Here is a 57,101-nt window from a genome sequence, read left to right on the forward strand (position 1 = left end):
TTCAGCGATAAATTGCCAGTTCAGCACGCTCGCGAAACTGGCCCACGCCAAATAAGGCAGAAGCATAAGCGCCGCGATCCGGCGAACCCGCCAAAACAAGAGAATGACAATCAACAAAGTGACCACGGTATAGATGAGTACGCCCAGCCCTGCGTGCATGTTTTGAAGCCCGAAGAAAACATAGGTCCAAGCGAGATTTCCAACGAAGTGAATGGCAAAAGCAACGATCGCAATTCCGCGCCCATGAGCGCCCCAGGCGCTCCCGACAAGAGCAACAGAAAAGCCAATCATGACGTATAAAATCGTCCAAACGATCCCAAAAGCGGCCGGCGGAGGGAAGATCGCAGGCTTTGTAAGGCCTTGGAACCAAGGCGTCTCGGGCCCGCCGAGCTGTCCCCCAAGAAACCCAAGCAAAACAATCAATGGCACCATGAATAAAGACCACCGTGCAAAGCTCGCTCTCAGCTGCGCTTTGGATGCAAGGAAATTCACGCTCGTCTCCCGGTAAGGCGCTGGTCTAATGCGATTCGAAGGCCATATATGCCTGGGACGCGATACACACGCAGACATGAACGAGCCAGTTTTTCGTGCAGTTCGGCCCGTTTCCCCGGGCTTTGAGAGGTATCATCACACCCAATCCACAATAAGCACTCGCGATTTTGCCACATTGTGTTAGCGTCGCCACATTCCTGCCGTGATTCGGGGCGCTGCGGTATGGAATTGTCCTCGCGCTCCAGGTACCAACTGGGATGGGTATCCTAACACCCGTACCATTTGAGGGGAATTTTGATGAAAAAGACCAACTTTGCTTCACTTCTCGCCGTTTCTGGCGGTCTGGCACTCACAACTGCTGCTTGTTCAGCTCCTGCCGAAGAAGCTGACACAGCAGCAGATGAGACATCAATCAGCGCTTGTGAAGCTGCTGAAGAAGTCGCTTGTGCGGCTTGTGAAGCTGCTGAAGAAGTTGCTTGTGGTGCTTGCGGCGCATGTGGCGCTTGCGGCGCATGTGGTGCTTGCGGCGCGTGTGGTGCTTGCGGCGCATGTGGCGCTTGCGGCGCATGTGGTGCTTGCGGTGCATGTGGTGCCTGCGGCGCTGCGTAACAGCCAGAAAAGCCAAATCCATTTTGGCCAAATCCAATTCGACCGGCGTTCCACTGTGTGGGCCGCCGGTCGTTTTGCTTCTGGTCCGATTAAAAATTGCGCCAGCCTCTCGATTTTTCGATCACGCTGATGCACAAATCCTTCTGTCACTTTGAAGATTGATCTGTAGAACCTGCTCGCATGAAACCTGTAGAAGCTGCTCACACCGTAATCGAAACCATCACCCAAATGGCGGGAGAGGGAAAACCTCTCATGCTGCGCGTCGTGCCTGAAGAAGGCGCGAAGTTCTGGCAGCATTATCCCAAAGGGGATGCGCGCGATAAGAAGTGCAAAAGCCGCTGGTATTACCACGTCCACGCTCCTGGCACGCGCGAGAGCGATGAACACGGGCATTTCCACCTCTTCTTACACCGCAGTCAGTTACCCGATGGACTTACGCCCAAACGAATGCCGCCCGCTGGAGAAGATGCCAAGGCGCACGTTACCCACGTGGTGACGCTGTCAATCGACACCAATGGCATTCCCAAAAGCTGGTTCACGGTAAACCAGTTCGTGACGGTCGAATTTCTCTTTCCTGCTGACGTGATGATTGAGCATTTGCCCGATTTTAACGTCGATCACACACAGGAAGATGATCTGGTCAACCGCTTTGTAACAGCGATGGTTGCGCTTTACCGTGAAGAGATCGCAGAACTTTTGCGCGAACGTGATGAGCGTCAGGCCGAACTTTTCGCTGAGATGGGCGAGGATGCCTACACCAAGAAAAGCGGCGTTGAAGTTCTAAGCGAAATCCCGATTGATCTGGACGCCAAATTAAGCTCGCTTGATTTGGAATAGGACTTAGCTGCGAGTGGCTGAAATCAGAAACTCCACATTGCCCTGCGGGCCTGTAATCGGGCTTTCGACAACGCCTTCAATGCACCAGCCAAGGCCTTCTAACCATTCGCGAACTTCGCCGCACACACGTTCATGCAAAGCGGTGTCGCGCACCACACCGCCCTTGCCAACTTCGTGTTTTTCGACCTCAAATTGAGGCTTTATGAGAGCGACCAAACGGCATTCGTAAGCCGCCAATTCGAGCGGGCGCTCAAGCACTTTCGCAAGCCCGATAAAGCTCGCATCACACACTACGAGATTGCATTCCTTCGTGATGTGATCGCGGGTGAGAATGCGCGCGCTGGTTTGTTCCAGCACGCTGACCCGCTCGTCCTGCCGTAGCTTCCACGCAAGCTGATTGGTTCCAGAATCCACCGCAAACACATGGGCAGCCCCGCCCTGCACAAGCACATCGGTAAAGCCGCCAGTGGAACTGCCAATGTCCATCGCCACTGCGCCGCGCACATCAATATCGAAGTGTCCAATTGCATGCGCCAGCTTGATCCCGCCCCGGCTAACCCAAGGATGATCACGGCCGCGCACCTCGAGAGCGACATCGGAGGCGATCTGTTGCCCCGGCTTTGCGATTTTTGTCTCTCCAGCAAAAACCACCCCTGCCATCACCAATGCCTGTGCGCGGGTTCGGCTTTCGGCGAGACCGCGCTCGACAAGCAGGTGATCTACGCGAGATTTGGGTGATTTTGTGGCTTTAGTCATAGACGTTGGTGCCGTTAGCGCGCATTGAAGCGCTATGAAAGCGACTTACCTACACGCCGCGGGAGCTCTTGCTCTCACATTTGTCATTGCTGCTTGCGTTGCCGGTCCCGATTTGCCGCCGCCAGTGATCGCCTCAACGAATACTGTGCCGGTTCAGACCGCGCCGGAGCCTGCACCCGCCCCGGCTGAGGCGCCAACTCCGGTTCCAGCTCCAGCCCCGCAGCCGGTTCAAGAACCGCGCTTTTCCAATTACCTCGATGCGCCGCAAACACCGGGCACCTGGGCATATGCGGATGATCCGGGCGAGACCTTTGCCTATTACGGGATTGGCGAAGACTTCCGTTTTCTCATCCGCTGCGACAAAAGCACTCGCCTCCTAGGCTTGGCGCGCCGCATCGAGAACGCTCCGATCAGCCCGCGCTCATTGGAAATCGCGACCGAGACGACCCGAAGGACAATGACGCTGGAGCCGCTGGCGGCATCGCCGACAATGGCCGTGGCAGAACTTAATCCGCGCGATCCTATTTTTGACGCCATGGCGATCACCAAAGGCCGCATCGCAGTCGCAGTGGAGGGCGAGCGCACACTTTATCTGCCCGCATGGGTGGAGATCAGCCGAGTGATTGAAGACTGTCGCTGACCACTTTTCCCGATTCTATACATTAATATCCACAGGCTTGTGCATATCGCGTCCACAGGCGCGCTTTGCTTCCCGCTTGAATCAAAAAGCGCCCTCGGCACCCCTTGGACGCGCATCGCCTGCCGCTATCGGCAAGGGCGTCGAGTATGACGTGGGAAAAATGAAAATCAAGACTTGCGAAGAGGCCTCCGACGATTCACATATAGTCGCGAGGCCAGCGGCACACGCGGCTCTCGGCTCCCCCGGTGAACGGCTGGAGTCTTGGCTTAATAGCGCGAAAGGAGGTGATCCGATGTCTCATGGTTCAGTTAAGGGGTCGGCAAGTTTCCGCACGGAGCATACTGGGTAATCTTATTGCCTCGTAAGGCTACGTGAGCGGGGCTTACCGCCGCTGACCATGAAAGGGCCAATCCGACCCACGCGTATCTGGCGTGCGAGGATTGGCCCTTTTCATTTGGAGTTTTTGTTTTGCGAAGACGCATCCGCGTCTTCGTCCTCGCTAGACGTCCTCCGCTCCGCTGCGGACCCGCGTAGTTTATCCTGAGCGGCTGGCTTGCCAGCCAGCCGAAGGGGGCGCCCGGTCGGGCTTGCGAGCCTCCGGCTCGTTTTACAGTCCTTCCCGAACCGGGGAGGGGACCGAGCCGCGAAAGCGGCGCGGTGGAGGGGCAGAACGCTTGCTCTTAAGCGCGCCCGGGATTATCGGCCTTCCCCATGGAATTCACGTCACTCCCCCACCCCTCGCCCACCCCCGATGCAGAGCGCACGGCGCGCATCGCTGACCCCGGCTTTGGCAAGGTCCATACCGATCACATGGTGGTGATCGACTATGACGCGGCAAAAGGCGGTTGGCACAAGGCCAGCATTGGCCCGCGCGAACCCATTGCGCTCGATCCGGCAGCGTCCGTTCTCCACTACGCCCAGGAAATCTTCGAAGGCATGAAGGCTTTCACCCACGCTGATGGCGGACTTGCCATGTTCCGACCCGAGCAAAACGCGCGCCGCTTCAACGCAAGCGCGCGCCGCATGGCGATGCCGGAAATCCCCGAGGAGCTGTTCCTCGAAGCGGTCAAACTGCTGGTCCAAAAAGACGCCGCTTGGATGCCTCAGGTCGAAGGCGGCTCGCTCTATATCCGGCCCTTTATGTTCGCATCCGAAGCATTCCTAGGCGTGCGTCCGGCCACCCAGTACAAGTTCGTCGTGATCCTTGTGTCATCGGGCAACTACTTCAAAGGCGGCGTGAACCCTGTGAAAATCTGGGTAAGCCAAGACTACACCAGAGCAGCCCCCGGCGGCACAGGCGCGGCCAAAACGGGCGGCAATTATGCAGCTTCGCTCGTCCCCCAAGCCGAGGCGATTGAGCAGGGCTGCGATCAAGTCGTCTTCCTCGATGCAGAGGAGAAGAAATGGGTCGAAGAGCTTGGCGGCATGAACCTGTTCTTCATCCGCCGCGATGGCAGCGTCATCACCCCGCCGCTTACCGGCACAATCCTCCCCGGCATCACTCGCGACAGCCTGATCGCAATGCTGCGCGAAGAGGGCCTTGAGGTGCGCGAAGAGCCCTATTCGATCCAGCAATGGCGCAAGGAAGCGCAAAGCGGCGAGCTGTTGGAGACGCTCGCATGCGGGACAGCCGCGATTGTGACGCCGGTAGGCACCGTCGCCTCCCATGAAGGCGAGTTCACCATCGGCACCGGCGGCATCGGCCAAATGGCGATGAAAATGCGCGAGAAGCTGATCGGTGTGCAAGTGGGCCGTATGGCTGACCAGCACGGCTGGGTGGCGCGGGTTTAAACTTGGCGAGTTCGGAAACGGACCTCCGGCGGGAAAGATAGAACTGCGTAATGGGACCTACAGAGAAGCACCTTCCGGCGTCCCTCTTGGAGCGGGCAACGCTAAGAGGAAACGAATATGCTTGGCAAATAGATGACATCCCGACCGTGATCGAAGCTGCGCGAGCAGCAAATCTTGTGAACCTCGGCGGCCAACTTCAATTTCGCATCGCCGGTGGTGGGACGTGCGAATGCTATTGGGTCGATGTGGATACCTATCGGGACGTTTCCAAAGATTTGCCGTGGCACGAACGGGTGTCGCTCACGGCAACATCGGCCGGGCGTCAGTTCAGTCTTTTGGTCGATAACTGCGACTTCATCGCTGAAGGCCGTCAAGCGTTTGACCAACATTTTCTAGCGTTTGAAGCACAAGGTGGCGACCTTAACAAGACAATATACTTCGTCTGGTACGTCGAAAGTGAGGAGGCAGACAGCTCTTCTTAGGACGATTTCCGCTATTACCGCCAAGTCGAAGAGACGTCTTTTGAAGTTCATTCAGACAACCAGACTCCTCGAGCACACTTGTCCAGACACAGGCATCCAAGCTATGCGCTCGGCTTATGCACCCGGATCAAGTCACTTTCCAAGTCGCAGCGCTCTACTGCTTCACGCCGTTTGAAGACCCGGCGGCAATACGCGAGCCCCTTTTGGCGATTTGCGAGGAAGCGGGGACCAAGGGCACGCTTTTGCTCGCGCATGAGGGCATCAACGGCACTATCGCTGGCAGCGACAATGCGATTGGCGCGGTGCTTGATCATATCCGCTCGCTCCCCGGTTGCGAGCGGCTAGAGGTCAAATATTCGACCGCTTCGGAAGCGCCTTTTGCCCGCATGAAGGTCCGCCTCAAGCGCGAGATCGTCACTATGGGTGAGCCGAGCGTTGACCCGCGCGAGAGCGTAGGCCGTTATGTCGCGCCGGAGGATTGGAACGCGCTGATCTCTGATCCTGACACCATCGTGATCGACACGCGCAATGACTATGAGGTTGCGGTGGGGACGTTTGAGGGCGCGGTGGACCCGGAGACCACATCGTTCCGCGAGTTCCCCAAATGGTTCCGCGACAACCGCGAGGAACTGCTTGAGGGTAAGAAGAAGGTCGCCATGTTCTGCACCGGCGGCATCCGCTGCGAGAAATCGACCAGTTTCCTTCGCGGCGAAGGCGTCGAGGATGTCTACCACCTCAAAGGCGGCATTCTGAAGTATCTCGAAACCGTGCCCGAGGCGGAAAGCAAGTGGCACGGCGACTGCTTCGTTTTCGATGAGCGGGTGACGGTCAAACACGGTCTTGAGGAAGGTGACTATCACCTGTGCCGCGCCTGCCGCCGCCCCATCACCGATGGGGATATGGCGCATGATCATTATGCAGAAGGGATCTCGTGCCCCTATTGCTATGACGAGAAAAGCGAAACACAGCGCGCCCGCTATGCGATGCGCCAACGCCAGCGCGACCTTGCAAAAGAACGCGGAGACACACCCTGAGCGCCGCTCCCATCCTCTACTCCTTTCGCCGCTGTCCCTATGCGATGCGGGGACGCATGGCGCTTTGGATCGCTGGGATCACGGTGGAGCTGCGCGAGGTCAAACTCGCCAACAAGCCGCCGGAGTTGGCCGAAGCTTCGCCCAAGGCAACCGTCCCGGTTCTCGTCCTGAACGATGGGAAAGTGGTTGATGAAAGCATTGCGGCTGCGCGCTGGGCGCTTTCCCAAAACGACCCCGAGAACTGGCTTTCCGGCGATGATGCGGAGCTGATCGCGCAGGCCGATGGTCCGTTTAAACATCACCTCGACCGATACAAATATCCCAATCGCTATGAAGGCGAGCCGGGTTTTGGAGAAGTCGACCATCAAGCAGAGGGCCTTGCTATCCTCAAAGAATGGGACAAGCGCCTAGCCGGGCACGGCCAAATGTGCGGCGCCAAGCGAACCCTCGCCGACATCGCGCTCTTCCCCTTCATCCGCCAGTTTGCCAACCACAATCGCGCCTGGTTCGATGCACAAGACTTGCCCCACCTGCACCCATGGCTCGAGGCACACCTCGCCTCTGACCTGTTCGCCAACATCATGCCAAAGTTCACACCATGGAAAGCGGGCGATGCGCCTATAGCGTTTGGGCCTAACGTCGAAGGCTAAACTTCTTAACGAGAATTTCGTTTTGTTTGGGTAAGTCGGGCCGCATGTCACAACTTAATCCTGACCATTCAATCTCGCTCAAAGAAGCACAAGCCGAATTGCACTTCACAATCGGCGGTTTCTGGACCTGCGAAGATATGAGGGCGTTTCTGTTTGATCTGGGTGAAGCTGCCAAACCTTTGATGCGCAAAAACGCCCCGTTCGCCGTGATCGGTGATTTGCGCGGATTTGTTGCGCAGGACCGGGCAACAGCCGAGGCCATTCGCCAGAGTTTGCTGCTGGCGCAAACCAATGGCATGAGGCGCTTTGCAGTCATCGCTGACTCATCGCTTGTGAAGTTGCAATACCGCCGGATCACCGACGGGATAGAGGCCAGCTTTTTCGACAGCCGCACAGCTGCCCAGGAATGGCTTCGCAGCCAAGACAAATAGCCCGCGGGCGATCCCCGACGCTTTTAACGCGCAGCATTAAGGCCCCCGCAAATAGCCTATTTCCCATGCAGTCGCTGCCCCCCAACACACGATATTATCAAACCCGGCCCGAGCCGAGGTGACCTTTGCGATCACCGGTTTCTATGACTTTAACGCAGTTCAAGAGCTGCATGACGAGCTCGGCAGCCACGCCTATCCTTTGTTCAAAGCGGGTAAGAAAATTCACGTGCTAGCGGACATGGATGGTTTCGTGATTCAGTCGCGGTAAACGGGCGGCGCGGTCCGTGAGCACATCGCAAGGTCTGCGAATTTCAATCTGTCACGGACCGCTATCCACAACGCCTCCACCTTGGTTAAGCTCCAATATCAAAGGATCAGCACGCGAATTGAGGTCAGGTTTTTCGACACTCGCGCCGACGCCACTGAGTGGTTGAGACGCCCTTACGCTGATGCATCTTGAGCGCCCAAAGCATCCCTGAAAGCGTCGATCAACCAACTTGTCGCAGGACCCAGCACAATGCCGCGCCGCCAAAGCGCATAGAGGGTGTAGCGATCGCCGGGCTTCTCCGGCAGGTCGAGTTCCACAAGACGGCGCAGGGCAAGGTCCTCCGCCACCATGTCACGCGGCATATTGCCCCATCCCAGCCCCTCCTTGAGCAGCGAATGTTTGGCCGACAAATCGCCAAGCCGCCATGTCAGCGGACTCACCACAGAAAACTCGCGGCCCTTTGTTCGTGTGGAGCGGTCGGATAGCACCAATTGCAGATTCTTGCGGCTTTCTCCAGGCACGACATTCTTCTTCGTCAAAGGATGGCCTGGAGCGGCCACTGGGATAAGCTCGACTTTGCCCAGAGCCTGCCGTTCGAGCGATGGGTCCTCGCTCACGATCGGCCCGCCAATCGCGGCTTGCGCATCCTCGTCGATAAGGCACTGCGCCACCGCGCCAAGCCCCTCGACCCGCAAACGTATGGCGACCGTCGGATACCGCTCTCGGAACGCGGAAAGCACACGCGCGGTAACATCGCCCGGCACCATGACGTCAACGACCAGCGCCAGATGGCTCTCAAGACCCGCATGAAACGACCGTGTTTTTGCAAGCAGTTTATCCACTCCGTCGGCCACATGGCGCGCTTCGCCGAGCAATCCTTCTCCCGCTTTGGTCAGCACAGGTTTGCGTGACCCTGACCGCTCGAACAGCGAGACGGCAAGCTGGGCCTCCAATTGTGCGATGCCGTAGCTGACAGCGGACACCGCCCGGTTCATGCGGCGTGCGGCCGCGCCAAAGCTGCCTTCCTCGACGACGGCGAGGAAAATGCGCAAATGGTCGAGACTGGGATCGCCTAGCTTCATGGATCGAATGTTCAGATAATTTGAACATTTATGCAAGTTTTATCGCAGTCCCTTGTTTGGTTGCGCGTGGCTATTTCCTTTCTCAACGAAGCAATGGACACCGCTCAGACGGGAGGCTCCGGAGCGAAGACAGGAGTAAAGACCATGACCAACACAGCAATCATCGAACTGCGCCCTTTTGAAAGCCTTGGCAGTGCAGACCATGGCTGGCTCAATGCGCATCACCACTTTGCGTTCGGTGGCTACCACGACCCAGCCCGCGTGAATTGGGGAGCCTTGCGGGTCTGGAACGATGACACCATTGCGCCGGGCACCGGTTTTCCCACTCACCCGCACTCGGACATGGAAATCATCACCTATGTGCGCAAAGGCGCGGTCACGCACCGCGACAATCAGGGCAATGAAGGCCGCACCGAGGCCGGCGATGTTCAGGTGATGAGCGCTGGCAATGGCATTCAGCATTCTGAATACAACCGTGAGCAAGAAGACACGCAAATCTTCCAGATCTGGATTATTCCCGACGAGCGTGGCGGCTTACCTCGCTGGGGCGCGAGAAGCTTCCCCAAGGAGGAACGTGCCGGGGCGTTTGTGACCCTTGCCAGCGGCTCCGCCAACGACAATGCCGAAAATGGCGGTGAGGCCCTGCCCATCCGCAGCGATGCAAAAGTTTCGGGCGCCACAATCAAAGCCGGGACGAGTGTTGATTATGACATCGCAGACGCCTCGCGGCACCTCTATCTCGTTCCTGCCCAAGGAAAGGTGAAAGTTGAGAACGTCGAAGCTAAAGCGCGTGACGGCATAGCGATCACCGGCACTAGGACCGTAACTGTCACAGCCCTCGAAGACAGCGAAGTCGTCCTCGTCGACACTGCCTAACAACTCCCCTCGGGGCTGGTCTTACCAATTTCCTAAAACCGGCCCCGCCCCCTTTCTCGTAATCATTTCAGGAGCATTTCTCATGTCCAACATTCTTCATATCACCTCCAGCATCCGCGGCGATGAAAGCATCTCTAACCAGCTTGGCAATGCGCTGGTCGAAGGCCTCGCTGCAAAGTCAGGCGCCGGCGTGACCAAGCGCGACCTTAGCAAGAACGACATTCCGTTTGTAAGCGCTGAGCGTTTTGCCGCGAACCTTACGCCTGCTGACGAGCGAACCGAGGAGCAATCGGAATTGGCCGCGATTGCCGATACACTGATCGCAGAATTGCAGGCAGCAGACACGATCATCATCAGCTCCCCGATTTATAATTTCGGGGTGCCCGCCAGCCTGAAAGCTTGGGCCGACCTTGTCGCCCGGGCTGGCACAACCTTTCAATACACAGCTAACGGACCGCAAGGCCTTTTGGAGGGCAAGAAGGCCTATATCACCGCCGCATCAGGGGGTACGCCGGTGGGTTCTGAGATCGACTTTATGAGCAGCTGGCTCACATTTTTCCTTGGTTTTCTTGGTATTCACGATGTCAAGGTCATCGCCGCCGATGGCACTATGGCAGGCGATGGCGAGGCAAAAATTGCCGCGGCGCATGCCGAGATTGCGCAGATGATTGCCTGAACAATCCGTCAATCGGTCAATTTAGGAAAGAGCTGAAGCGGCGGTGATCGTCCTTCGGCTTTTTTCGTCTCAATCAGAGGTGGACCGCGCTTTGGAAAGAGTGCTGAAACGGCGGCGAAGCGAGGTCACTTCAAAGTTTATCTTGCGGGCAAGCGCGTCCAGTTCTTCCGAACTGGTGCTCAGCTGCTCAATGGTCGGAGCCGATGCGGCGAAATTCTCTGACACTCTTGCGACCGCCTCGCCGCTGCTTAAGACGCCGGCCTTGGCCTCTGAAATCATCCCGCGAAGTTCTTTCCCGGTCGCGCGCTGATCCACAACAGCCTGCGCAGCGTCACCGGCCATATCGCGAACCGTCTCAATCGAGGCATCAATGGCCCGAAATTGAGTGACCGAGCTTGCGATCAGTTCGGAAACCAGTTCCACGATCCGGGCAATATCTTTGGTGGCGTGCTCCGTTTGAACGGCCAGATCGCCCACCTCGCTCGAAACTACGGCAAAACCGCGTCCTGCCTCACCTGCTCTGGCGGCTTCAATTTGCGCATTGAGCGCCAGAACACGGGTGGTGTCAGAGATATCTTCGATGAGAGCCACGAGCTTTCCGATTTCTCGGGTTGACGCCTCGAGCGTGCTTGCAATCTCGCTGCCTCTTTCGCTGGCCCTATCTGCATCTGCTACCGCTACGTGCGCTCGCTCGACTTTCTCACCAACAAGCGCCAGCGTGTGCGCGATGTTCTCAGTGCCTAGAGAAACATACTCAGCAATCTGCGCTGCGCGTGCGGCTTGTTGGCTTGCTTCATCGACCAGCTCACCTGACTGAACTGTCCGGTTGGAGAGCACGTGCGAACCATCAGACAGATCGCGCGCTTTTCCTTTGAGCTGCTCGACCAGAACCGCAAATTCGATCTGGAAATCGCGCAGCATGGCCTCGCTTTTATCGGCGCGTTGACGCTCGCGGTCAGCCATCAGGCTTGTTTCTCGCTGTTTGGCTCGCAGGCGATCAGAAGCGACTTTCTCTGAGGCTTCTACCTTGCCAAGAAACGTGTTCAGCGACAACGCAACTTCGCCCGCTTCATCGAATGGATCCATCTCAATTCGGGTCGAGAGATCGGATGTCCCTGCGTTGATTTCTTCTAATGTTTCGAGCAGCTTCGTATTGCCGAGCATCGCATTGTGTTCAGTGATGTTGAGCCCGCGGTGCTCATCATTGCTCGACACCCGGAGTTTGCCGCGATCTTGCAATAATTTCGCCGTGTAACGCATTGTTACAAAAGCAAACCCGCCGATTGCGGTCACGCCCAATAGCTGCACACCAAACTGAAGAATAACCCCGTTGGAAAGCTGCTCGGACCGCACAATGAAGGGCACGGCCAGCGTCCCCAGAACGCCGCCAAAACCGTGCACGCTCACCGCGTAAACAGCGTCATCCAGCTTGGCCTTTTCATCCATCCAGTCCGCCACAGCTACCGACAAACCGCCAGCCAGCGCGCCCATCGCAATCGCTCCGATTGAATATGCGTAAGGGGCAGATGCGGTGATTGCGACAAGGCCAACCAAAAGGCCATTGATAGCGCGGTCCGCCCGGTAATAGCTGTCTTTGCGCAGGCCTGTGAAAACTGCCGTCAATGCGCCTGCGCATCCTGCATAGAGCGTGTTTGAAAGCGCGCGCGCGAAGCTGTCGCTTCCTGGCTCAAGGCTGCCTGAGTTAAAGCCAAGCCATCCAACCAGCAGAAGCAATGCACCGGCCCCTGCGAGGATGGGAGAGTGCCCATGAATGACCTTGGTGTTTTCTGCGAGCGAGCCAAATCGACCTTTGCGCGGCCCGACCACTGTAAGGATCGCCAGTGCTGCCGCGCCTCCGGTGACGTGCACAACGGATGACCCTGCAAAATCGAAAAACCCCATAGCCTCAAGCCAGCCTTGCCCCTCTGCGCCGGGAAGCGATCCCGCCCATGCCCAGTGCCCGATGATAGGGTATATGATCAAAGTGAGCGGTATGGTGAGAATGAGGTAGGCTGAGAACCGCAGTCTTTCTGCAATCGCGCCTGAGACAATTGTGGCGGCGGTTCCGCAAAAAAGCGCCTGGAAGAGCAAGAACAGGACAAGCTCGCCCGAACCAGAATAGGCCATGAGGCCGAAATCAAACCCAAACGCACCAAATCCGCCGCCAAACATGATGGCCGCGCCCAAAATGTGGAAACCCAGAACGGCGATAACGAAGTCCGCCAAGTTCTTCATCGCGACATTGATGCTGTTTTTGGAACGTACAAAACCGGCCTCCAAAAAGAGGAAACCAATTTGCATCCCTGCGACAAGCACGCAGGCTATTCCTAACCAGATTTCGGTAGCCAATTGCGATCCCCGCTAACCCTTTGCGAGTCGAGAGCTAAGGGACATGGCCTAAGAAATGGTTAAAGGCGTGTTTACTAAGAATACCGCATGATTACTGGGCGTTGCCGCGCAGTTCATTCCGGCGGGAGGCTCGTCCGCAAGTCTTCCAGCCACACCTCAGCGACAGCATCGCTGGGTGCGCGCCAGTCGCCTCGTGGGCTGAGTGCACCAGCTGATGAAACCTTGGGCCCATTGGGCATGGCGCTGCGCTTAAACTGCGAGAGGCCGAAGAAGCGTTTGAGGAATGTTTCAAGCCATTTCGCAATTTCGCCCAAATCATATTCGTGCTTGCGGTGTTCTGGAAAACCGGCAGGCCAATCCCCCGCAGATGCATCACGCCAAGAATGCCAGGCTAGGAAAGCGATCTTGCCCGGACGCTGGCCGTAGCGGATACAGTGATGAAGAAAGAAATCATGGAGCTCGTAAGGGCCGATATGCGCCTCCGTGTCCTGAATCGCTCCGTCTGTTCCTGCGGGGACCAATTCAGGTGAGATCACCGTATCGTACACAGCCATCAGCACCTCGCCGCATTCGGGCAAGAACTGCTGCGTTTCGACCGTCCAGCGAATAAGAAACCGGATCAAGGTTTTGGGAATACCTGAATTGACGGCGTAATGGCTCATATGGTCGCCAACGCCGTAAGTACACCAGCCAAGCGCAACCTCGCTAAGGTCGCCGGTGCCCACCACAAAACCCGAATGCTGGCCTGCCAAACGGAAGAGGTAGTCGGTCCGAAGACCTGCCTGGACGTTCTCAAAGGTCACATCGTACTGCGGCTCCCCGCTCGCAAAGGGATGGCCCATATCTCCGAGCATCTTGGTCGCGGCAGGTTTAATGTCAATCTCTTCAGCTGTGATGCCAAAGGCTTCCATCAATTTCCACGCGTTCGATTTGGTCACATCGGACGTTCCGAAACCGGGCATGGTGTATCCGCGAACCGTGCTGCGCGGGAGACCAAGCCGGTCGCACGCTTTGCACGCCACGATCAGAGCATGGGTGCTGTCCAACCCGCCAGAAACACCAATCACGAGGCTCTTTGCCTGGGACGCCTCAATCCGGCGCATAAGCGCATCGACTTGAATGTTGAATGCTTCGTAGCAGTCTTCATCCAACGTCTTGGGATCATTGGGCACAAACGGGAACCGGCGCGAGGGGCGCGCTAAGCCAATGTCGCCTTCGGCATAGGTGTGCTCGAACACCACGCGGCGAAAGCTGTCTTCTGGGCGGCCGTGAGCCTCGGCTGAATCAGCAAACGTCTGATTGCGCATGCGTTCACTGGCGATCCGGTCTGTGTCGATATCGACCACGCAAAGCTCCGGATCGAGGTCGAAGCGCACGCTTTCTGAAAGCAGGCTGCCAAGCTCGTAGATCACGCCCTGCCCGTCCCAGGCAAGGTCTGTCGTGCTCTCGCCATGCCCGCTCGCCGAATAGACATAGGTGCAAATCGAGCGCGACGAACTGGCGCGGCAGTGGAGGTGGCGATCAGCCGCCCGGCCAATCGTAATCGGCGATGCAGACAAATTGCAGAGAATCAAAGCGCCCGCGAGCGCTGCCAGAGTGCCCGGCGGATTGGGTGCCCAAAAGTCTTCGCAAATCTCGACGCCAAAGGTAAAACCTGGAAGGTTCGAAGCGGAGAAAACGAGGTCAGTGCCGAAGGGCACTTCTTCCCCGTTAACCCCGATCCAAAGGTCCTGACAATTGCGGCCATGAGTGAAATGGCGTTTTTCATAGAATTCGCGGTAATTGGGAAGGTAAGACTTGGGGACCACTCCCAATACCTCCCCGCCCGCAATCACCACGGCGCAATTGTAAAGCTTGTTGTTGCGCCTGAGGGGCGCGCCCACGACCAATACCGGCGACGACTCGGCGCTCGCCTCTGCGAGGGTGGCAATCGCCGCTTCGCTTGCATCAAGAATGGCATTCTGAAGCAGCAAATCGTCAATTGCGTAGGACGATATGCAAAGCTCAGGATAGACCACAAGGTCGACATTCTCCTCCGCCGCCTTCCTTGCTTCGGACAAAATCCCTTTTACGTTATACGCCACATCGCCTGTGCGATGGCACGGAGTTGCAGTCGCCACGCGGACCATGCCGTGCGTGTGCATATCGAAGAAGGGGTGTGTTTTTTCAGCCATATACGCTCTCTAACGGCTAACCGCCCAAGCTCCAAGCGCCGTGTTCGCACTTGCACAAGATCGGCTTTAGACCCTGACAGCGAAAGATTGCGTAAGGCTGCTTGCATCATGCCTGCGAAAGGGCCACCTTTTCCTCACCACAATTGATTAGAAGAACGCCTCTCTTCTCATAACGGATGGAACACACAAAAACTATGGCTGACCCAACATACACACCGCCCGCTGTCTGGACCCATGATGCTGAAAATGGTGGCCGCTTTGCTGGCATTAACCGCCCAACCGCAGGCGCGCGCGAAGAAAAACCGCTGCCGCGCGGTGACAACCCGTTCCAGCTCTATTCGCTTGCCACACCCAATGGTGTGAAAGTTACGATCATGCTCGAGGAACTGATTGAAAAGGGTCACGCGGGCGCAGAATATGACGCCTATACGGTCAACATCGGGGACGGGGTCCAATTCACCAGCGGCTTTGTCGATGTGAATCCGAACTCGAAAATTCCAGCCCTCGTCGATGCCAGCGGCGATGCTGACATCCGCGTCTTTGAAAGCGGCGCAATTCTGGTGCACCTCGCTGAAAAGTTCGGCGAGTTCCTCCCCAAAGACCCAGCCGCTCGGGCTGAGACGCTTTCATGGCTGTTTTGGCAAGTGGGCACGGGCCCATTCATCGGCGGCGGCTTTGGCCACTTCTATGCCTATGCGCCGGAAAAATACGAATACCCCATCAACCGCTATGCGATGGAAACGAAGCGTATTTTTGACGTTGCGAACCAGCAGCTTGCCAAGACTCAGTTTCTTGCAGGGGATGAGTACACGATTGCCGATATGGCGAACTTCCCATGGCTCGCGCCGTTTTTCGCCGGTACGATCTACAACGATGCGAAGACCTTCTTGTCGATTGACGAATATGAACATGTAGGCCGCTGGGTACGCGAGATTGCCAAGCGTCCCGGTGTTCAGCGTGGCCGCCTTGTGAACAAGGTCTGGGGCGATGAGGACCAGCAACTTATGGAGCGCCACTCACCAGCTGACTTTGAAGGCAAGAACCTCGACTTCACGTTTTAGGCACTTCTAGCGGACGAACGTCCGTTTCTAACAGACGAATGGGCTGGAAGTTCGACCGCTTCCGGCCCATTGTTGTTTGAGCAAATGAGGACTGACGATTTGGCCGAAGAGGCGCAAGCAAACGAACACCGGATCGGATTGGGCGAAAAGCTTGGCTACGGCGTTGGAGATTTGGCCTCTGGGCTAATGCTCAATTTCTTTGGCTTTTATCTCCTCTATTTCTTTGTCGATTTGGGAGGTCTAGCGCCTGCCGCCATTGGCCTCATGTTCCTTATAACCAAGCTGGTTGATGCCTTCACCGATCCGATAATGGGGCTCGTAGCGGACAGGACCCGCACCCGCTGGGGCCGGTATCGGCCTTACATTTTGTTCGCTGCGATCCCGCTGGGGCTCAGCATGATCCTTGTCTTTAGCGCGCCTGAAGACTTGGGCGGAACCGCGCTGCTGATCTGGGCCTATGCCACTTACACGCTGTGCATGCTCGCCTTTACCGCCGCCAATGTGCCTTATGGCGGGTTGCTCGGCGTGATCTCGCCGTCTTCTGAGGAGCGTTCGCGTGTGACCGCCTTCCGCATGTTCTTCTCCGCATTAGGAGGCATTTTGGTCGGCGTGCTTGGCACAACTTTGGTGCGCGAACTTGGCGGCGGGGATGAAAGGCTCGGGCTGCTGCTCACCATATCGTGCATCGCGGCTGTATCGGTCGCCTGCCTGCTCACCACGTTTGCCACCACGAAAGAACGCATTCCGCCTGCCGTGCAAAACGGTTCTGTCACAGGAGACCTTTGGGTTCTTCTTCGCACGGGCTCTTGGATAGCGGTCGCCATCGCAGCGATCCTTGGCGTGACCTCCATCGCTGCGCGCGCGGCGACTGCACCGTTCTTTTTCAAATATGTGGCGGGTGATGATGGAAGCCCCGTTTTCCTCTTCTTCGACCGCCCTGCCTTGTTTCTAACGGGCCTCGCACTTGGTCAGGTGTCCGGCGTAATCCTTGGCAGCGTGATCGTGCGCTGGTTTGAAAAATCGCACCTTTTGATCGCCGCTGGTATCGGCATGGCGGCTTTGATTATCGGTTTTTATGCCCTGCCCCTTGATGCAGTCTGGCCGCAAACCGCGCTCCAATACGCTATCGGCATCGGCTTTGGGCTTTTGATGGTGCTGTCCTATTCCATGTTCACCGACATTGCGGAATTCATCGATTGGAAGACCAATCGGCAGATGACAGCATTGGTCATCGCTGCGTCGGTTTTCGGAGTGAAGGCGGGTGTGGGCGTTGGTTCTTTCATTCCGGGCGCAGCGCTCGAGCTGACCGGCTTTGTCGCAGAGGGTGAGCAGACCAAAGAAGCTTTGATGGGGATCCAATACGCCTTTGCTTTTATTCCAGCCGCATTGCTCATCCCCGCGGCACTCTCACTGCTGTTTTACGGGATAAACCGAAGGGTTCTGGAAAACGCTGAAAGCGAACTGGCGCAGCGCCGCGACGTGCCAACGCAATTTTCCTGAAATCGGCTCTTCCAATCTCAAAAAGACCCGCTATATCGCGCCTTCGTGCTGGGGCGTCGCCAAGTGGTAAGGCACCGCTTTTTGGTAGCGGCATTCGCAGGTTCGATCCCTGCCGCCCCAGCCACGAAATATTCCCGGACGGTTGTTTCTCCCGCAGGTTTGCCCTGCATCCGTAGGGTGTGATCGGCAGCGACGCATTCGAACCAAGCGGCAGGTTTAGAGCTTCGTTGGCTTTGCCAAATAATGCTCGATCAATGCGATAAGCTCAACGGGATCAATCGGTTTTGCTATAGCGTGATCGGCTCCCACAGTCGTCGCCGATGTCTCTGCGTAGGTATTGCCTTTCGTAAACGATCCCGAAATCGCGATCACAGGCGCCGGATGCTGCATAATCTGCTTGATCTTAGCGATCAGTGTGAGCCCCCCTTGCCCGCTATAACGCCCATCTGCCTCTTTGATGAACAGATCGGCAATGACCAGATCAATTGGGTTATTGTCGATAAATGCCAAGGCGCTGATTGCATTGGTATGCAGCGAGACAAAATACCCCTCTTCTTCGAGGATATCCTTGAGCATGGGGCCAAAATCAGGATCATCTTCAAGAACGGCGATATTCGTGACGCGGTCGGAATTATCCGGACGCGAAGAACAATCATTTTCCATCGGATTATTCATCACCCTAAAAATACCACAGTGGTAACGTAACGCTCAAACAACAAAGCACAACCAACTATTAGGTGATATGACTTAAGGTGGTGGGGATTTGTCAAGAACTTCACGTATTTTTGCTGAAGTCATGGCCGGAGACGAAGGTTTAGGCAAAAGCGGTGCCTTAACCGAGCCCATCTCTTCATCGGTAAAGCCGGTATAGCCTGACATATAAATGATCCGAACATCCGGGATTATCTCCCTCGTGAGCCGGGCAAGTTCGAACCCGCCCAGACCGCCAGGCATCACAACATCAGTCAGAAGAAGGTCAAACTCCAAGCCATCTTGGATCAAGGCCAGCGCCTCACGGCCAGAGGACGATTTTATCGGCTTGTAATTCAGCGCCTCGAGCAGTTCTGCAAGCTGGCTAAGCAAATAGGGCTCATCCTCCACCAGCAAGATCGTCTCGCCCTTCCCTTCAACCATCGGGGCTAGAGCCACAGGGTCTTGGCGGCCGGTAATCTTGTCTCCAAATGGCAAGAAGAGCTTAATCGTGGTGCCTTGGCCCTCCTCGGTGTAAATCCGAATTTCGCCGTCAGATTGCTGGACAAAGCCATAGACCATGGAAAGGCCAAGCCCTGTGCCCGAATTCGTGCCTTTGGTGGTGAAGAACGGGTCAACAGCCCGCGATACGACTGCCCGAGACATACCGGGCCCATTGTCAGACACCGAGATTTCGACATAGCGCTGTGAGCGGCCCGATGATTTTGCATCGTCGTCATATTCTTGACCCACACGCCCTTCGGTTGAGAACACCGCTTCCTCGCGGCTAACACCCTCCGGATCGTAAGGGAGCATATCAACCGCGCGCGCTGACACGCGGATGTGGTGCCCTTTGGCGGCAGTCAAAATGGCATCTCGGCTGTTGAGAATGAGGTTTAGCGCAGCGTTTTGTAGTTGCCCTTGATCGCAAAAGACAATGAGGTCATCCGCAATCTCTTCGAACTCGACGGTGATCGAGGCCTCAATAGCAGGGTTCACAAGCCCCCTAAGCTCCGCAAATACGTCCGACACAGGCAATGCAATGGAACGGGCAGGCTGTTTCTTCGCAAACGCAAGAAGCCTGCTGGTCAAATCGGAACCGCGGCCAATGGATTTTTGCGCCGCCGTCATGGAACGCTGCCCCCGTTCGCTCAATTCTTCGCGGCCGATCAACGCGAGCGCATATTGCATCGTGTTGAGCAAATTATTGATATCATGAGCAATGCCCCCGGTCAGTTGTCCCAGCGCATCAAGCCGTGATTGTCGTTCAATCTGCTGCCTGTTCTTCTCAGCCTCTGAGACATCGTCCATCACGATCACAGTGTGCAGCGGCGAGTTCTCGTTCCGGACAAGGGCCGATGTCACGCGGACATAGCGCGTCTGCTCCGATCCCACCGAAGTCATCAAATGCACCTCGCCCCCGATCTTCTGCCCGATCAATGCGCGCGCAATGGGATCATTTGACGATTCCAAAGGCTGCATATCAGCAGGGTCGAGGAAAATAATCTTATCGGGCCACGTAAAAGGCAGAGAATGCGCTTCACCGGCTAGCATGTGACGACCGGCCTGATTGATCATCAAGACCTGTTTGTTCACATCAAGCCCAATGAGCGCGCCCGAAATCGTCTCGAATATGTTTTCAAGTAAGTTGGAGACATCCTCACGAGCCTGGCGCGCCTCAACCAGTTCGGTAATGTCACGCCCGATTCCCAGCACAAATTTCTGTCCGCGCTGATCTTCGAAGCGCACCTTTTTTGTCAGTAAAGTGCGCCGGGTTCCATCAGGAAACTCGATATTTTCTTCGATCTCGGCCTTCCCCTTTTCGAAGGCCAAACGGTCTTGAGCGAGGAATTCTTCCCGTTCGTTCTCATCATAGTGTTCAAGCGTAGTTGTACCAACCACCGAATCTCGCACATCGTCTGGATACAAACGCAGGAAGTTCTGGTTGGCCTGAACGATCCTGAAACCTTCGTCTTTGACGAACAGGTAGTCGGGGATCTGCTCAAACATAAGCGACTGAAATTTTTGGACTTCAGCGATTTCTCGTTCAGCAAGGACTCGGTCTGTGATGTCGATTGCAACACACAGGATATACGGCTCGCCCGACGGACCTTCGAAGCGGTTTTTATAGCTCTGCACCGTAAGCAGGCTGCCATCGAGAAATGACAGTTCATCGACCGCCTCAGCCGACCCCTCTTCGAACGCGAGAGCATCGGTTGCGTGAAGCTTTTCCAGTTCAGATAGCGGGAGGTGCTTGCCGCCTTCGCTGCCAATAATGTCGGGTCCGCCGATGAGTTTTGAAAACGCCGGATTTGCTTGGACCACCTCGAAATTCTTATTCTTCACAAAGGTTGGATAGGGCATGCTGTCAAAGATCAGATTTTGGAATTGATGCATCGAGGCAAGCTGTTGTTCGGCCTCATATTCCTTGGTGGTATCGCGCGCCATTGACAAAATGAACGGCTCACCGTCGCGGTTTTCAAACCGGTATTTCCTGAAATGGAACTTACGCTGCGATCCATCATCATAGCGATGTGTGGCTGTTGCCTCGGCAAAGCCAGTTTCGAGCGCCTCTTTGTAAAGCGCGCGCTTGCCCTCAACCAGTTCGTCATCTTCTAAGAGCGACCAAGCATCAGAACCAACGACCTTGTCCCGCAGGCGTGCCGGGAACATGTCCAAGAAGGCTGTATTGCACCTTAAAACCACGCCGTTGGCGTCTTTAACGTACACAGGCGCTGGCAAATTCTCGAGGATGAGGTCCTGAAAGGATTTGGCCTCTTCCAGCTGTTTTTCAGCCTTGAGATTGTCGGTTATATTGTGCGCGATCCCAAGGATAAAGCGGACACCGTCCTGGTCTTCGAACCGGATCTTCTTGGTGTAGAAAGTCTGCGTCTCGCCTCCGCGAACGGTGATATTCTCAGTTGCCGTTGAAGAGCCGGTTGCAAGCGCCTCTTTGTCCTTTGCCTGATAGGCTTCGACTTCTTCGGGCTCAAACTCCTCTGTGCCCGTCATGCCGATTAGCGTGTCGTGCATCTCTTTTGGAAAGAGATCGAAAAATGCAGGATTGCCGCGAATATGGCGAAACTTGGTGTCCTTGACGAAGACCACATCGGGGATGTTATCAAGGATTAGCTCAAGGAATGCGCGCGCCACCTCGCTGTCTTTGCGCGCCTGTTCGGCCACTTCCAGAGCCTTATCGCGGCCTTCTGTGGGCGGCGATTGATCAAGATGGTTCGAAACGTCCTTCTGCAGGTACGACGAAAGGAAATCGGCAGCCATTTCAGCAAGCGAAGCCAGTTTTTCCAGTTCCGCACCGCTCAGTTCTCGAGGCCTGTCATCCAGAACGCACAGAGTGCCCACGGCCGCACCAGCGACAACAATCGGGGCTCCTGCATAGAAACGGATGAACGGTTCTTTCGTGACAAGCGCATTTTCCGAAAACCGGCCGTCTAAATGCGTATCAGGAACGAGGGCCGGTCCGCCTTGTTGGATCACTATGTCGCAAAAGGAGTTCTGCCTTTCCGCTCCATCTGATGCGATCCCCTGCTTTGATTTGAACCACAAACGCTGTTCATCCACCAAAGACACCAGCGCGATTGGCACGTCAAAAAGCGCTTTTGCGACCTTTGTTAAGGAATCCAGTCGAGCATCGCATCGAGCGTCCAACACATTCAGATTACGAAGCGCCTCGAGGCGCTCAAACTCATCCAATTCGCTCAAAACGACCACCCCTTTGTTTGGCTGATATCCATAGAAGGATCAGCACTTACGCGGAGCAACTAAGCTCCGGCCCCGTAAAAAAGCTCAGCCAATATACTTTTCGTAAGCCTATTTCTCACTTTTCTGCAGAATTAATATGGACCTTCGCGGTTTTTATTTTCTCTTTCAATGCCCTTCATAAATCGACGCCTCAAATTACTCTGATTTGTCAATCTCACCATGATACAAATGACTGAAAATCGGGTGTTTATTTATAATACGCTCTTTCGTTTCTCAATGTATTCAAATCTTCAAAACGAAAGCTTCAACGCGCACCGGGCTGCGCGCCCCAATATCGTGCTATGCATTTTCCATTGTCTTAAGAATCTGACCGGCTACCGCACGACCTGAAAGGAATGCCCCCTCAACGCGTGGGCTGTGGAGATAGTCGCCTGCAATCCCGAGATTGAGGGCCAGGTCAAAATGAGCGCCTTCTCCTTTCACGCAGGCAGGCATTGCATACAGCCAGCGATGCGCGGCCAAGTGAACCGGCGTTGAGGGAGCAATCCGGGTCTGCGTAAAAAAGTCTGCCAGCAAGAGAGCGGCCGCCTCGTCCTTATCGTGGTCAATGATTTCACGGCTGCGGTCGGGACTGGCGTGGATCACCCAGCATTCTCGCCCCGGCCTACCCGGCTTCGCCGAGTTGCGCGCGGCCCACGAAACCGGGCCCTCAGAGATTCGATAGGTATCGCGCCCGGTCTCAAGCGGTGTTTCGAACGCGGCCATAACGGCCCAGCACGGTTCAGAAGACACAGATCCAGCGATCGCAGCATATTGCGGCGCTGGCGATCCCAACAATTGCGCCGCTTGCTCAGCCGGCACCGCAACGATGACCATTTTCGCCTCAAAATGCTCTTCGCCTGCGTCAATGTGCCAATCATTGCTTCCGCGCGATAACGACAGCGCGCGGGTCGCCCAGCGAACATCGAGCGCGGAGGCCATTGCTTTGATCGGGCCGTTCATGCGTGGAACCCCCACCCAGGCATCCTCGCCCGCAGCAGGCCAAGGCGCGGCTGCGCCGATTTCGTGCCAGCTTTCCACCGCTTTGCGAAACGCCGGATCTCTAGCAGTGAAATATTGCGCGCCGTGATCAAACGCGACGGTCTCACCGGCGACCTCGGCGCGGCGCGCTGCCATGCGTCCGCCCGGGCCGCGGCCTTTGTCTAAGACCAGCACCCTTAGCCCTGCGCGCCCCAAAATGCCTGCGCATGTCAGTCCGGCCATACCGGCACCGATCACCGCAACATCTGTGTTTTGAATTTCCATGGGGGCTCTAACGCCCGGAAGCTTAATGGTATCCCGGCTGGCCGATTAAGGCGCGCTTCGGTTTGGCTTGGCCTCGGCAAGGATAAGGGAGAAACGCCCTTTACTATCAAGCCAGCGCTGCGAGGGTTCCCAGCCACCAGCGAGCAGCATCATACTCGATGTGCGCCGATTGAATTTGTGACTGTTTTCAGTGTGAATGCTCTCGCCCCGGCTCAAGGCGAATGTCTGACCCGCGACCGAGAAAGCGCAATCTTTGGCCGCGACCAGATGCATTTCGACGCGGGCGTAATCATCGTTCCAGCGCGCCTCGTGGGTCATGGCGTCAAGGTCAATATCACCGTCCAGTTCCCGGTTGATCCGGCGTATCAGGTTGTAATTGAACTGCGCCGTAACCCCTGCTGCGTCGTCATACGCCGCCTCAAGCACGTCGGCGTCCTTAATAAGGTCCATCCCGATCAAGAGCTGCGCGCCAACTCCAAGGGTCTCGCGCATATTTCGGAGAAGATCCACCGCCGTGCGCGGCACCATATTACCGATGGTTGAGCCGGGGAAGAAACCCAGTTTGGGCAGATCCGCAATCGCTGCGGGCAATTCCACTTGCTGCATAAAATCGGCCTCAACCGGATAAACGGGAATTTGCGGAAATTTGGCCGCAAGCTCTGCCGCAGACGCCCGCAAGAACTCGCCCGAGATATCAAGCGGTACATAGGCTGCAGGATCAATCGCAGAAAGCAGGAGCGGCGTTTTGACAGAGGATCCGGACCCAAATTCAACAACCGCGCAGCCCGGCGAAATCATCTTTGCAAAACTTGCCGATTCCTCTTTGAGAATTTCGGTTTCTGCGCGGGTGGGATAGTATTCGGGAAGCTGGGTTATATCCTCGAACAATTGTGATCCGGCGTCATCATAAAGCCAGCGTGCAGGTACGGCCTTTTGCTCTTGTGAAAGCCCCAGAAGGACACCCTTACGAAAGGCAGTGTCAACGCCGGTTTCATCGCGTGTCACAAGCTCTAGGCCTTTGCGTGTACTCATAGTGTTAAAGATCCTTTGCGAGCCTGAGACCGGTGAATTGCCAGCGTTGGTGGGGGTAGAAAAAGTTGCGATAAGAGGCGCGCGAATGGCCCCGAACGGTTGCACAGCTTGCGCCTTTAAGCACGAATTGACCGCTCATGAATTTGCCATTGTATTCGCCCACCGCGCCTTTGGCAGGAGCAAAACGGGGATAGGGCAAATAGGCTGACCGGGTGTACTGCCAGCAATCTCCGTACAGTTTTGTGCCGCCTAGTGGGAGCGGAGCTGCGGCTTTATCGAGCTGGCCGCCTTGCGCTGCGTCGTGGGCCTGCACGTTGTTCTCACCGCCTTGTCCCCGCGCGGCCGCCTCCCACTCAAACTCGGTTGGAAGCCGCGCGCCTGCCCAAGTCGCAAAAGCATCAGCCTCATAATAGGATATGTGGGTAACGGGTGCATGACGGCCGCGCATTTGCCAGCCGCTATGAGTGAAATGTTCGCGGCCGCGCCAATACAACGGCGCATCAATAGCATTCTCGCGCACCCACGAAAGACCGTCAGAAAGCCAAAGCGAAGGCGTTTCATAGCCCTTGTCGTCTATGAATTCTTGCCATTCGCCATTGGTGATGAGCCTGTTTGCGAGCACGAAAGGTTCGAGCAGAACCCGGTGACGGGGCCCTTCGTTATCAAAAGCAAACTCTCCAGTCTGATCAGCGCCGACAAGGGCGACCCCGCCGGGGTGTTTATGCCAGCCAAGCGCACCAGCAACAGGTCCAGCACCCTCTCTTTGCGCCCACATCGCCGGACCTAAAGGGTTTTGAAACAAAGCGTGTTTGATATCCGTCAAAAACAGTTCGATATGCTGCTGCTCGTGTGCGATGCCGAGCGCGATGAGATCAGACAGGGAGGGATCCGCGATCAGCGGCTCCATCGCAGACGTGACGGACGCGCGCCATTCCAGCACTTCGTCCAATGCAGGACGAGACAACATTCCGCGCGAAAACCGCGAGATACGCGCGCCTTCTGCCTCATAGTATGAGTTAAAAAGAAACGGCCAGTTTTCTTCATAGAGACGGTATTGGCTCGCATGTTCGCGCAGCAGAAAGGTCTCCCAGAACCAATTCGTATGGGCCAAATGCCATTTGGCAGGGCTCGCATCTTCCATGGATTGAATTGTCGCATCTGCATCTGAAAGTGGCAGCGCAAGGCTTTCCATAAGCGCGCGCGTGGCGGCAAATTGCTCTACCAATGATGGGACGGAGCAAGCGGCTTGCGTCACGGACGCGGTATTAGGCAATTCAACTTCCCTCAAATCAGCATCTTTGGCGCTTGCAGTATGGCCGAAACCAGCATCAATGTCACAGCTCTAATACGCGCCAAATTGCCGCATTTCCATGACAAGTGCTCATTCAGAGGCGAACCTTTGAGCCTCGCTCACCATTGCCACCAAGCGCTGCACCTCGCCGTCAGCGTTGCGCATATTGCACGCCCGCAGCACCATCGGGCGGGGTGGGCCCGCTTCCAGTTTCACCGCAAACTCCACCTGATAAGGTTCAACGTCCTCAAAATTTTCGCGAGCAATCGCGATAAGATCAAGGCCAGCCCTTTTAAACGTAGCCTCGATCGCGGCGTCATTCAAAACGCCTCGATCACCAGCGGCGAGCAAAGCCTGAAACCCGTCCGAATATTGCTGGGTCCCGGTTGTGAAATCGTAATGCCAAATACCGCGGGATGTGTTTTTATCCTCCGCTCTCAAGATGTTGAGAAAATCGCGCAACGCATCTGCCTGCGCGCGCGCCCGGCGGGAGGTCTTGCCTGCCCTGCGGCGTCTTGATGCCACTTTGCCAACCGTCACTAATGCGATGAGAGCCATGGCAACGCAGCCCCAAAGGAGCGCGTCATTGGAGAGAAATGCGCTGAGCATTTCGCCTCCCGTTTCGGTACCCGTTTGGGCGCCGGTAGGCAAAGCGGTGTCCTCAAAATTCGGCAATAGCGCAGACATAACCCTGCCAAGATAACGGCAACAGATGCCCTATCCCAGCAAGCTCACCTCCATAACGGAGCCGACTTTAATGTTACGCCGCGTCGGCTGCGCGTTGATCGTTGACTTCTGCGTTGAGCATTTCGGCCAAAGCAAAGGCAAGCTCAAGCGATTGCTCGGCATTGAGGCGCGGGTCGCAATGCGTGTGATACCGGTCGCCGAGGCGCTCATCCGTAATCGCGACAGCGCCGCCAACGCATTCGGTCACATCTTGTCCAGTCATTTCAACATGGATGCCGCCCGGATGCGTTCCCTCCGCGCGGTGAACATCGAAGAAGCCCTTCACCTCGGTCAGGATGCGGTCAAACGGCCGCGTCTTATAACCGCTGTCGGATTTGATCACATTGCCGTGCATCGGGTCGCAAGACCAAACAACCGGATGCCCCTCGGCCTTGACCGCACGAACGAGTTTGGGAAGCCCCTCGAGCACTTTGTCATGGCCATAGCGCGCAATCAGGGTGATCCGCCCAGCCTCGCGCGCCGGGTTCAGCTGATCGAGCAATTGCAGCAAAACATCCGGCTCAAGGCTCGGCCCGCACTTCATGCCCAGCGGATTGCCGATCCCGCGCGCAAATTCCACGTGGGCGCTCCCCGGAAAACGCGTGCGGTCGCCAATCCATAGCATATGCGCCGATGTGGCGTACCATTCGCCTGTAAGCGAATCTTGCCGGGTAAGCGCCTGCTCGTAAGGGAGCAAAAGCCCTTCATGGCTGGTGTAAAAGTCCGTGCCTTGCAATTGCGGCACCGTATTCGGGTCCACTCCGCAAGCTTCCATAAAGTCGAGCGCCTCGCCAATACGATCGGCGGTTTGCGCAAACTTTTCTGTCCACGGCGTGCGGCCCATAAACTCGAGCGTCCACTGGTGAACCTGGCGAAGGTTGGCATAGCCACCGCCGGCAAATGCACGCAGCAAATTCAGTGTTGAGGCGGCCTGCGAATAGGCGCGTACCATGCGGCCAGGATCATTGCGCCGCTGTTCGGGATCAAACTCGATCCCGTTGATGTTGTCGCCAAGATAGCTTGGCAGGGTCACATCACGCCCCGAGGCATCTTTCTGCGTTTCGGTTGGTGAAGAACGAGGCTTTGCAAACTGCCCGGCCATACGCCCCACTTTGATCACGGGGCGTTTGCTGCCGAATGTCATCACAACCGCCATCTGCAACAGCACACGGAACGTGTCGCGAATGTTGTTGGGGTGAAATTCGGCAAAGCTTTCTGCACAATCGCCGCCCTGAAGCAGAAAGGCGCTGCCATTGGCGACATCAGCCAGATCAGCCTTCAGCGCGCGCGCTTCGCCAGCAAAAACGAGCGGCGGGTAAGCGGCAAGAGTTGCCTCTGCATCTGCCAGTTCGCTGGCATCTTCGTAATGCGGCAAATGCTTTGCTTCGAACTCTTTCCAGCTCTCTGGGTGCCAATTGTGGGCCACGATAAAACTCGTTTCTTTTGAGACTATTTGATATGCGTTCAACACAGTGCGGGCGCGCGCCTAATAGCGCGCAACACTTATGTAAAGCGATTGGCGCGCGCGCGACACCTTTATTTCAAGAGGTGCCTTTCGAGGATATACCCTTTCTGGCTCAACGCCCCGCCGGTTGGGCCGCTGCTGGAGGCACCGCTGCGACAGTTGCTGCGGTGCCGGTAGTGCCAGCAATTTCAGGCAGATCAGCAAGCTCCTGCCCTTCAGGGATCACTGCCAGCATAAGGGGCATAGTGTTTGCGAAATATCGGCCCGCAAAGTACTGCATCGCGCTTGGAGACGTTTGCGAATAATCGACAAACAGGCTTTTCAAAAGCTCGACGCGCCGAGGATCGCTGCTCGCGCCTTCCAAGTTGTAGAGCCAGAATTGATTTCCGGTCGAGGCACGCTTCACGCGTTCGCCCAGGGGTCCCGTCGCCCGGCTGATTTCATCGAGACTGGCGGGATTGGCTACCAGATCCTGCGCGATTTTCTCCGCCTCTGCGAAGAACACCGGCACGAATTCCGGCTTAAGCTGCGCAAGAGCTACAAACTTCCCGCCCCCATCAATATCTTCTGGCCAATCGGAAAAGGCCTGAGGTGCATAGGTCGCACCAGCTGCCTCGCGGATTTGATCCAGGAGGCGATTTTGGAAGATTGCAGCAAGGATCGTGAGCTGGCGCGATTCGCGAATACCGGCAACGCCTGCACCGCTAGGCCAAGCAACGACGGCGGCCGCCTGATCAGCATCGCCTCTGTGGGTCAAGACCTTGGGCTTACCAGTTGTCGCCGGAAAACCGGGAACGCGCCCTGCAACCTCGGGAGAAATAGGCGTGCGCTCTGGCAGGGCGCCAAAAGTTAAACGCAGTTTTTCAACGATCTCTTGCTGATCAAACTCGCCAAAAATCAGAACTTCGACTGGGCCTTGAGCAAGCAGAGGTTCCCAAACTTTCCTGAACTGTTCAGGTGTCGCCTGATCAAGCATTTCGGGATTGGGCGTGATAAAACGCGGATCATTGTTCGTGAGGATATACTCCATATCACGCGCCAGAACCGCATCGGGGCTAGTCGAAAACGAGCTATAGCCCAGCTGCGCAAGCCGTTTGACACGTTCAACCGGTTGGGGGTCCCATCCCGGCATGCCAAGCTTAGCTGCGAAGAGATAAAGCTGATCGGCCACATCTTCTGAGCGTGACTGCGCTGTGAAGGTGAAGACCGCATCATCAATGTCGAAGTTAAGACCAAGCTTGCGCCCGCTGGTCAAGCGTTCCAGCTCGGTCAAGCCAAGCTCACCGATGCCAGATCGCATCAGGGCTGCTTTGCCTAGATCCGCGTAAAGCGCGCTTTCTTTGTCAAAGGCGCGGTATCCAGCGCCGAAACGCACTTTGACCGTCACACGGCCCGGCTCTGCATCGTTTGCCCAAAGGATAGCCTTGGCTCCATTGGCAAATTCGACCTTTTGAACGTCGAGAATGCCAAGCGGCCCTTGCTCAGTGATCGTGCCGGGTGCGCCCACTGGCGGCAGATCATCAAAGGATATCTGTGCTGCGGCCACCCTTGCTGTCGCGTCTTGTGTCGCGGTTGTGGCAAGAGCGAGCTTGAGCGCGTCTTCATCCGCCTCACCAATAGACGGAGTAATGTAGACAGAACGCGCCACTTCGCCGCGGAACAGGGCGCGCGTGCGCTCATGCACCTCGGATGGGACCATGCGGGGCTTCGCACTGTTGAAGACGTCCAGAAAGACCTGCGGGCTGGCCACGGTCTCGCGGATATCGACAGCGTTGATCAGGTTGTCTGTGAGCGCGCGTCCTGATTGAACCCGCTCTTGCTCAAGAAAATTGATGTAGCCCACTTCGATTTCAGCCGCCTCGCGGTCGATCTCTTCTTGGGTGGGAGGATTGGCAATCCCGTCAGCGATAATGCCGCGCACATCTGCAAGCGCTGCTCGCCAATCATCTCCAATCGGTACGACGCCAACAAATGTCACATTCGCAGAGCGTGAAATAGGATTGTTCGAAATACCTGCGTTCAGGAAAGACGCACCGCTTCGTGCCCGTTTTTCAATCCGGCGATTGATAATGCGCAGCGCAAGCTCATCTATGATCTTGCCTTCATTGTATACAATGGTGTCCTGCACCTGACGCCAAGGCCGCATAATCATGAAAATCAGCCTTCGCGAAAGGTCAGGTTCGACCATGACGCTGAGTTCACCGATTGGCACATCTGCACCGCCCAAAGTGGGCGCTCCAGGAGGGGAGATGGGGTCGCCAAAGTCTGGGACAACGCCGGGCTCGCCGGTTCCTTCCCAATCTCCAAACCACTGCTCGATCAAGCCGGCGAGAACCTGCGGATCTGCATCACCGGCAACCGCAATGACGGTGTTTTCAGGGCGATACCAACGATCATAAAACGCTTTGACCTTTGCGCCATTGGCCGCCGTCAGAGTTTCTTCAGTGCCGATTGGATCGCGTGATGCCATCCTCAGACCTGCAAACAAGGTGCGTCTTTGAACTTGGTTGACACGCTCTCCCGGACCGCCCCTTTCGCGTTTTTCCGCGAGCACAATCGGAAGCTCAGCTGCGACGTTGCCATCGCTGATCACCGGGGCTTTGATCATGCCTGAAAGCAGCTTGAAGCTTTCGGTGAGCTTAGCGGGTCCGATGTTCGGGATATCGAGCTTGTAGGCGGTGTGAGTGGGGCTGGTTTCCGCATTGGTATCTGCGCCAAATGTCGCGCCCAAGCGCTGCCAAGCCGCGATCGCCTCTGCTTTGCCCAGATATTTGCTTTCCCGGAAAAGCAAATGCTCCAAAAAGTGCGCATAACCTTGCTCGTCGTCATTTTCGTGCAATGACCCTGCATCAATGCGCACCCGGATCGAGATCTGGCCCGGAGGAACACCGTTGCGCCTCACCGCGTAACGAAGGCCGTTGTCCATCTTGCCGAACACCCATTTGCGGTCGACGGGGATATTGCTCCCTTCATAAAGCCACGGCGTCTCATCTTCGCCCTGCACTGCCACAGGCTCTGGCACGTCATAGGCCGGCAAAGCCTCACCAAGAAGGATCGGCGCAGGAGGCGGTGCGGCCTCTTGGCTATGCACAGCCACCGACGAGGTGAAAGCCGCGGTAAGGATGGAGAGGGCAGCGCTCGCCCGGATCATAACGTTCATGATCAGGACTATAGTGCGGTTAGGCATGAAGGACCAGTGAATGGTCACCTGCAAAAATGCCGCGCTTGTGGGAATGGGGTAAGCGCCCTATTTAGCGCTCATGTTTATTGAGACCGAAACCACACCGAACCCATCCAGCCTCAAGTTCCTGCCTGGGCGCACAGTTATGCCTTCGGGAACACGCGAGTTTTCTTCGCCTGAAGCGGCACAGGCCAGCCCGCTTGCAGAGGCCATTTTCAATACCGGCGAGGTGGTGAACGTCTTTTACGGCTGGGACTTTGTGACTGTAACAGCAGCGCCAGGCGCTGATTGGAGCGGGCTTAAGGCCGAAGTGGTGACGATCCTGCTTGACCATTTCGTCTCAGAGGCGCCTTTATTTATTGGCGGGAGCGCGGACGGGATTTCGGTGCCGGGCGAGGATACTGCGCTGATCGTTGAGGACCGCGACGAAGACGCTGAGATCATCGCCTCCATCCATGAACTTCTTGAAACGCGCGTGCGCCCCGCGGTTGCCAGCGATGGCGGCGACATCGCCTATCGCGGATTTTCAGACGGCGTGGTCTATCTGACACTGCAGGGCGCGTGCGCAGGCTGTCCGTCGAGCACGATGACCTTAAAACAGGGAATTGAGAGCCTTCTCAAACACTACGTCCCTGAAGTGCACGAAGTTCGCGCCGCATAAAGGATTAACGCCAAGGGTGCACCGCAATTCCAAGGGGGCACGGGCGATAGCTGACTTGCAGCGGAGCTTTGAGTGTTGCAGGGCACTGTGATGCATATGTCGGGGCGAACTCTTGTCATCGAAACCGCAAGCGAGGCTTGCTCGGTTGCCCTGTTCGATGGACGCGCTTGTACTGCCAGCACACATCATGTGCTTGGAAAAGGCCATGCAGAAAGACTGATCCCAATGATCGAGGCGCTCCCGGAAAAGGGGCGCGCTGACCTCATTCTCACATCACTTGGTCCCGGAAGCTTCACCGGCGTGCGGATCGGCATTGCCGCTGCACGTGCACTGGGCGTTGCATGGGGCGTTAAGGTGCTTGGCTATCCGACCCTCGCTCTCGTCGCCGCGCGCGCTTGGCAGCCTGATCCAAGACCGGTTACAGTGTGCATGCACGGCGGGCACGGCGAGTGGTTCGTTCAAGACTTCAATCATGAACGCGCGGAAGATGAGGTCCGCTCGCTGACACCTGAAGCTGCCAAAGCGAGAAGCGCACGCAAGGTCATCGCGGGAAACCGCGCCAAAGATTTCGCGGACCTTTTTCACGATGAGCGTGTGGTGCTCGATCTTTTGCCCGATGCCAAAGCGGCCAATTTGCTCCACGAGACACGGCTGACAGAAAACCTTGCGCCAATCTATGGCCGCGCTCCCGATGCGAAACCGCAGACGCGAGGGCCTATCCCACCAATAGGAAAAGCATGACGCCGAGCGCGCATCATATTGAGCGCATCATGGCGGTGATGGAGGACGCGTTTGATCCTGCTTACGGCGAGGCATGGAATGAACGGCAGATCGCAGATGCGCTCGCCTTGCCCAGCACCCGCGCTCTGGTGGTTGATCAATCGGGCGAAATCATTCCCGACGACTCGGCGCAAATCGGCCCTTCAAATGCAGCCGGTTTTATCGTCACTCGCAAAGCAGCGGACGAGGAAGAGCTGCTTTTGATTGCCGTATCGCCCCGATTTCGGCGGCTTGGACTTGGAGAAAGTCTCATCCACAGACTTTTTGAGAAGGCCAAAACCTGCGGCGTAAATCACATTTTTCTTGAAATGCGGCGCGGGAATCCTGCGGTCCATCTCTATGAGAAAGTTGGATTTAAACCAATCGGCGAACGCCCCAATTACTACCGCCTAGCAAACGGCGAGCGTGTTGATGCGATTACTTTCGGCCTATCCATTTAGACAATAATTGTATCCAATTGTTGGACAGAAAGCTTGTTTTTTGGCAGATACCGTATCTGCGTACTTGCTTGCATACTCGCTATGGGTAATGCGCGATAAATCGGAAAAATCCGAACCATTAAGATCGAGGAACTCATGCAAAACTTGGAAATAGAGATGAAAGAGACGTTGATAGCGCTTACGAGCGATATCGTTGCAGCCCATCTCAGCAACAACAGCGTCGAAATTGATGCTGTCCCTGGGCTAATAACAAATGTTTATGGTGCACTTTCAGGTCTTGGGGAGGAGCCCGAGGCCGTTGAGGAACGTCCAGAACCTGCGGTTTCTGTGCGCGCTTCAGTCAAGCCAGACTACATCGTATGTTTGGAAGATGGCAAAAAGCTCAAAATGCTTAAGCGATATCTGCGCACCAATTACGATATGACTCCCGAGGAATATCGTCAGCGTTGGAACTTGCCTTCGGACTATCCGATGGTTGCACCAAACTATGCTGAAAAGCGCCGTGATCTTGCTAAGAAAATCGGCCTTGGACGCAAACCTGGCGCAGCACGCGGACGCCGCAAGGCAGCTTAAACGCAGAAAAAAGGGTCGCAGCTTGGTGCATTGCCTGTCACGTCATAGTGCAGGCAATGCCCACCTTTTAATCACTGCGATCGAAATTCTTCGGCACCCACCAAACTTGAGCATTGGGTCAACCATCGGTAAGGGGAAAATACAGTCCCCGCCGGGTCGGTCCGGCACCCATTGACCAAGGATGCATTGGCGTGAGCCAGAAAATTGATCTTGAACAATTATGTGCAGAAAAAGGTCTGCGCATCACTGAACAGCGCCGAGTAATCGCAAGGGTTTTGTCTGAAAGCGAAGACCACCCGGATGTTGAGCTCCTGCACGAGCGCGCCTCTGCTATCGACAACAAAATCTCGATTGCAACAGTGTACCGCACCGTGCGCCTGTTCGAAGAAGCCGGCATATTGGATCGTCACGATTTTGGCGATGGCCGCTCGCGCTATGAGCCTGTGCCAGAGGCTCACCATGATCATCTCATTGATGTGGAAACGGGCAAAGTGGTCGAGTTTGTCGACCCGGAAATCGAAGCTTTGCAGAGACAGATTGCAGAAAAGCTTGGCTATCGCCTCGTTGACCACCGGATGGAGCTTTACGGCGTACGTTTGTCGCGCGACGACTAATAATGCCTTAGCTTTTTGGGACGATCCAATGACTGAAACTGAACCTGATGCACTCGTGCAGCGACAAGGCGACCAACACGGTGATGAGAAAGCATGGGCATTGCGCGTTGCTGCTGCCCGCGGTGAAATCACCCCCGTTTCTATTCGCGGCTGGTTCAGGATTGCGATACGGGCCAGCGCGCTTGCGCTGCTGATCGCGGTTATGGTGCCGATGCATTATCTGTACCGTATATTTGCGTATGGCTCGCCTTTTCCTATGTGGTTTCTGCGATTTGCAGCGCGCATTTCAGGCGCAGAAGTCAAAGTCCACGGCACTCATCTTAAACGCGATGTGTTCTACGTCGCCAACCATGTCTCCTGGCTCGATATCCTGAGCCTTGCAGGGGCCTGCGGCACAGCCTTTGTTGCTAAAGCTGAGCTTGAAAGCGCGCCCGTAGTGGGTTGGCTGGCAAGGATCAACCGCACCGTTTTCGTCAAGCGCGAGGCGCGGATGAATGTCGCCGATCAAATCAACGCCTTAAAAGAAGCGCTTGCTGACAATTGGTCGGTCACCGTCTTTCCCGAAGGCACAACCACCGACGGCCAGTCTCTCTTGCCGTTCAAGACCAGCATGCTCTCAGTTCTCGAGCCCCCTCCTCCTGGCGTGATGGTTCAGCCGGTCCTGATTGATTATGGGCGAGTGGCTGAATGGATTGGCTGGATTGGCGAAGAGGGCGGCCTCAACAATGCCAAACGCGTGTTAGCGCGCAAGGGGACATTCCCGCTTCATATTCATTTCCTGGAACCGTTCAGCCCGGCTGAATACGCGGGCCGCAAAGCGATCGGCAATGAATCGCGCCGAAGGATAGAGGAGGCGCTGTGTGATGCGCTGGGAAAGCCTCTGCGTGATTTTGCACATGACGTGCCTCCCATCCGTTATGCAGCGGATGAGAAAGCAAAGCAGCACGCTATAACAAAACTTTAGCGCGCGGTCGCTTAAAGCCCCGCACGCACCAGCCAATCATGAAAGAGCCGCACAGGACGCATCTCTAACGCTGTTGGCTTGCACACAAACCAATAGCTGTATGGGCTGTGAACCTCCGGACCCGGCAAATTGGTCAGCCGGTTGTCCGCCGCACGCCGCAAATGGTCATCATGCATAATCGCAATGCCGAGCCCCTGTGCAGCCGCCTCAAGCATCAAAGCACCTGAATCATAGTGATCAATCGCAGCGGGTTCGAAATCGTCGAGATTATTCGCCTTCTTCCACGCAACGAAACTCTCAGGCAGCTCATTATGAATGAGAAAGGTCTGCTTATCCAGCACCTCGCGGTTCATCTCTTCACCGATCACGCCAGCGGCCGCGCGCGAACAGATTGCATGCACCAGGTTGTGATCGAGACGCACTGCGTGAAGCCCGCTTGCAGGGCCCCGTGAAAGGATAATCGCAGCATCCAGAGTGTCTCCCACCCGGTCTTCCAAATGGGGGGCTGTGTCGATGTCGATGTGGAGCAGCGGATGTCGCTTGCGCAGTTCACCAAGTCGCGGGAACAGTCGCTGGCTGCCAAACATAGGGAGCACACCCAAACGCAGCCGCAGCAGCGCGATGTTGTCGGATTGGCTTTCGACCGCGCGGGCAAGTGCCTCCATATGCGGGTTCACCGCTTCGTAAAATGCTTGGCCTTCATCGGTCAGCTGCATGGATTGGCGGGCGCGGGTAAACAGCTTCTTGCCGACGAATTCTTCCAAATTGGTGATTCGGCGCGAGAGCGCAGATGGGCTCAGTCCAATCTCCTCAGCCGCCGCGCGGGCAGATCCGAGACGGACTGTGCGCATAAAGGCTTCGAGCGCTCGCAGAGGGGGAAGGCGACGTGACGGCATTGAATTCAGCTCCTTTGATAGGAGCTACGAAGAGCCCCGTTGCCGGGATGCAAAAAAGAGAAGAAAATCTAGAAAACCGTACAACGGAGTGAAATTATTGCAAGCCGCTCTCATGTGGCTCTGCCTCTGGCGCGTGGAGCCGCAAACGCTTCACATGGGTTTCATCGCCCGCTGTGACTTCAATGCGCCAACCGCTTGAGTGTTCCAGCATCGCCCCCACTGTAGGCACCGCTTCAGCCAGAACGAAAGCAAGCCCGCCCAGCGTATCCACCGCTTCTTCCACCTCAGCAAGCCGCGGATCGACCGCCCCTGCAACATCCTCAAGCTCAGCGCGCGCGTCGCAGTCCCACATGCCATCACCGATGGGCACAATCAGTTCCTCCGGCGTCTCGTCGTGCTCATCTTCAATCTCGCCAACGATCTCTTCGACGAGATCCTCGATAGTTATGAGGCCGTCTGTGCCCGAAAACTCATCCAGCACCACTGCCAGGTGCACCCGGCGCGCCCGCATATCGGCAAGCACATCAAGAGCGCCGCGAGTTTGGGGCACATAGAGCGGCTGACGCATAAGGACGGTCCAATCGCGCGGCGGGGCTTTGCCCTTGGCAAGATAGGAAAACACATCCTTGATATGCACCATGCCAATCACATCATCCAAGGTGTGGCGATAGACCGGCATTCGCGAGTGACCGTGTTCCGCAAAGGCGGCCACCAATTCATCCCAGCCAAGGCTTGCATCCACGGCCACGATTTCCCCGCGCGGAACAGCTACATCGTCCGCATCGTGCTCCGAGAAGTGGAGGAGGTTGCGCAGCATCTGACGCTCGACCGGTGACAAATCACCATTGCCCGCGCCATCGCTGCCGGATTGGTCGGAAGTATCGCCATTCTCACCCTCGTGCTCGTCGATTTTCTCCTCAAGCGCTTTTCGCAAAGAACGGTCAGCCTCATCGGCGCCGATCATTTTTTTGAGCGCGGTCCCAAGGTCAGACAAGAGACCGCTGCTACTCTCCGCGTCTCCTGCGGCGGCGTTGTTACTATCGGGCATCGCGCTCCTTAGGGCCCTTACGAGGTCTTTTCCGGCTCATCACGGTCACCATATGGGTCTGCAATCCCCAGTTTGGCAAGAGCCCTTATCTCAAGACGCTCCATTGCTTCGGCCTCTTCGTCGCTGTGCACATGGTCATGGCCCGCCAGATGGAGCAGGCCGTGGACCAAAAGATGGCTTGCATGGTGCTCTAGTGGGATGCCTTTTTCTCCCGCTTCACGCGCGCAGGTCTCGAAGGCGAGTGCGATATCGCCGAGCATAACCGGCGGTCCATCAGGCGTTAACTCTGACAGCTCTTCGCGCGTCAACATTGGAAAGCTCAGCACATTGGTCGGCTTGTCGCGCCCGCGCCATTCACGGTTGAGTGTGCGGATTTCTTCGTCAGAGGTGAACAGCACGCTTGTGTGCAGGCACTCGCTTGCAAGCTCAGGTGTCACCGCCGCAATAGTGTCCGCACAACGCTCCACCAAAGCCTCCCAGCGCCCTTCCGGCCAATCTTCAAGATCAACATCTAGCTGCAACGGCTTCTCATTGAATTAAAGTGATTTTCGGCAAGTTTTGGCACACTGTCCAAGAGGAGAAAAGCCTTAGCGCAATTCATGGGCAAATTCGCAAAGTCAAAACAGGTGCAAAGGCAGAGTTCATTACGCGCGGCATAGTCCAACAGGGGGGCATTAGGAAAGTGCGGGTTTCGGCTGCGCCTCCTCACCGTGATGCATTGCAAAGACAAGTCCCCCCATCAAGAAATTGCCCAGATAGATGTTTGGGGGTGTCGGGCCAGCGTAAAGCTTGCACGCATAGGTAGCGTTAAAACAACTCGATATAAGCGGCACTCGATTCGGGATATCGCAACGCCCGCTGCGGGGTGGGAAGCGGACGGTCTGGTTTTAAAGTTGAAAACCGAGAAAGCAGACGCTTTCACACTCTGACCGCTATGACCGCAAACGACCCAGTTTAAGACAATGAAATCAACCATTCTGGCTCCCAAAAGCGGACGGAATTTCCATGGGGGCGCTGCGCCTTGATTTGGATGGGAAGCTGAATGGCGGCTCTGTGTGTTAGCACAGTTTCGCATGAAGGCATGTTTGGGCAGGTGATTAGGTTCAAAATCAAAGTTTGTGGCTGCATTCAATATCGTAGAACTGGTGATGGTGAATGATAAGGGTAAGGTTGGGGCAGCGGGACACGCCTAATTGACCTTTTGGGGAACGATTGATGAGTTTTGATTTGCTAGTTTTTGACCAAAGAAAAGTCCCGCAGTCGGATAAGGAGTTCCTAATTTGGTATGAGGCTTTTACGAAATGGGATCAGCAAGAAGCATATAATCAGATCGGAACTTCAACGCCCAAATTGCGCAAATTTTATGAACATATCTCCTTCAGATTTCCTCCAATGAACCCAATAGATGACGGACGGAAATTAGACCGAATTAGGCAAAGTATAACTGCATTTTTCAGTCATGATCGATCCGATCAAAACACATCTGTCGATGATTTGGATGAGGCCCACTACACCGATTACAGCATCGCAAATGATGCAATCTATCTTAGCTTTGCATGGTCGGAAGCAGAAAACGCACTGCGGGCGACGTTGGATGCCGCTCTAACATCCAAAGTCGGGTTTTGGCTTGTAAGTGCAGACGATAGTAGACCCTTGCGGACCAATCGCGAAATCAAGGCATTGCGAGAAACGCTGGGAGAGTATCCAGTTCGCGCATTCTCAAAAGCCGACTTTTACAAGATGCTCAAAACCGAAGGATGGGCGATTCGGAGAGATCCATATGATGGTTCACGAAGTGCAACCTTCGCCGAAAATCAGTTAATAATTAGAATCGATCCAAGCTTTCGAACAACGGATCAAGGAACGGCCATAGTTTGGTTTGAACACATAATAACTGCGAGCTATGCAAAAGCGACTTCCGCCATCGACCACGCAACTAAGACGATATCTGGTAAACAAGTTTCTGACCGCTTCATTCCTATAGATCTCAACTTTGGCAAAGGGCGAACGGATGTTGTTTCTTCACTTCAAGAAGCGAATGAGATTTTGAAGAATATTGTTGAGCAGTTAAGAAACAAGGACATTCGGGCTGAACTTCAGACCGTATCGAACCTTCCTCTTTCTAGTCCCGGCAATGCGCCAATAAGAATCCTCTCTGCGAAAGCATGTCTGGGAGAAATTTCAGAGCTACGTAAAATACGAGATCGTATGATGGCAGGGGACCGCCAAGGACTCGTGCCATATATTGGGACTGATCATCTCGAAAATGCAGTTTTAGTCTGCGAGGAAATTGGCACGTTTCGCTGAAATCGCGTGTTCAGTGTTAGTTCCAGCGAACTGACTTGCGTGTTTCGGCGCAATTGCCAGGCTTTTTTCTTACGTGACTGGTTTTTACTATAGGTGTCCGAAAACAGACGTTCCGCCCTCACCCCCGGTTAACGACATAAGGGGCCAGCGCAAACTGCGTCCGCTTTTGGTCATTGGCGTGTTTGTATTTTATGGCCGAGACTAAGGTCGCTAGCTGGCATTCGCGTATAGTGAAAACCAGCTCCGTTTCGGCATCCATGATCAGGATCGCAACCGGACCTCCAGCTTTCGACCGGCCCGCGAACAACTCACTCGCCCTCGTAAGCCTCGACTATCCTGCCCACAATCGGGTGGCGGACCACATCGGCGGCGGTGAAGCGGATGGTGCCAAAACCGTCTACATCCTCGAGCTTGCCAACCGCATCGGCAAGTCCGCTCATGCGGTCGCCGCCAGGAATATCGACCTGGCGAGGATCGCCGCAAATGACCATGCGCGAATTTTGACCAAAGCGGGTGAGGAACATCTTCATCTGCTCACGCGTGGTGTTTTGTGCCTCATCAAGGATCACAAACGCATCGCCCAAAGTGCGCCCGCGCATAAAAGCAATCGGCGCGATCTCGATCTCTCCGCTTTCGATGCGGCGCTCGACCTGTTCAGGCGGCATGCAATCATACAGCGCATCATAAAGGGGTCTCAAATAGGGGTCGACCTTGTCCTTCATATCGCCCGGCAAGAAGCCCAGCTTCTCGCCTGCTTCCACAGCGGGACGCGACAAAATCAGACGCTGCACGCTGCCGGTCATCAATTGCGAAACAGCCTGCGCTACAGCGAGATAAGTCTTGCCCGTCCCCGCCGGGCCAAGCGCAAAGATGATATCATCGCGCGCCAGGCTTCGCATATAGGTGATCTGCGTCGCTGACCGCGGCACAATGGTCTTGCGCCTCGTGCGGATCATGATGGGGGTCTTCTTTCTCGCCGCTGATAATCCCCTCCAAAGTGGGTTCATTCGACATCGCAATCAGCGACTCGATAGCGCCTGCATCCAGATCCTGTCCCGTAGCCAAACGATCATACATAGTGGTGAGCGTCTCACGCGCCCGCGCCACCGCGTCCTGTGTCCCCTCAATCAGGACCTTGTCACCGCGCGCATGAATATAGACATTCAGGCGGTTTTCAACCTGCACCAGATTGGCATCGAACTGTCCGAACAGCGCGCCCAAAAGTGATTGGTTTTCAAAGGAAACCTCGGCCTTTGCTCTCTCGCCACCCTGGTCTGTGTTGTCCGATGCATCGTTCGAAATGATCGGTTCAGGCAGCACGGAAGGATCGATTGTCCCGGGGTTTTGCTGTGTGGGTCTGCGTCCCATAAGATCCTTTACGCTTGTCAGCCTCGACCTGAGGCTGGACGTTCCAATGAGTCGCAAACGTAATCGGGTTTCCCCGCTTGGCAAGTAAGGCGCGTCCGCAAGTCTGGGGAAAGTCATAAGCCGTTCATAACGTCACGATACATTCTCAATGATTGTTTAGGAGGATATCTGTGCTCGTATCAGAACTAATCGCCGCCTCTGTTCTTGTCTTAGGCAGCTTTCAGGCAACAAGCACCCCACCACCCGATACACCGCCTTCAGAGCCGCTAACAGAGACAGACGCAGAAACGACTGATGAAATCGTCGTCGAGGCCCCGCCCACTTTGCGCGAACGCCGCAATGAATTGCGACGGATGACACGCGAGGTGCTCAATGAGCCCCGTTTCACTCAGGCCGTAGGCACCTACAGCGAACCCGTATGCCCCAGAGTGTTTGGCCTTGCCAAAAAGGCCGCTGAAGCCATCGAAGCGCGAATGCGCGCGAATGCGATTGAGTTTGGCCTTAATCACAAGGATTTTCCGGAAAACTGTAAGCACAACACCTCTGTGATCTTTGTGCCAGCCGACCAAGGGACAGCCGATACGTGGTTCAATTACGATTCCGATACTCTTGATCACCTGCTCAGCTACGAGCGGCTGCGCGTGCTGAATGAGGAAGGGCCAGTGCGCGCATGGACCTATCGGCCCGTGAAACTGCCCGGTCCGGTCTCTGTCCCGACGAGTAATGGTACAGGCAATGACCGCCTTGCCTTTGCCAGAGCAACGCAGAAGGACTTTTACGCAACACGGCTGCAACGCGCGCCCAATCCGCTTGGCGGCGCAGCAGTGTTGATTGAAGTGCCAGCGGCAAACGGGAAGAGCATCACTCAGCTTGCCGACTATGCAAGCATGAGAACCTTTGGAAACAGCAAAGGGATTGACCCTGATACAGCGCCTGCGGCTCCAACAATCCTCACCCTATTTCAGGACGATGATGCACCAGAGGAGCTCACATCCTTCGATCGCTCGCTCCTGACGATGCTTTATCAAACACCGGCAAGATCAAGCCGCACCAAATTCTATGGCAATATCGCAAGGAATGCTGCTCGCACGGAAGAAGAAGCTCGATCAGAGCCTAGCTCGGCCGAAGTCGATGCAAATCCCGCTGCCAAGGAATAGCTTAAAGTAGTATAGCCCCGGTGCGGTAACAATTGCGGTTCATAGAACAACGGGAGCTATTTGCTCGCTTTGTCGTTTTAAGACACAGACCGATCAACCCCTGAAACAGGTAAGCATCCCCGTGCGCCATTCCACTCTCGCTTCAACCGCTGCGCTCCTATGTGCATTCAGCCTTCCTCTCAGCGCTCAAAACGAGGTCATCAATCCGCAAGAGCCAGATTCAGACGGCGCGTCCGAGATAATTGTCGAGGCCCCGCCGACAGAACGCGAGCGCCGCAATGAACTGCGCCGTTTGGCAAGCGATGTCTTGAACAAGCCGCGTTTCGCACATGCGCTTGGCACTTACGCAGAGCCCATGTGCCCTAAAGTGTTCGGCCTTCCCGACGAGGCTGCCGAAGTGATCGAAGCCCGCATGCGCGCAAACGCCATTGAAGCCGGGCTGAACCACGAAAGTTTTCCCGAAGACTGCGAACACAACACCTCGGTCATCTTCTTGACCGCCGCGCAAGGACAGGCGGAGACCTGGCTCAACTACAATTCCCCTGCGATTGACCACCTGCGCAGCTACGAGCGGCAACAGGTGCTCAACGAAGAGGGGCCAGTGCGCGCATGGTTCTATCGACCAGCCAGGCTAGCTGGTCCTGTTATCGTACCATCATCTCCAAATGGGGTAGCTGATGACACACAACGTCTGGCTCTGATGACGGACGAAAACCGCCCCTTCTATGCCTCCCGAACAAGGCGCGATCCCAATCCCCTTGCCGGAGCGGCAGTCCTTATCGAATTGCCAGAGGCGAACGGAAAATCACTGGGACAGCTGGCCGATTATGCGAGTATGCGCACATTCGGGAACAGCAAAGGGATCGCGCCCGGTGCAGTGCCTGCTGCCCCGACCATCCTCACCTTGTTTGAAGACGGCGAGGAAGCTGAAACGGGGCTGACCTCCTTTGATAAGTCGCTACTCACATCGCTTTATCGAACGCAGTCGCGCGCAAGCCGAACACAGTTTTACGCCAATATCGCAAGGAATGCTGCGCGAGCAGAGACCGAGAAAAGGGACCTGCAAAATTCGCAAAGCGAGGGCCCCTAGATTCTGTTGACAGCTTAAGGTGCAAGAAAAGCGGGGCTTTTGTCTGGCAGATTTAGCTGTTGATCAAACAACAGGAGCAATTTTCCCTTCATTGCGTTTGATAGAATTCCCGAGCATCCAACTTTGAGGCGAGCAGCCCCGCGCGCTTACTCTTTCTTGCCAGCAATGCCGCGCTCCTTTGTGCGGTCACCCTTCCTTTGAGCGTGTAGGACAATGCGCAAGGAAACGGATGCGCCGCCGTCATTCGGCCAGCTCACTCGTCAATCAAAGCGAGGTCGCAACGCGCCTCAACAAGGACCGGCTCAAAAATGTGGGCGCTGTCGTGCTGATCGAAACGGGCGCGCTTCGCGAGAAGACAATGCGTCAAATCGCTGACTATGCGGCCATTCGCCAGCTCGCCTCCGTCAGCGATGATGTGAAGAGCGATCCCAACACGCCTGAGACAATCCTCACCCTCTTCAATGAAAAGTTTTCGCCTGCATCCATCACCGACTTTGATTTTGCCTATTTGGAATCTCTTTATGAGCTTCCAGCAAACACACGCGATGGAACGGTGATTGCCGCAGCAGTTAAGCGCTATAACGAACTGCAGAATTCCAAGGTTGGCGGCTAAACCCGTTCGGCCCTGATCGAATTGGGCCCTGCCTCGACAAGCTTCACTTCAACCAGATCGCCAATCGCCGCCTCACCGCCGTTCTCTTCGGCAAACCACACGCTGGTGAGCCATGGGGATTTGCCGAGCCATTGGCCGGGAAGCTTGCCCTTGCGTTCAACCAGTATGTCGCAGCTTTTGCCCTCTAGCGCGTCGTTGAAGGCGCGCTGGTCGCGGTTGAGGCGCGCTTGGAGACGCTGGAGGCGGTCGTCCATAACATCCTTGGCGATTTGATTGTCCATCGTCGCCGCTGGCGTACCGGGGCGCGGGGAGTATTTGAAGCTGAACGCTTGGGAATAGCGCACCTCGTCAATGACGGCGAGCGTGTCCTGAAACTCCTCTTCCGTCTCACCGGGAAAGCCGACAATAAAATCGCCCGAAAGCGCAATATCAGGCCGCGCCTCGCGGAAGCGTTCGAGGAGACGCAAATAGCTCTGTGCCGTATGCGCGCGGTTCATGGCTTTAAGCACACGGTCATTGCCCGATTGCACAGGCAGATGGAGATACGGCATCAGCTTATCGACCTCGCCGTGGGCGGCGATCAGGTCGTCTTCCATATCGTTGGGGTGGCTCGTGGTGTAGCGGATGCGCTCCAACCCATCGAGCTTTGCGATAGCGCGGATGAGCCCTGCAAGGCCAACCGCCCTGCCCGCTTCATCTTCGCCTGCCCAAGCATTGACGTTCTGTCCCAGCAGCGTGATTTCACGCGCGCCCGCTTCGATAAGTTTGCGAGCCTCGCCGATTAGATCGCTGAAAGGCCGCGAAATTTCTGCGCCGCGTGTGTAGGGAACAACGCAGTACGTGCAGAACTTATCGCATCCCTCTTGAACCGTCAGAAACGCGGTTGGAGAGCGCCGCTTGCGTGCTGGCAAAGCGCCAAATTTCGCAATCGCGGGCATATCGGTGTCGGTCGCGCGGCCACCCTCGACCGCTTTGTCCAGCATATCGGGGAGGCGGTGATAGGCCTGCGGGCCAACCACCATTGAGACTGCCGGTGCACGCGACATGATCTCCTCGCCCTCTGCCTGAGCCACGCATCCGGCAACCGCAATCATCGGCGCTTTCTTTTGCGTTTTGCCTTTGGTGAGGCGGCCAATGTCTGAGTAAATCTTTTCTGCCGCCTTCTCGCGGATATGGCAGGTGTTGAGCACGACCAAGTCCGCATCCTCACCCTCAGGCGCCGCCGACAAGCCTTTTTCGTCGAGCAGCTCGCCCATACGCTCGCCATCATAGACGTTCATCTGACAGCCGAAGGACTTGACCCTGTAGGTCTTAGGGGGATTTTGCGGTTTCATGATGCGGCGCGCTTTAGCTTAGGTGCACGCCGACTTCAATTGTCCTCATCACCCTTCTCGGGCCGCGATTGGTGCACGCATGGCACCCTCTCTCGGTAGCCCACCCCCGGATGCCCGGGAGTTTCGCGCTGGCACTCCACCAAAGGCCGCTCAATCCCTTGAGTTTGCACAAAATCATAGGCGTCCTCATCCGCGTAAGCCGCAATCCATGTGAGGCAATCGGCGAGCAGGCGGATGCGGTGCTTGGTGATACTGTTTTTGCCGGGCCTGCAATTGATCGTGTAGACTTCGGCCGCAGGCGCAGACTTGAACTTGGCAAAGCGCCGCAGCAGCTCGCCGCGCTCGTTAAAGACCGTGCGCCGCACATCGTTCGACATGGCATCGCCCCCGTAAAAGGGTGAGGTGTTGAACATAAAAGCGCGCACTTCCGGGTTTGCGACCGAAACTTCGGTCGCCAGCGCTCCGCCCAGCGAATGGCCCGTCACCACCCAAGGCACGCTGCTGTCAAAGCGGGCGGCTTCCGCTTCAAATGCTTTTACCGCGAGGTCAATTTGATCACTGCGAAGCGTGCCGTAAAATATGTCGCTAAAGCCGTCGAAGTCGGTGCCGCGAAAGGCGAACACCCGGGCTATGGGCTCGCGGTTTTTCTTATCTGCAGCGGCACCGGAAGTGCCGGGCGCAAACTGATTGAAAAGCGCATAGCCAAAGCCTTTGTCAGCCGCATCTTCATCTATCGGCAGAGCCTCCAACGGCTCCAGCATCGGCGGCGGCGCGGTGTAAAGATCGCTATCCCCCTCATAGGCTTGCAGAGAGGCAATGGCGTAAGGATAAGCCTCCACCGCCCCCTCACGCACAAAGGAACACCATCCGCCAGCTTCCATGCGGCAAGGCGAGCGCGATTGAGAGATATCGGGGATCGTGGCGCAGGCTGAAAGGGCGAGGAGCAGAATCATTCCTGAAAGCCGACGCAGACAAGCTTCTAGGGGAAAATCACTGAGGATCATTTGCCAGAGCCTAAATTGATAGTCATGCCTGTGCAAACGAAAGGCGAAAACATGTCATCGATCCTGCAATCCGATTTCTTTTAAGGGCTGATTATTGGACTTTTACTTTCAATTGCAGGTGCTTGGGCGATCGCTCACTTCACGTTCCAAAAACAACAAGCCAATCAAAGGCGTCTAATAAAGAGACTGATCTGCGATACCGCGAAAAATATCGTGAACATCTCGGAGCAATTTGATGATACACGCAATCGCACTCAGTTGATCTATGCCGACTTCCTGATGCTAATTGATATTGAAGTAGGGATTTACGGAAGAAACCGTGAACACCTAGTGCATTTGGGGGAAACAGACGCAGAGGCAGCCCGGAAATTCTTCACAGAAGTTGCGACAAGTCGTGCCGAAGTGGCCACAAAATTGTATGACTTCAACCGGCTGTATTCCCAAGGGTCCCAACATCAAGCCGCCGGCCAGATTAGTGTCGGAAACCAACTCATGGAACACGCAACTACTAACCTGGATCAAGCGAAAGCAGCTGCGGACCGGCTCATTGTCAAAGCCAAATCCGCAGATAGGCTAGTTGCTCGGCTCTCAAGTTAAGCCACAGTCGCCTTCACAATCTTGCCAGGGTTCGCAGGTGGCTCACCCTTGGGAAGCGCGTGGACGTGTTCCATGCCGCTCTCGACCTTTCCCCAAACGGTGTATTGGCCATCAAGGAAGCCTGCATCGTCGATGCAGATGAAAAACTGTGAGTTTGCGCTGTCAGGGTTTTGTGCGCGCGCCATCGAGCAAACGCCTTCGACGTGGGGCTCTGAGTTGAATTCAGCCTTGAGGTCTGGCTTTTCTGAGCCGCCCATGCCGGTGCCGGTGGGGTCGCCGCCCTGCGCCATAAATCCGTCGATTACGCGGTGGAACACCACGCCGTCGTAAAAGCCTTCGCTGGCAAGCTCGGTGATGCGCTCAACGTGACCGGGCGCCACGTCCGGGCGCAGTTTGATCACAACGTCTTTGGGTGTGCCGTCGCCTGTATCGAGCGTGAAAGTGAGTGTATCGGCCATTTTCAAATCTCCTGAATGTTTGGCACGCTCTTTAGCAGGTGATCCGCGGCTGTCACGAGATTGCTTCACCCGGTTGCTTTTCGCCTAAGCGCATCTAAACCCGCAAGGATGGTCGATCCTGCAAACCTCGATGAAGTGCGCCTTGCCACGGACGTGGAGGAGATGGTGCGCCCGGATGACCGGATTGACGATGAGCGTCACGATGAAGAAAACCGGCTCAAGCGCTCTTACGTAAGCTCGGTTCAAGATGCTCTTGATGAGGGCGATACTAGCGCGGTTTACGAGCTGGTGGAGCCGCTCCATCCCGCCGACATCGCCGACCTGATCGAGCTCACCGAAGAAGACGACCGCACCGATTTGGCCGCCGCGATCACCGATCTTATGTCGCCCGAGGTGGTTGCGGAACTCAACGATCACGTTCGCGAGCTGATGATGGAGGAGCTTGCCCCTGAGGACGTTGCCACCATCACCGAGCAAATGGAGACCGATGACGCGGTCCAGCTGCTCGAAGATCTCGACGAAGACGACCAAAAGGCGATCATTGCTGAGTTGGAGCCTGAAACTCAGGCCGCTGTCACAAGCGCGCTTTCTTATCCAGAGGAGACCGCTGGACGCCTGATGAACCGCCATGTGATGGCGGTGCCAGAGCATCTAACGGTTGGGGATCTTATTGATTTCCTTCGCATTGAAGGCGATCTGGAGCATGATTTTTACGAAGTGTTCGTGGTCGATGCCTCGCATCATCCAGTGGGCACTTGCTCGCTCAATTGGATTTTGACGACGCCGCGCAGTATCAAACTGACCGATGTGATGAAGCGCGACCAGACCCTGATCCCGGTGGAGACCGATCAGGAAGAAGTCGCGTTGATGTTCCAGAAATACGCTCTGATTTCTGCCGCTGTGGTCGATGAAAGCGGGCGTTTGGTGGGTCAAATGACGGTGGACGATGTCGTACACATCATCTCGGAGGAAGCGGGCGAGGATGCGCTGCTGCTTTCGGGCGCAGGCGACGGTGACATTAACGAGCCAATCCGTGAGGCATACTCCAGCCGCGTGCGCTGGCTTGTCGCCAACCTTGGTACGGCGGTTATTGCTTCTGCCATCATCGCCTTTTTCGGCGCAGCGATTGAGCAATTGGTCGCGCTCGCCGTGCTGATGCCGATTGTGGCGAGTATTGGCGGGAATGCCGGCACGCAAACAATGGCAGTTGCGGTGCGCGCAATTGCGACCAATCAGCTGACCCGTGCCAACACTTGGCGCATTGTCTGGCGCGAGCTTCGTGTGGCTATGCTCAACGGCGTCACCGTCGCAGTATTGATCGGTATCGCCGCTGGCGTGTTGTTCGGCCCCGAAATGGGCGTGGTGATTGCGCTTGCCATGGTCATCAATATTGCAATTTCTGGCCTTGCAGGCGTGCTGGTGCCTGTCGCGTTTGAGCGGATGGGTCAGGACCCGGCGGTCGCCTCAAGCGTATTTGTCACAATGATCACCGACTCCATGGGCTTTTTCGCCTTTTTGGGCCTCGCCGTGGCTGCGGGGCTAGCACCTCTTTAATCTCGTCATTGCGAGGAGCGCAGTCACGCGGCAATCTAGGGCAGCTGTGCACAACGCTCTGGATTGCTTCGCCTGAAGGCTCGCAATGACGAAGAGAATCCCTAAACTAAGACGATGCCCCTCCACCTTACGAAAATCGCCTATGGCGCACAAAGCTACGCCGAGCTTGAGAGCTGGTATCAGGGTGGCACGCGCGCGCCTTACCTGACCACAAAGTACCGCCCCACCAAATGGGAACAGTGCATTGGTGGCTCGCTCTACTGGATACATCAGCACTCCATCGTTGCGCGCTCGGAAATCATAGGGTTCTCGCAGACCGACAGTGGGCGCTGGCTGATAGAGATGAAGCCCGAACTTGTGCGCGTCCACCCCCGCCCCAAGCGCGCGCATCAAGGCTGGCGCTATCTGAAGGGCGAACCACCGCAAGACTTGGCCGAAGGCGAGGACATTGGCGATGCACTGCCGGGCAAGCTTGCCGTTAAGTTAGAGAGGCTAGGGCTGGTTTAGCGTGGCGACCGCATTCGGATATCGGCCATATGAACCGCTTCTTACCCTCAAACCTTGGGGCGAAAACATCTGGACCGTCGACGGCCCAGAGGTGCGGTACGGATTTGGTCCGCTGCAAGTGCCCTGCCCCACGCGCATGACGGTCATTCGGCTATCCGATGGCTCGCTCTTTGTGCATTCGCCCGTGGAACTCACACAAGGATTGGGTGAGGAATTAGCGCAGGTTGGACCGGTTGCTCACCTGGTTGCGCCCAACCAAAACCATTTCATTTTTCTAAAGTCTTGGGCCGATGCCCATCCCGAGGCGCATGTTTTCGCCGCCACTGGGCTCGCCGATAGGCCCGAGGTGCCGTCGAACACGCCACTAACAAGCGCGGTTGATAGCCCATGGAGCACAGACATCGACCATCTGCGCCTTGAACTTGGGAATTTCACCGAAAGCGTGTTCTTTCACCGGGCCTCGCGGACGATGATCCTCACGGATCTGATGATGAATTACGAAGCGCAGCGAATCCAAAGCCCACTCATGCGTTTGTTCCTGAGGCTAGGGGGCGCAGCAGGCCCACACGGGCAACCGTCGATTGATATGCGTCTTGCCCTTCGCCCTTACAGTGAGGCGCTCAAGACTGGGTTGGAAGCGATGTTAGCGCTGGAGCCTGAGACTCTCATTCTTGCCCACGGCGCGTGTTACCCGGAGAACGCAGCACTAGAAATCCAACGCGCTTTTCCAAATTTGGTTTAGGCTTTTTACGTCAGCGGCGGTGCGCCCGCACAAATCCAAAACGCAATTCCCGCCGATACGGCTAAAGCCCCCAGCGCCCTGCCCCATGGTGCGGGCGAATTATTCTCAACGCTAAGCGCTTTTTCACCCTTCCCGCCGACCATCGGGCCAGTCAGGTTTTGCGCTTGGAATGCGCCGTAGAGCCCGACAGCGGTGATGTGCAGACCGATCATGCCAAAGACCACGTAGTAGAACCATTCGTGAGTATCGGTGAGGAAATCGGCAGTCCCTACTCCGACTAGCGAGTTCAGCGGACCCGTCGCCCCATCATAAGGGTCGCCCGCAAACAGGCCCATGCTTATCTGAGCAAGCGTAAAACCGAGCAATGCCAGCACCGCCAACGCGCCTAAGGGCGTGTGGCCCTTATGCTCCTTGTGCGGAAATTCTCCGCGTAAGTACCCTAGAACCGCGCCCGGACCTTTCACAAAACTGGAGAACCGCGCCGTATCGGTGCCGATCACGCCCCACACGATGCGGAATATAATCAGCGCCAAGAGCACATGCCCCAGCCGCATATGCCAACCCCATTGCGAATTATCGGCCGTCACATACATCGCAGGCAAAAGCAGGGCGAATGACCAGTGCGTTAAACGCACCGGGAGGTCCCAGATCTTCACCGCATGAGTTCTGGCAGGAGGTGAGGCGTCAGCAGCCGGGCCGGCTGGCTCGTCAACCAAATCCTGCTCTGGTTGATCCGTTGTCATCCCGCGATTATTCGTCGTCGACGCGGTATTTGTCGTGGCACGCTTTGCACGCGTTAAGGCCAAGATTGCCAACCTGACCGCCAACCGCTTCGGGATCGCCTGTGGCAGCAGCTGCCATCATATCGCCGCTTGCGGCCACGGCTTGCTCGGTCACTTCGGCAAAGCCTTCTGGGTCTTCCCAGATTACTGCGAGCGCTTCTGTGTCAAAGCCCGCTTCCATGCTCGATCCGTCAGGAAAAAGGTTCGGCAAGCGCTGCAAACGCTCATTAATATCAGCCGCAGCAGGCGTGATCACGGCAAAGTCGGGGCTGTCTTGTTCCAGCTGCTCACGGATTGCTTTGAAGCTGTCGCCGATGGCTTTGAAGTTTTCCTGACGCTGTTCGATTTCGGCAGGCGCATCGCCAGCAGGAGCAGCGGAAGATTCGTCCCCAACATCGGCCGTCTCACCGCTACAAGCGGCGAGCAATGCAAAGGCGGAAACAGCGGCGAAAACGGAAAAGGTCGGTACGCGGGCCATATGGCTCTCCTAAGTCAGTAACGATCCCCTAGTGCGGGGTTTATCGCAGTCTATCGGTTACGCAAAGCGTGTTTTCACCCAGCGGGCGGTTTGGGGAACAATGCAGGCGTGTTGTCGCGGTAAGCCTGATAGGCCGGATCATCTCCCCAACGCTCTTTCGCCTGTACATCTTGCAGGTTGATCCCGCTGATCCTCGTGAGCAAAAAGTAGACGAAAATGGGCGAGATTACGACCAGCCATGATAGGCCGGAGAGCACCGGAACGGCGATCACAAGAATACCAAACCATAAGGTGATTTCGCCAAAGTAATTGGGGTGGCGACACCATCGCCACAGACCAACATTGATGAATTTGCCCTTGTTCGCAGGATCATCTTTGAAGTTCGATTTCTGTGCATCAGCGACGCTTTCAAAAACAAATCCGATGAGCCAGATCGTAGCACCGACAAAGAAGAAAGCGCCAATGGGTGCGCGGTCTTGCGAAGTGATGATTGCCACGGCAGCGGAGGCGGTCAGGATCACCCAAAGTCCTTGCAATGTCCAAGCCACAAGGAAACGCGGCGGGTTCACCCGGATTTTCTCAAACCGGCTGTCCGCGCCGCCCGCTGCGTGAATCCGCTTATAAAGAAACGTGCCAAGGCGAATGCACCAAATCGTTACGAAAGCGGCAACAGCCATGCTTCGCCAATCAAGCGACCCATGGCTCTGGATGGCTGCATAAAGCGCAAGGGCTGTCACCGTCAGATACGTAAGCGCGCCTACGCTGTCGTAGAACTTGTCGCTTTGCGCGGCAGCTGACGGGATAAAGGCGAGCCAGTTGAGCGCCAATGCCCAAAGGCCCGTCACAAACATGGCTGAAAGCCCAAACAAGGGCACGCTGCCTGATCCTGCAAACCATGAAAATGAAAGCGCGATGATCGTTACCACCACCACCACGATTAAACTCTTGCCCGAAGCCCCCATAGCTAACCCTCTTATTGTTTCGTCTTTTTTTGTGCCGCAGCCCGTTTAGCGCGTTCAAACATCAGGCGGACATCGTATTGCTCATCGTCCTCGATTGAACTGGCGTATGTTTCGTAACTAGCGCTCAACTCGTCCATCCGTTCCGCAATGCGTACCAAGTTGTAGCCATGGCTGACCACAAAGCGGCGGCGGGTAAGGATTTGAGGCAGGATGACTTTGATGTAATCTTCCACCGGGAGGGCTTGGCGCATGGCTTTCTCTGGACCAATCCCAGTAAAGACCCAGCCCGGAATGATTGTGCCCGCATGAACATGGGTAGGCATATCCTCGCGCAAACTCTCCGTTATGCCGAGCACGGCGTGTTTAGCGCCGATGTAGGCCGCTGTTTGTGGGAAAGCGGGAAACAGGCTGTTTTCGCTGCCTGTGTTGTAAATAGCACTCGGCGTCTTTTGCGCAACCAGACGCGGGGCAAAAGCGCGGCAGCCGTTCCACACACCCCAGAAATTGATATCGAAATGCGCACGGGCCGCTTCGGGGTCGACCTCCCACAGCTTGCCGCGAGGACCGCCAACGCCAGCATTGTTGAAGACTAGATCGACGGTTTCAAACTTTGTGAAGGCCGTCTCGGCCAGCGCTTCAACCTGAGCCAGATCAGACACATCGCAAGGGTGCGTATCAAAACCTTCACTTGCCGCTGCATCCAGTTTTTCACTTGGCAAATCCGCGATCATCACTCGCGCGCCCTTCGCGGCAAGCCCGCGAGCAAGGCCAAGGCCAATCCCGCTCGCGCCGCCGGCGATCACCGCAGTCTTCGGATCAAATTCGCTCATTTGCCCCCTCTTGCCAAAGCGCTTCAGCTCCGCGTCTTCTGCACCACTTTTCTGAGCACATTGACGTAAGTTTCAGGCCCTTGCGCGCCGGGCACCATAAACTTCTCATTGATGATCATGGCAGGCACGCCTGAAATATTGAGGTCCCATGCCTGGCGTTCTTCGGCGATCACGCGCGCTTCGAGTGCTTCATCTTCAAGCGCGGCTTTCGCAGCCCCCGGTGTACGCCAACGCTGGCTGCAATGCCGAGCAACACTTCGTGGTTCGACAAATCTTTGCGCTGATTGAAATGGGCCTCAAACAAAGCGAGCTTGAGCTTGGTTTGAGCCTCGGGGCCCATTGCCTCAAGCGTTAATCCCAAGAGCTTGTGACAATCGCGCGTGTTCCACATCATCGCTGGCGGCGCTGGCTCTTCTCCGCCTTCATAGGTGAGCGAAACACCCGCGCTCTCGGCAACGGACTTCATCTGCCCGCGCACTTTCGCGCCATCCTCGGCAGAGCGGCCATATTTGCGGCTGAGATGCAACTCTTGCTCTTCGCCTTCGCGAGGCATGTCGGGATTGAGCTCAAACGGGCGCCAGCGAATTTCCGCCTCGATCTCGCCTTCAAGTTGGCCCAGAGCTTGCTCCAATTGGCCATAGCCGATCGCGCACCATGGGCACATCACATCTGAGTAAATGTCGATCGTGAGTTTTTCAGCGCTCATGCTGTTTTCTCCAGCCACCATGCCATCAAATTGTGCGCAATCGCATGGGGCGGCGGCGCGTGGAACGGCCCCTCGCCCTTCAAGGCGCTCGCCACATCTTCGCGCGCGAACCAATTGACTTCGGCCATTTCGGTCTCATCAATCGTAAGCGCGTCATCGTCGGCATAGGAATGGCAGGCAATCATAAGCTGGCTCGGGAAAGGCCAAGGCTGGCTTGCCACATATTCGACATCGCGCACACGCACGCCTGCCTCTTCAAAGACTTCGCGTGCAACCGCTTCTTCGATGGTTTCACCAGGCTCCACAAAGCCAGCAAGCGCGGAAAACCGGCCCTCTGGCCAGTTCTTTCCGCGGCCCAGCATCAGTTTGCCCTCATATTCGGCGAGCATGATGGTGACCGGATCGGTGCGCGGAAAATGTTCTGCCCCGCAATTGCCACAAGAACGCTGCCAGCCGCCTTTCGCCAACTTGGTCGGCGCGCCGCATTGGGCGCAGTGGCGGTGGCGTGCGTGCCAGTCGATAAGGCTCCGTGCTCCGCCATAAAGCGCCAGATCGCCTGGATCGAGGTTCGCCATGAGTGCCCACAATCGCGGGTTTGCCATGCGCGGGGCTGCATCGCCCTCAGCCGGGACAGCAGCAAAGCACGCTTTCTCGCCGCCATCGCTTCGATCAAGCCCAAGGAAAACCAGTTCCGCATCCTCTGGCGCATCGGCCAAAGTGCCCCACGAAAGCCGCCCGGTGTCGCCTAAAAGCGGCATCATCTGATCGAGCAGAAGGAATTTTGCCTTCCAATTCATCAATGCGCCAAGCGCATCGCGATCGGCGCGAATATTGTCCGCCCGGTCTAATGGAGACCCCGCAAAGGCGATGGGCACCTTTTGACCAGCCATTAAGCCGCCTTCTTGGCGCGCATTGCTGCTGTGTCTGCTTCAAGTGCAGCCATATATTCATCGCGAACAGGCAAAGCATCAGATGGCATATACTGCGTAAACAGACACGCGCGCAGACCCAGTTTGTAGTCCACAGCGGCGAGCGTACCAGCAGCGCCGCCCCAGCCAAATGTGCCATTGACACTGCGCCCGCCGGCGCCGTGGCCCTGACCTTCCATCCAAGTGCCGACAAGGTCTGTGCCTTCTGGGAAAAGGTTGGAGACACCGAGCCGCACCGCTGGCTCGCTCATCACGCGTTTGTCACCCAGCTTGCCATAGCCGAGCAGCATACGAAGGAAGCGGTCATAGTCTTTGGGTGAGGAAACGAGCCCTGCACCGCCAGTTGGAAACGCACCCTTCTCAAGATAGACCGAGCTTGCCGCCGGATCTATCGGAAAGGCGGTTCCGTTCAGAAGGCCGTAATTGTCCGTGAAACGGTCCACGTTTTCAGAAGCTACGAAGAACGCGGTGCTGTCCATGCCGCACGGGCCAAAAATCCACTCTTGCAGGAATTCATCAAACGGCTGCTCGGCGGCGACTTCGATGACACGGCCAAGCAGATCAAGGCTCATCGAATAGCTGAATTTGGTTCCGGGCTGCAGGACAAGCGGGAACTTGGCAAGCTCATCGGCAAAGGCCTCAAGGCTGGGCGCGGGATCGCCGCGGAAAATGCCCGGAATAGGCAAACGCGTGACACGCCCTGCGACAACGCCAGCCTCATTATAGGCCTGAACAATCGGGCCTTTTTGGATGATGCCATAGCCGATGCCCGCCGTGTGAGTGAGCAGATGGCGAACCGTGATCGGCGTCTTGGCAGGCTCCAGATTGTCCTCGGTGATTGCACCGTCATACTCGACCTGAACCATCATATCCTTGTATGCAGGCAGGAACTCATGGATCGGCTGGTCAAGACCCATAACGCCTTCAGAAATAAGGATCATCGCGGCCATGCCCGTCACAGGCTTGGTCATTGAATAGATGCGGTAGAGCGAGTTTTCATCGACTTGCGTTTCGGAATTCAGCGCCAGAGTACCTCCGCCGACGTGGTGTGCGTGATCTTCCTGACCCCAGCCGAAGGTGAGATACATTTGCGCGACTTTTTTCTCGGCGATGTACTTCTTCGCCATTGCCGCAACATTGGGCCAGCTTTCATCAACATTGTGGGCAAGCAACTCGCGCCCAAATGGAAGCGTCGCCAGGCTTGCACCAGCAGCGACATAGGCTGAGCTGCGAAACAGCGAACGGCGTGAAAGGGCAGGGTCTGAGAAATTGCGATAGGCCAAAGGTAACTCTCCGATATGCGTCCCGATATCCATCAGTGCGCTTTAATGATCTTTTGGGGGAGCGCAGCTGAACCGTCAATTACGTTGTTAAATGGGACTGGGTTAAAAGGGTTGGGTTAAATGGGACTGGGTTAAATGGGACTGGATTATGTAGCGCTTGAAAGTTTGTCCTTGAACTATGAGGGTGTGCTACCCATATAACACACATGGGAAATCTACTTGCATATCTATTCGGCCTCATCAGCCTTGTGATCGTCATCCCTTCAACCATTCCGTTTCTGGGATGGGGCAATTGGCTGGCGATGCCGTTGATAGTAATTGGGATCATCTTTGGCGCGCTGTCATCGAGTGACGGGGGCCGCAATTTCTGTCTTGTCGTGTTTTTGATCGCTGCGGTCCGCTTGGCGCTTGGCGGCGGCTTTATCTAAGCCCCATCTCAGGCCAGCGCCAGCCTTGCAGCTTTGGCAAAGAGCGTGGGAAGGCCTGCCTCTTCTATTGCCTCAATCGGCCACCATTCACCCTCGCCTGCTGGCATCCCTTCGCCTTCAATCCTGACCACTTCCAAAGTCAAATGCGCATGGGTGAAGGTGTGCCTTACTGCGCCAAGGCTCGTTGCCTTGCCCTCCAAAGGCGCCGTGTCAGTGCCATCAGCTTGCGCGCTCCAGCCGTCATCGGGCAGGCTCCGCATCCCGCCGAGCATCCCTGTTCCGGGGCGTTTGACCAGCCAAACATTGCCACCGCGCTCAAGCCAATAGGCCGTGCCGCGCCGCTCAGGCTTTACTTTCTTTGGCGGCTTCACAGGTAAGCGTTCTGGCTCCCCCGCTTTTCGCCCCTCGCACACATCCGACAACGGGCACAAAAGACAGCGCGGCGCTTTGCTGGTGCAAACCTGCGAGCCTAGATCCATCATGCTTTGCGCAAAATCGCCAGCACGCGCGCCGGGCGTGATTGTCTCTGCCCTCTCGCGGATTACTTTGCGTGATCCCGGCAATGGCTCTTCGATATTGAACAGGCGCGAGACCACGCGTTCCACATTGGCATCCACCACGACCGCGCGCTTGCCAAAAGCGATGCTCGCAATCGCGGCCGCCGTGTAAGCGCCAAGCCCCGGCAGCTTGAGCAGTTCAGCCTCATCTTCTGGAAAGCCGCCCTTTTCCGCCACAGCCCGCGCGCATTTCACCAGATTGCGCGCACGGCTGTAATAGCCGAGCCCTGCCCAAGCCGCCATGACGTCATCATCACTCGCTTCAGCCAAATCGAATACGGTCGGCCATTTGTTAGTGAACTTGGCAAAATACGGCAGAAC

The 57,101-nt window shown here is 56.1% G+C and carries 54 protein-coding genes, 1 tRNA gene and 2 pseudogenes (2 of these 57 running past the window's edge); 29 read left to right on the top strand and 28 right to left on the bottom strand.

Going from position 1 to position 57,101, the window contains the following annotated elements; all coding sequences use genetic code 11:
• A protein-coding gene (locus AC0V60_RS07925) for a TspO/MBR family protein (protein ID WP_486177939.1) crosses the window boundary here: on the bottom strand, window positions 1-492 show its 5' portion. Its footprint begins 60 nt before the window's first position; the window shows 492 of its 552 coding nt (coding positions 1-492); its start codon is at window positions 490-492; its stop codon lies beyond the left edge, outside the window.
• 400 nt (window positions 493-892) lie between these two features.
• Between AC0V60_RS07925 and AC0V60_RS07930 the strand changes: the two genes are divergently transcribed.
• Together AC0V60_RS07930 and AC0V60_RS07935 are read left to right on the top strand one after the other, a co-directional pair.
• Window positions 893-1,231 carry a hypothetical protein gene (locus AC0V60_RS07930; RefSeq protein WP_486177940.1) on the top strand — a complete coding sequence of 113 codons (339 nt, stop codon included), beginning with the start codon at window positions 893-895 and terminating at the stop codon, window positions 1,229-1,231.
• Window positions 1,232-1,281: 50 nt separating this feature from the next.
• Window positions 1,282-1,938, top strand: coding sequence for a DUF6969 family protein (locus tag AC0V60_RS07935; RefSeq protein WP_486177941.1), 657 nt, complete (start codon window positions 1,282-1,284; stop codon window positions 1,936-1,938).
• 3 nt (window positions 1,939-1,941) lie between these two features.
• Here the strand turns inward: AC0V60_RS07935 and AC0V60_RS07940 are convergent, their stop codons facing one another.
• Window positions 1,942-2,694: a TlyA family RNA methyltransferase gene (locus AC0V60_RS07940; protein ID WP_486177942.1), complete on the bottom strand. Its 753-nt coding sequence runs from the start codon at window positions 2,692-2,694 to the stop codon at window positions 1,942-1,944.
• A gap of 34 nt (window positions 2,695-2,728) precedes the next feature.
• Between AC0V60_RS07940 and AC0V60_RS07945 the strand changes: the two genes are divergently transcribed.
• The 7 genes from AC0V60_RS07945 to AC0V60_RS07975 all read left to right on the top strand — a co-directional run bounded on the left by AC0V60_RS07945 (window position 2,729) and on the right by AC0V60_RS07975 (window position 7,990).
• Window positions 2,729-3,334 (top strand): hypothetical protein, encoded by a 606-nt coding sequence (locus AC0V60_RS07945; protein ID WP_486177943.1) that lies wholly within the window; start codon window positions 2,729-2,731, stop codon window positions 3,332-3,334.
• A 711-nt stretch (window positions 3,335-4,045) separates the two neighbouring features.
• The gene (locus AC0V60_RS07950) at window positions 4,046-5,125 is read left to right on the top strand and encodes a branched-chain amino acid aminotransferase (protein ID WP_486177944.1); all 1,080 of its coding nucleotides are present in this window, start codon (window positions 4,046-4,048) and stop codon (window positions 5,123-5,125) included.
• Between the two features lie 50 nt (window positions 5,126-5,175).
• The gene (locus AC0V60_RS07955; protein ID WP_486177945.1) at window positions 5,176-5,607 is read left to right on the top strand and encodes a hypothetical protein; all 432 of its coding nucleotides are present in this window, start codon (window positions 5,176-5,178) and stop codon (window positions 5,605-5,607) included.
• 116 nt (window positions 5,608-5,723) lie between these two features.
• Complete coding sequence (gene trhO / locus AC0V60_RS07960; protein WP_486177946.1) at window positions 5,724-6,641, top strand: oxygen-dependent tRNA uridine(34) hydroxylase TrhO; 918 nt, start codon at window positions 5,724-5,726, stop codon at window positions 6,639-6,641.
• Complete coding sequence (locus tag AC0V60_RS07965) at window positions 6,638-7,291, top strand: glutathione S-transferase (protein ID WP_486179465.1); 654 nt, start codon at window positions 6,638-6,640, stop codon at window positions 7,289-7,291. Before trhO ends, AC0V60_RS07965 begins: the two co-directional genes overlap by 4 nt.
• A gap of 44 nt (window positions 7,292-7,335) precedes the next feature.
• Window positions 7,336-7,722, top strand: coding sequence for an STAS/SEC14 domain-containing protein (locus AC0V60_RS07970; protein ID WP_486177947.1), 387 nt, complete (start codon window positions 7,336-7,338; stop codon window positions 7,720-7,722).
• Window positions 7,723-7,840: 118 nt separating this feature from the next.
• Window positions 7,841-7,990, top strand: coding sequence for a hypothetical protein (locus AC0V60_RS07975; protein ID WP_486177948.1), 150 nt, complete (start codon window positions 7,841-7,843; stop codon window positions 7,988-7,990).
• A 173-nt stretch (window positions 7,991-8,163) separates the two neighbouring features.
• Here the strand turns inward: AC0V60_RS07975 and AC0V60_RS07980 are convergent, their stop codons facing one another.
• The gene (locus AC0V60_RS07980) at window positions 8,164-9,072 is read right to left on the bottom strand and encodes a LysR family transcriptional regulator (protein ID WP_486177949.1); all 909 of its coding nucleotides are present in this window, start codon (window positions 9,070-9,072) and stop codon (window positions 8,164-8,166) included.
• A 159-nt stretch (window positions 9,073-9,231) separates the two neighbouring features.
• On the opposite strand from AC0V60_RS07980, the gene AC0V60_RS07985 reads away from it, so the two are divergent.
• Window positions 9,232-9,948: a pirin family protein gene (locus AC0V60_RS07985; RefSeq protein WP_486179466.1), complete on the top strand. Its 717-nt coding sequence runs from the start codon at window positions 9,232-9,234 to the stop codon at window positions 9,946-9,948.
• An 82-nt stretch (window positions 9,949-10,030) separates the two neighbouring features.
• Window positions 10,031-10,624: an FMN-dependent NADH-azoreductase gene (locus tag AC0V60_RS07990; RefSeq protein WP_486177950.1), complete on the top strand. Its 594-nt coding sequence runs from the start codon at window positions 10,031-10,033 to the stop codon at window positions 10,622-10,624.
• 69 nt (window positions 10,625-10,693) lie between these two features.
• Here AC0V60_RS07990 and AC0V60_RS07995 read toward each other — a convergent pair whose 3' ends face one another.
• Both AC0V60_RS07995 and AC0V60_RS08000 read right to left on the bottom strand, forming a co-directional pair.
• A complete protein-coding gene (locus AC0V60_RS07995) occupies window positions 10,694-12,973 on the bottom strand; it encodes a methyl-accepting chemotaxis protein (RefSeq protein WP_486177951.1) in 2,280 nt (759 codons plus the stop codon).
• 113 nt (window positions 12,974-13,086) lie between these two features.
• The gene (locus tag AC0V60_RS08000; protein WP_486177952.1) at window positions 13,087-15,147 is read right to left on the bottom strand and encodes an NAD(+) synthase; all 2,061 of its coding nucleotides are present in this window, start codon (window positions 15,145-15,147) and stop codon (window positions 13,087-13,089) included.
• Window positions 15,148-15,341: 194 nt separating this feature from the next.
• Between AC0V60_RS08000 and yghU the strand changes: the two genes are divergently transcribed.
• From yghU to AC0V60_RS08015, 3 genes are all read left to right on the top strand, one after another.
• A complete protein-coding gene (gene yghU / locus AC0V60_RS08005) occupies window positions 15,342-16,208 on the top strand; it encodes a glutathione-dependent disulfide-bond oxidoreductase (protein WP_486177953.1) in 867 nt (288 codons plus the stop codon).
• Window positions 16,209-16,292: 84 nt separating this feature from the next.
• Window positions 16,293-17,708: an MFS transporter gene (locus tag AC0V60_RS08010; protein WP_486177954.1), complete on the top strand. Its 1,416-nt coding sequence runs from the start codon at window positions 16,293-16,295 to the stop codon at window positions 17,706-17,708.
• 49 nt (window positions 17,709-17,757) lie between these two features.
• Window positions 17,758-17,832 (top strand) — tRNA-Gln (locus AC0V60_RS08015).
• Between the two features lie 92 nt (window positions 17,833-17,924).
• On the opposite strand, the gene AC0V60_RS08020 is transcribed toward AC0V60_RS08015, so the two are convergent.
• The 8 genes from AC0V60_RS08020 to AC0V60_RS08055 all read right to left on the bottom strand — a co-directional run bounded on the left by AC0V60_RS08020 (window position 17,925) and on the right by AC0V60_RS08055 (window position 31,097).
• Window positions 17,925-18,371: a response regulator gene (locus tag AC0V60_RS08020; protein ID WP_486177955.1), complete on the bottom strand. Its 447-nt coding sequence runs from the start codon at window positions 18,369-18,371 to the stop codon at window positions 17,925-17,927.
• An 84-nt stretch (window positions 18,372-18,455) separates the two neighbouring features.
• Window positions 18,456-22,118: a PAS domain-containing protein gene (locus AC0V60_RS08025; protein ID WP_486177956.1), complete on the bottom strand. Its 3,663-nt coding sequence runs from the start codon at window positions 22,116-22,118 to the stop codon at window positions 18,456-18,458.
• A gap of 339 nt (window positions 22,119-22,457) precedes the next feature.
• Window positions 22,458-23,423, bottom strand: coding sequence for an NAD(P)/FAD-dependent oxidoreductase (locus AC0V60_RS08030; RefSeq protein WP_486177957.1), 966 nt, complete (start codon window positions 23,421-23,423; stop codon window positions 22,458-22,460).
• A gap of 45 nt (window positions 23,424-23,468) precedes the next feature.
• Window positions 23,469-24,455, bottom strand: coding sequence for an L-histidine N(alpha)-methyltransferase (egtD, locus tag AC0V60_RS08035; RefSeq protein ID WP_486177958.1), 987 nt, complete (start codon window positions 24,453-24,455; stop codon window positions 23,469-23,471).
• 4 nt (window positions 24,456-24,459) lie between these two features.
• Window positions 24,460-25,728: an ergothioneine biosynthesis protein EgtB gene (gene egtB, locus AC0V60_RS08040; RefSeq protein ID WP_486177959.1), complete on the bottom strand. Its 1,269-nt coding sequence runs from the start codon at window positions 25,726-25,728 to the stop codon at window positions 24,460-24,462.
• A gap of 108 nt (window positions 25,729-25,836) precedes the next feature.
• Window positions 25,837-26,433: a hypothetical protein gene (locus tag AC0V60_RS08045; protein ID WP_486177960.1), complete on the bottom strand. Its 597-nt coding sequence runs from the start codon at window positions 26,431-26,433 to the stop codon at window positions 25,837-25,839.
• A gap of 73 nt (window positions 26,434-26,506) precedes the next feature.
• Complete coding sequence (locus AC0V60_RS08050) at window positions 26,507-27,898, bottom strand: class II 3-deoxy-7-phosphoheptulonate synthase (protein WP_486177961.1); 1,392 nt, start codon at window positions 27,896-27,898, stop codon at window positions 26,507-26,509.
• Window positions 27,899-28,049: 151 nt separating this feature from the next.
• The gene (locus tag AC0V60_RS08055; protein ID WP_486177962.1) at window positions 28,050-31,097 is read right to left on the bottom strand and encodes a M16 family metallopeptidase; all 3,048 of its coding nucleotides are present in this window, start codon (window positions 31,095-31,097) and stop codon (window positions 28,050-28,052) included.
• Between the two features lie 100 nt (window positions 31,098-31,197).
• On the opposite strand from AC0V60_RS08055, the gene AC0V60_RS08060 reads away from it, so the two are divergent.
• The 6 genes from AC0V60_RS08060 to AC0V60_RS08085 all read left to right on the top strand — a co-directional run bounded on the left by AC0V60_RS08060 (window position 31,198) and on the right by AC0V60_RS08085 (window position 35,150).
• On the top strand, window positions 31,198-31,779 hold the full coding sequence (locus AC0V60_RS08060) for a NifU family protein (protein WP_486177963.1): 582 nt from the start codon (window positions 31,198-31,200) through the stop codon (window positions 31,777-31,779).
• 72 nt (window positions 31,780-31,851) lie between these two features.
• The gene (tsaB, locus tag AC0V60_RS08065; RefSeq protein ID WP_486177964.1) at window positions 31,852-32,520 is read left to right on the top strand and encodes a tRNA (adenosine(37)-N6)-threonylcarbamoyltransferase complex dimerization subunit type 1 TsaB; all 669 of its coding nucleotides are present in this window, start codon (window positions 31,852-31,854) and stop codon (window positions 32,518-32,520) included.
• Window positions 32,517-32,999, top strand: a complete 483-nt coding sequence (locus AC0V60_RS08070) for a GNAT family N-acetyltransferase (RefSeq protein WP_486177965.1) — start codon at window positions 32,517-32,519, stop codon at window positions 32,997-32,999. The genes tsaB and AC0V60_RS08070 overlap by 4 nt, the downstream gene beginning before the upstream one ends.
• A 135-nt stretch (window positions 33,000-33,134) precedes the next feature.
• The gene (locus AC0V60_RS08075; RefSeq protein WP_486177966.1) at window positions 33,135-33,572 is read left to right on the top strand and encodes a Ros/MucR family transcriptional regulator; all 438 of its coding nucleotides are present in this window, start codon (window positions 33,135-33,137) and stop codon (window positions 33,570-33,572) included.
• 191 nt (window positions 33,573-33,763) lie between these two features.
• Window positions 33,764-34,186, top strand: coding sequence for a Fur family transcriptional regulator (locus tag AC0V60_RS08080; protein WP_486177967.1), 423 nt, complete (start codon window positions 33,764-33,766; stop codon window positions 34,184-34,186).
• 28 nt (window positions 34,187-34,214) lie between these two features.
• The gene (locus AC0V60_RS08085) at window positions 34,215-35,150 is read left to right on the top strand and encodes a lysophospholipid acyltransferase family protein (protein WP_486177968.1); all 936 of its coding nucleotides are present in this window, start codon (window positions 34,215-34,217) and stop codon (window positions 35,148-35,150) included.
• An 11-nt stretch (window positions 35,151-35,161) separates the two neighbouring features.
• On the opposite strand, the gene AC0V60_RS08090 is transcribed toward AC0V60_RS08085, so the two are convergent.
• From AC0V60_RS08090 to ybeY, 3 genes are all read right to left on the bottom strand, one after another.
• Window positions 35,162-36,046 carry a LysR family transcriptional regulator gene (locus tag AC0V60_RS08090; RefSeq protein ID WP_486177969.1) on the bottom strand — a complete coding sequence of 295 codons (885 nt, stop codon included), beginning with the start codon at window positions 36,044-36,046 and terminating at the stop codon, window positions 35,162-35,164.
• Between the two features lie 94 nt (window positions 36,047-36,140).
• Window positions 36,141-37,094, bottom strand: a complete 954-nt coding sequence (locus AC0V60_RS08095) for a hemolysin family protein (RefSeq protein WP_486177970.1) — start codon at window positions 37,092-37,094, stop codon at window positions 36,141-36,143.
• Between the two features lie 17 nt (window positions 37,095-37,111).
• Complete coding sequence (ybeY, locus tag AC0V60_RS08100) at window positions 37,112-37,615, bottom strand: rRNA maturation RNase YbeY (protein WP_486177971.1); 504 nt, start codon at window positions 37,613-37,615, stop codon at window positions 37,112-37,114.
• Between the two features lie 694 nt (window positions 37,616-38,309).
• On the opposite strand from ybeY, the gene AC0V60_RS08105 reads away from it, so the two are divergent.
• Complete coding sequence (locus AC0V60_RS08105) at window positions 38,310-39,401, top strand: DUF6990 domain-containing protein (protein ID WP_486177972.1); 1,092 nt, start codon at window positions 38,310-38,312, stop codon at window positions 39,399-39,401.
• A gap of 308 nt (window positions 39,402-39,709) precedes the next feature.
• On the opposite strand, the pseudogene AC0V60_RS08110 reads toward AC0V60_RS08105, so the two are convergent.
• A pseudogene (locus AC0V60_RS08110) lies at window positions 39,710-40,769 on the bottom strand (PhoH family protein).
• Window positions 40,770-40,939: 170 nt separating this feature from the next.
• Here AC0V60_RS08110 and AC0V60_RS08115 point away from each other — a divergent pair.
• The 3 genes from AC0V60_RS08115 to AC0V60_RS08125 all read left to right on the top strand — a co-directional run bounded on the left by AC0V60_RS08115 (window position 40,940) and on the right by AC0V60_RS08125 (window position 43,629).
• Window positions 40,940-41,926 (top strand): hypothetical protein, encoded by a 987-nt coding sequence (locus AC0V60_RS08115; protein ID WP_486177973.1) that lies wholly within the window; start codon window positions 40,940-40,942, stop codon window positions 41,924-41,926.
• A gap of 121 nt (window positions 41,927-42,047) precedes the next feature.
• The gene (locus AC0V60_RS08120; protein ID WP_486177974.1) at window positions 42,048-43,016 is read left to right on the top strand and encodes a hypothetical protein; all 969 of its coding nucleotides are present in this window, start codon (window positions 42,048-42,050) and stop codon (window positions 43,014-43,016) included.
• A gap of 229 nt (window positions 43,017-43,245) precedes the next feature.
• On the top strand, window positions 43,246-43,629 hold the full coding sequence (locus AC0V60_RS08125) for a hypothetical protein (protein ID WP_486177975.1): 384 nt from the start codon (window positions 43,246-43,248) through the stop codon (window positions 43,627-43,629).
• On the opposite strand, the gene miaB is transcribed toward AC0V60_RS08125, so the two are convergent.
• On the bottom strand, window positions 43,626-44,963 hold the full coding sequence (miaB, locus tag AC0V60_RS08130; RefSeq protein ID WP_486177976.1) for a tRNA (N6-isopentenyl adenosine(37)-C2)-methylthiotransferase MiaB: 1,338 nt from the start codon (window positions 44,961-44,963) through the stop codon (window positions 43,626-43,628). The two genes, AC0V60_RS08125 and miaB, sit on opposite strands and share 4 nt — an antisense overlap.
• 35 nt (window positions 44,964-44,998) lie before the next feature.
• Entirely contained in the window at window positions 44,999-45,916 is a 918-nt protein-coding gene (locus tag AC0V60_RS08135; RefSeq protein WP_486177977.1) for an alpha/beta hydrolase family protein, read from the bottom strand.
• Between the two features lie 264 nt (window positions 45,917-46,180).
• On the opposite strand from AC0V60_RS08135, the gene AC0V60_RS08140 reads away from it, so the two are divergent.
• Window positions 46,181-46,564: a hypothetical protein gene (locus tag AC0V60_RS08140; protein ID WP_486177978.1), complete on the top strand. Its 384-nt coding sequence runs from the start codon at window positions 46,181-46,183 to the stop codon at window positions 46,562-46,564.
• Here AC0V60_RS08140 and AC0V60_RS08145 read toward each other — a convergent pair.
• Entirely contained in the window at window positions 46,561-47,022 is a 462-nt protein-coding gene (locus tag AC0V60_RS08145; protein ID WP_486177979.1) for a peptidylprolyl isomerase, read from the bottom strand. The two genes, AC0V60_RS08140 and AC0V60_RS08145, sit on opposite strands and share 4 nt — an antisense overlap.
• Before the next feature lie 108 nt (window positions 47,023-47,130).
• On the opposite strand from AC0V60_RS08145, the gene mgtE reads away from it, so the two are divergent.
• The 3 genes from mgtE to AC0V60_RS08160 all read left to right on the top strand — a co-directional run bounded on the left by mgtE (window position 47,131) and on the right by AC0V60_RS08160 (window position 49,825).
• The gene (mgtE, locus tag AC0V60_RS08150; RefSeq protein WP_486177980.1) at window positions 47,131-48,576 is read left to right on the top strand and encodes a magnesium transporter; all 1,446 of its coding nucleotides are present in this window, start codon (window positions 47,131-47,133) and stop codon (window positions 48,574-48,576) included.
• Window positions 48,577-48,690: 114 nt separating this feature from the next.
• Entirely contained in the window at window positions 48,691-49,083 is a 393-nt protein-coding gene (locus AC0V60_RS08155; RefSeq protein WP_486177981.1) for a DUF1489 family protein, read from the top strand.
• A 1-nt stretch (window position 49,084) separates the two neighbouring features.
• Window positions 49,085-49,825, top strand: a complete 741-nt coding sequence (locus AC0V60_RS08160) for a DUF4336 domain-containing protein (protein ID WP_486177982.1) — start codon at window positions 49,085-49,087, stop codon at window positions 49,823-49,825.
• Window positions 49,826-49,830: 5 nt separating this feature from the next.
• Here AC0V60_RS08160 and AC0V60_RS08165 read toward each other — a convergent pair whose 3' ends face one another.
• The 7 genes and pseudogenes from AC0V60_RS08165 to AC0V60_RS08195 form a co-directional block, all read right to left on the bottom strand.
• A complete protein-coding gene (locus AC0V60_RS08165) occupies window positions 49,831-50,568 on the bottom strand; it encodes a cytochrome b/b6 domain-containing protein (RefSeq protein ID WP_486177983.1) in 738 nt (245 codons plus the stop codon).
• A 7-nt stretch (window positions 50,569-50,575) separates the two neighbouring features.
• Window positions 50,576-51,085 carry a c-type cytochrome gene (locus AC0V60_RS08170; RefSeq protein WP_486177984.1) on the bottom strand — a complete coding sequence of 170 codons (510 nt, stop codon included), beginning with the start codon at window positions 51,083-51,085 and terminating at the stop codon, window positions 50,576-50,578.
• A 74-nt stretch (window positions 51,086-51,159) separates the two neighbouring features.
• Window positions 51,160-52,047 carry a DUF1295 domain-containing protein gene (locus AC0V60_RS08175; protein ID WP_486177985.1) on the bottom strand — a complete coding sequence of 296 codons (888 nt, stop codon included), beginning with the start codon at window positions 52,045-52,047 and terminating at the stop codon, window positions 51,160-51,162.
• A gap of 11 nt (window positions 52,048-52,058) precedes the next feature.
• Complete coding sequence (locus AC0V60_RS08180; protein WP_486177986.1) at window positions 52,059-52,877, bottom strand: SDR family NAD(P)-dependent oxidoreductase; 819 nt, start codon at window positions 52,875-52,877, stop codon at window positions 52,059-52,061.
• A 23-nt stretch (window positions 52,878-52,900) separates the two neighbouring features.
• Window positions 52,901-53,604 (bottom strand): annotated as a pseudogene (locus AC0V60_RS08185) (DsbA family oxidoreductase).
• Complete coding sequence (gene nudC, locus AC0V60_RS08190) at window positions 53,580-54,473, bottom strand: NAD(+) diphosphatase (protein WP_486177987.1); 894 nt, start codon at window positions 54,471-54,473, stop codon at window positions 53,580-53,582. The pseudogene AC0V60_RS08185 and the gene nudC overlap by 25 nt, the downstream one beginning before the upstream one ends.
• On the bottom strand, window positions 54,473-55,828 hold the full coding sequence (locus AC0V60_RS08195; RefSeq protein ID WP_486177988.1) for a serine hydrolase domain-containing protein: 1,356 nt from the start codon (window positions 55,826-55,828) through the stop codon (window positions 54,473-54,475). The genes nudC and AC0V60_RS08195 overlap by 1 nt, the downstream gene beginning before the upstream one ends.
• Before the next feature lie 173 nt (window positions 55,829-56,001).
• Here AC0V60_RS08195 and AC0V60_RS08200 point away from each other — a divergent pair, with 173 nt between their 5' ends.
• The gene (locus tag AC0V60_RS08200) at window positions 56,002-56,223 is read left to right on the top strand and encodes a hypothetical protein (RefSeq protein ID WP_486177989.1); all 222 of its coding nucleotides are present in this window, start codon (window positions 56,002-56,004) and stop codon (window positions 56,221-56,223) included.
• Window positions 56,224-56,231: 8 nt separating this feature from the next.
• On the opposite strand, the gene AC0V60_RS08205 is transcribed toward AC0V60_RS08200, so the two are convergent.
• Window positions 56,232-57,101, bottom strand: the 3' portion of a protein-coding gene (locus AC0V60_RS08205; RefSeq protein WP_486177990.1) for an A/G-specific adenine glycosylase. The gene runs 162 nt beyond the window's last position; only the last 870 of its 1,032 coding nucleotides appear in the window; the start codon falls outside the window, past its right edge — the gene reads right to left on this strand; the stop codon is at window positions 56,232-56,234.

The sequence above is a fragment of the Erythrobacter sp. S259 genome (genome assembly GCF_057364965.1).

Bases quoted from the DNA above. Each gene is read 5' to 3' on its own strand.
- AC0V60_RS07930 (WP_486177940.1), top strand. From the start codon at position 893: ATGAGACATCAATCAGCGCTTGTGAAGCTGCTGAAGAAGTCGCTTGTG.
- AC0V60_RS07935 (WP_486177941.1), top strand. From the start codon at position 1,282: ATGAAACCTGTAGAAGCTGCTCACACCGTAATCGAAACCATCACCCAA.
- AC0V60_RS07940 (WP_486177942.1), bottom strand. From the start codon at position 2,694: ATGACTAAAGCCACAAAATCACCCAAATCTCGCGTAGATCACCTGCTT.
- AC0V60_RS07945 (WP_486177943.1), top strand. From the start codon at position 2,729: ATGAAAGCGACTTACCTACACGCCGCGGGAGCTCTTGCTCTCACATTT.
- AC0V60_RS07950 (WP_486177944.1), top strand. From the start codon at position 4,046: ATGGAATTCACGTCACTCCCCCACCCCTCGCCCACCCCCGATGCAGAG.
- AC0V60_RS07955 (WP_486177945.1), top strand. From the start codon at position 5,176: ATGGGACCTACAGAGAAGCACCTTCCGGCGTCCCTCTTGGAGCGGGCA.
- trhO (WP_486177946.1), top strand. From the start codon at position 5,724: ATGCACCCGGATCAAGTCACTTTCCAAGTCGCAGCGCTCTACTGCTTC.
- AC0V60_RS07970 (WP_486177947.1), top strand. From the start codon at position 7,336: ATGTCACAACTTAATCCTGACCATTCAATCTCGCTCAAAGAAGCACAA.
- AC0V60_RS07980 (WP_486177949.1), bottom strand. From the start codon at position 9,072: ATGAAGCTAGGCGATCCCAGTCTCGACCATTTGCGCATTTTCCTCGCC.
- AC0V60_RS07990 (WP_486177950.1), top strand. From the start codon at position 10,031: ATGTCCAACATTCTTCATATCACCTCCAGCATCCGCGGCGATGAAAGC.
- AC0V60_RS08000 (WP_486177952.1), bottom strand. From the start codon at position 15,147: ATGGCTGAAAAAACACACCCCTTCTTCGATATGCACACGCACGGCATG.
- yghU (WP_486177953.1), top strand. From the start codon at position 15,342: ATGGCTGACCCAACATACACACCGCCCGCTGTCTGGACCCATGATGCT.
- AC0V60_RS08010 (WP_486177954.1), top strand. From the start codon at position 16,293: ATGAGGACTGACGATTTGGCCGAAGAGGCGCAAGCAAACGAACACCGG.
- AC0V60_RS08020 (WP_486177955.1), bottom strand. From the start codon at position 18,371: ATGGAAAATGATTGTTCTTCGCGTCCGGATAATTCCGACCGCGTCACG.
- AC0V60_RS08030 (WP_486177957.1), bottom strand. From the start codon at position 23,423: ATGGAAATTCAAAACACAGATGTTGCGGTGATCGGTGCCGGTATGGCC.
- egtD (WP_486177958.1), bottom strand. From the start codon at position 24,455: ATGAGTACACGCAAAGGCCTAGAGCTTGTGACACGCGATGAAACCGGC.
- AC0V60_RS08045 (WP_486177960.1), bottom strand. From the start codon at position 26,433: ATGTCTGCGCTATTGCCGAATTTTGAGGACACCGCTTTGCCTACCGGC.
- AC0V60_RS08055 (WP_486177962.1), bottom strand. From the start codon at position 31,097: ATGAACGTTATGATCCGGGCGAGCGCTGCCCTCTCCATCCTTACCGCG.
- AC0V60_RS08060 (WP_486177963.1), top strand. From the start codon at position 31,198: ATGTTTATTGAGACCGAAACCACACCGAACCCATCCAGCCTCAAGTTC.
- AC0V60_RS08070 (WP_486177965.1), top strand. From the start codon at position 32,517: ATGACGCCGAGCGCGCATCATATTGAGCGCATCATGGCGGTGATGGAG.
- AC0V60_RS08075 (WP_486177966.1), top strand. From the start codon at position 33,135: ATGCAAAACTTGGAAATAGAGATGAAAGAGACGTTGATAGCGCTTACG.
- AC0V60_RS08085 (WP_486177968.1), top strand. From the start codon at position 34,215: ATGACTGAAACTGAACCTGATGCACTCGTGCAGCGACAAGGCGACCAA.
- AC0V60_RS08090 (WP_486177969.1), bottom strand. From the start codon at position 36,046: ATGCCGTCACGTCGCCTTCCCCCTCTGCGAGCGCTCGAAGCCTTTATG.
- AC0V60_RS08095 (WP_486177970.1), bottom strand. From the start codon at position 37,094: ATGCCCGATAGTAACAACGCCGCCGCAGGAGACGCGGAGAGTAGCAGC.
- AC0V60_RS08105 (WP_486177972.1), top strand. From the start codon at position 38,310: ATGAGTTTTGATTTGCTAGTTTTTGACCAAAGAAAAGTCCCGCAGTCG.
- AC0V60_RS08125 (WP_486177975.1), top strand. From the start codon at position 43,246: ATGCGCCGCCGTCATTCGGCCAGCTCACTCGTCAATCAAAGCGAGGTC.
- miaB (WP_486177976.1), bottom strand. From the start codon at position 44,963: ATGAAACCGCAAAATCCCCCTAAGACCTACAGGGTCAAGTCCTTCGGC.
- AC0V60_RS08135 (WP_486177977.1), bottom strand. From the start codon at position 45,916: ATGATTCTGCTCCTCGCCCTTTCAGCCTGCGCCACGATCCCCGATATC.
- AC0V60_RS08145 (WP_486177979.1), bottom strand. From the start codon at position 47,022: ATGGCCGATACACTCACTTTCACGCTCGATACAGGCGACGGCACACCC.
- mgtE (WP_486177980.1), top strand. From the start codon at position 47,131: ATGGTCGATCCTGCAAACCTCGATGAAGTGCGCCTTGCCACGGACGTG.
- AC0V60_RS08155 (WP_486177981.1), top strand. From the start codon at position 48,691: ATGCCCCTCCACCTTACGAAAATCGCCTATGGCGCACAAAGCTACGCC.
- AC0V60_RS08165 (WP_486177983.1), bottom strand. From the start codon at position 50,568: ATGACAACGGATCAACCAGAGCAGGATTTGGTTGACGAGCCAGCCGGC.
- AC0V60_RS08170 (WP_486177984.1), bottom strand. From the start codon at position 51,085: ATGGCCCGCGTACCGACCTTTTCCGTTTTCGCCGCTGTTTCCGCCTTT.
- AC0V60_RS08175 (WP_486177985.1), bottom strand. From the start codon at position 52,047: ATGGGGGCTTCGGGCAAGAGTTTAATCGTGGTGGTGGTGGTAACGATC.
- AC0V60_RS08180 (WP_486177986.1), bottom strand. From the start codon at position 52,877: ATGAGCGAATTTGATCCGAAGACTGCGGTGATCGCCGGCGGCGCGAGC.
- nudC (WP_486177987.1), bottom strand. From the start codon at position 54,473: ATGGCTGGTCAAAAGGTGCCCATCGCCTTTGCGGGGTCTCCATTAGAC.
- AC0V60_RS08195 (WP_486177988.1), bottom strand. From the start codon at position 55,828: ATGGATATCGGGACGCATATCGGAGAGTTACCTTTGGCCTATCGCAAT.
- AC0V60_RS08200 (WP_486177989.1), top strand. From the start codon at position 56,002: ATGGGAAATCTACTTGCATATCTATTCGGCCTCATCAGCCTTGTGATC.